The 57,052-nt window shown below is 65.7% G+C and carries 49 protein-coding genes and 1 pseudogene (1 of these 50 cut by a window edge); 21 read left to right on the top strand and 29 right to left on the bottom strand.

The genetic code is table 11. The features are described from left to right. From H3005_RS20385 to H3005_RS20375, 3 genes are all read right to left on the bottom strand, one after another. Positions 1 to 573: the 5' end (the start) of a monovalent cation:proton antiporter-2 (CPA2) family protein gene (locus H3005_RS20385; protein WP_191078913.1), read on the bottom strand. Its footprint begins 1,263 nt before the window's first position; only the first 573 of its 1,836 coding nucleotides appear in the window; its start codon is at positions 571 to 573; its stop codon lies off the left edge, out of view. 355 nt (positions 574 to 928) lie between these two features. Beyond that, positions 929 to 2,065: a molybdopterin-synthase adenylyltransferase MoeB gene (gene moeB, locus H3005_RS20380; protein WP_191078912.1), complete on the bottom strand. Its 1,137-nt coding sequence runs from the start codon at positions 2,063 to 2,065 to the stop codon at positions 929 to 931. A 145-nt stretch (positions 2,066 to 2,210) separates the two neighbouring features. After that, complete coding sequence (locus H3005_RS20375; RefSeq protein ID WP_191078911.1) at positions 2,211 to 3,140, bottom strand: LysR family transcriptional regulator; 930 nt, start codon at positions 3,138 to 3,140, stop codon at positions 2,211 to 2,213. A 106-nt stretch (positions 3,141 to 3,246) separates the two neighbouring features. On the opposite strand from H3005_RS20375, the gene H3005_RS20370 reads away from it, so the two are divergent. Beyond that, positions 3,247 to 4,281, top strand: a complete 1,035-nt coding sequence (locus H3005_RS20370; protein ID WP_191078910.1) for an alcohol dehydrogenase catalytic domain-containing protein — start codon at positions 3,247 to 3,249, stop codon at positions 4,279 to 4,281. Positions 4,282 to 4,341: 60 nt separating this feature from the next. Here the strand turns inward: H3005_RS20370 and der are convergent, their stop codons facing one another. The 7 genes from der to ndk all read right to left on the bottom strand — a co-directional run bounded on the left by der (position 4,342) and on the right by ndk (position 10,961). After that, complete coding sequence (der, locus tag H3005_RS20365) at positions 4,342 to 5,739, bottom strand: ribosome biogenesis GTPase Der (protein ID WP_025874993.1); 1,398 nt, start codon at positions 5,737 to 5,739, stop codon at positions 4,342 to 4,344. 15 nt (positions 5,740 to 5,754) lie between these two features. After that, positions 5,755 to 6,963, bottom strand: a complete 1,209-nt coding sequence (bamB, locus tag H3005_RS20360; protein WP_088100629.1) for an outer membrane protein assembly factor BamB — start codon at positions 6,961 to 6,963, stop codon at positions 5,755 to 5,757. Then, a complete protein-coding gene (locus H3005_RS20355; RefSeq protein WP_100552316.1) occupies positions 6,963 to 7,601 on the bottom strand; it encodes a tetratricopeptide repeat protein in 639 nt (212 codons plus the stop codon). The genes bamB and H3005_RS20355 overlap by 1 nt, the downstream gene beginning before the upstream one ends. 64 nt (positions 7,602 to 7,665) lie before the next feature. After that, positions 7,666 to 8,526, bottom strand: coding sequence for a RodZ domain-containing protein (locus H3005_RS20350; protein WP_191078909.1), 861 nt, complete (start codon positions 8,524 to 8,526; stop codon positions 7,666 to 7,668). 18 nt (positions 8,527 to 8,544) lie between these two features. After that, positions 8,545 to 9,333, bottom strand: a complete 789-nt coding sequence (pilW, locus tag H3005_RS20345; protein WP_191078908.1) for a type IV pilus biogenesis/stability protein PilW — start codon at positions 9,331 to 9,333, stop codon at positions 8,545 to 8,547. After that, positions 9,320 to 10,525 (bottom strand): 23S rRNA (adenine(2503)-C(2))-methyltransferase RlmN, encoded by a 1,206-nt coding sequence (gene rlmN, locus H3005_RS20340; RefSeq protein ID WP_089240538.1) that lies wholly within the window; start codon positions 10,523 to 10,525, stop codon positions 9,320 to 9,322. Before rlmN ends, pilW begins: the two co-directional genes overlap by 14 nt. A gap of 10 nt (positions 10,526 to 10,535) precedes the next feature. Continuing rightward, positions 10,536 to 10,961 carry a nucleoside-diphosphate kinase gene (ndk, locus tag H3005_RS20335; RefSeq protein WP_089240536.1) on the bottom strand — a complete coding sequence of 142 codons (426 nt, stop codon included), beginning with the start codon at positions 10,959 to 10,961 and terminating at the stop codon, positions 10,536 to 10,538. A gap of 319 nt (positions 10,962 to 11,280) precedes the next feature. Between ndk and H3005_RS20330 the strand changes: the two genes are divergently transcribed. The 3 genes from H3005_RS20330 (at position 11,281) to H3005_RS20320 (ending at position 15,631) form a co-directional block, all read left to right on the top strand. Continuing rightward, the gene (locus tag H3005_RS20330) at positions 11,281 to 11,949 is read left to right on the top strand and encodes a TetR family transcriptional regulator (RefSeq protein WP_191078907.1); all 669 of its coding nucleotides are present in this window, start codon (positions 11,281 to 11,283) and stop codon (positions 11,947 to 11,949) included. Positions 11,950 to 11,975: 26 nt separating this feature from the next. Continuing rightward, entirely contained in the window at positions 11,976 to 14,348 is a 2,373-nt protein-coding gene (locus tag H3005_RS20325; RefSeq protein ID WP_089240532.1) for a 3-hydroxyacyl-CoA dehydrogenase/enoyl-CoA hydratase family protein, read from the top strand. Between the two features lie 74 nt (positions 14,349 to 14,422). Further along, complete coding sequence (locus H3005_RS20320) at positions 14,423 to 15,631, top strand: acetyl-CoA C-acyltransferase (protein WP_191078906.1); 1,209 nt, start codon at positions 14,423 to 14,425, stop codon at positions 15,629 to 15,631. 468 nt (positions 15,632 to 16,099) lie between these two features. Here the strand turns inward: H3005_RS20320 and galU are convergent, their stop codons facing one another. From galU to cmk, 8 genes are all read right to left on the bottom strand, one after another. Beyond that, entirely contained in the window at positions 16,100 to 16,978 is an 879-nt protein-coding gene (gene galU, locus H3005_RS20315; RefSeq protein WP_100552310.1) for a UTP--glucose-1-phosphate uridylyltransferase GalU, read from the bottom strand. Continuing rightward, a complete protein-coding gene (locus H3005_RS20310; protein WP_165780973.1) occupies positions 16,975 to 18,888 on the bottom strand; it encodes a nucleoside-diphosphate sugar epimerase/dehydratase in 1,914 nt (637 codons plus the stop codon). Before H3005_RS20310 ends, galU begins: the two co-directional genes overlap by 4 nt. A 15-nt stretch (positions 18,889 to 18,903) precedes the next feature. Continuing rightward, complete coding sequence (locus tag H3005_RS20305; protein ID WP_191078905.1) at positions 18,904 to 19,881, bottom strand: glycosyltransferase family 4 protein; 978 nt, start codon at positions 19,879 to 19,881, stop codon at positions 18,904 to 18,906. Between the two features lie 3 nt (positions 19,882 to 19,884). After that, positions 19,885 to 21,063, bottom strand: a complete 1,179-nt coding sequence (gene lapB, locus H3005_RS20300; RefSeq protein ID WP_032977571.1) for a lipopolysaccharide assembly protein LapB — start codon at positions 21,061 to 21,063, stop codon at positions 19,885 to 19,887. 6 nt (positions 21,064 to 21,069) lie between these two features. Beyond that, the gene (locus tag H3005_RS20295; RefSeq protein WP_025875021.1) at positions 21,070 to 21,354 is read right to left on the bottom strand and encodes a lipopolysaccharide assembly protein LapA domain-containing protein; all 285 of its coding nucleotides are present in this window, start codon (positions 21,352 to 21,354) and stop codon (positions 21,070 to 21,072) included. 77 nt (positions 21,355 to 21,431) lie between these two features. Then, positions 21,432 to 21,737: an integration host factor subunit beta gene (locus H3005_RS20290; RefSeq protein ID WP_005409286.1), complete on the bottom strand. Its 306-nt coding sequence runs from the start codon at positions 21,735 to 21,737 to the stop codon at positions 21,432 to 21,434. An 89-nt stretch (positions 21,738 to 21,826) separates the two neighbouring features. Further along, positions 21,827 to 23,512, bottom strand: coding sequence for a 30S ribosomal protein S1 (gene rpsA / locus H3005_RS20285; protein WP_025875032.1), 1,686 nt, complete (start codon positions 23,510 to 23,512; stop codon positions 21,827 to 21,829). Positions 23,513 to 23,713: 201 nt separating this feature from the next. Further along, positions 23,714 to 24,391 (bottom strand): (d)CMP kinase, encoded by a 678-nt coding sequence (gene cmk / locus H3005_RS20280; protein WP_032977572.1) that lies wholly within the window; start codon positions 24,389 to 24,391, stop codon positions 23,714 to 23,716. A gap of 197 nt (positions 24,392 to 24,588) precedes the next feature. Here cmk and ykgO point away from each other — a divergent pair, with 197 nt between their 5' ends. From ykgO to H3005_RS20245, 7 genes are all read left to right on the top strand, one after another. Continuing rightward, positions 24,589 to 24,714 carry a type B 50S ribosomal protein L36 gene (ykgO, locus tag H3005_RS20275; protein WP_005409283.1) on the top strand — a complete coding sequence of 42 codons (126 nt, stop codon included), beginning with the start codon at positions 24,589 to 24,591 and terminating at the stop codon, positions 24,712 to 24,714. 146 nt (positions 24,715 to 24,860) lie between these two features. After that, a complete protein-coding gene (locus tag H3005_RS20270; RefSeq protein ID WP_089240526.1) occupies positions 24,861 to 25,190 on the top strand; it encodes a hypothetical protein in 330 nt (109 codons plus the stop codon). A 39-nt stretch (positions 25,191 to 25,229) separates the two neighbouring features. Next, positions 25,230 to 26,267 (top strand): agmatine deiminase family protein, encoded by a 1,038-nt coding sequence (locus tag H3005_RS20265; protein WP_100552308.1) that lies wholly within the window; start codon positions 25,230 to 25,232, stop codon positions 26,265 to 26,267. A gap of 164 nt (positions 26,268 to 26,431) precedes the next feature. Beyond that, positions 26,432 to 27,319, top strand: a complete 888-nt coding sequence (locus H3005_RS20260) for a carbon-nitrogen hydrolase (protein WP_025875046.1) — start codon at positions 26,432 to 26,434, stop codon at positions 27,317 to 27,319. Between the two features lie 14 nt (positions 27,320 to 27,333). Next, positions 27,334 to 27,864 (top strand): GNAT family N-acetyltransferase, encoded by a 531-nt coding sequence (locus H3005_RS20255; protein WP_100552307.1) that lies wholly within the window; start codon positions 27,334 to 27,336, stop codon positions 27,862 to 27,864. Then, positions 27,857 to 29,089 carry a TraB/GumN family protein gene (locus H3005_RS20250; protein ID WP_165780972.1) on the top strand — a complete coding sequence of 411 codons (1,233 nt, stop codon included), beginning with the start codon at positions 27,857 to 27,859 and terminating at the stop codon, positions 29,087 to 29,089. The genes H3005_RS20255 and H3005_RS20250 overlap by 8 nt, the downstream gene beginning before the upstream one ends. Before the next feature lie 49 nt (positions 29,090 to 29,138). Beyond that, entirely contained in the window at positions 29,139 to 29,984 is an 846-nt protein-coding gene (locus H3005_RS20245) for a phytanoyl-CoA dioxygenase family protein (RefSeq protein ID WP_100552305.1), read from the top strand. A gap of 81 nt (positions 29,985 to 30,065) precedes the next feature. Here H3005_RS20245 and H3005_RS20240 read toward each other — a convergent pair whose 3' ends face one another. The 3 genes and pseudogenes from H3005_RS20240 to H3005_RS20230 all read right to left on the bottom strand — a co-directional run bounded on the left by H3005_RS20240 (position 30,066) and on the right by H3005_RS20230 (position 37,821). Further along, complete coding sequence (locus H3005_RS20240) at positions 30,066 to 33,155, bottom strand: efflux RND transporter permease subunit (protein WP_100552304.1); 3,090 nt, start codon at positions 33,153 to 33,155, stop codon at positions 30,066 to 30,068. Further along, positions 33,152 to 36,607, bottom strand: a pseudogene (locus tag H3005_RS20235) (efflux RND transporter permease subunit); the annotation flags it as partial. The pseudogene H3005_RS20235 and the gene H3005_RS20240, both read right to left, overlap by 4 nt. A 62-nt stretch (positions 36,608 to 36,669) precedes the next feature. Next, complete coding sequence (locus tag H3005_RS20230; protein ID WP_100552302.1) at positions 36,670 to 37,821, bottom strand: efflux RND transporter periplasmic adaptor subunit; 1,152 nt, start codon at positions 37,819 to 37,821, stop codon at positions 36,670 to 36,672. Positions 37,822 to 38,026: 205 nt separating this feature from the next. On the opposite strand from H3005_RS20230, the gene H3005_RS20225 reads away from it, so the two are divergent. Next, the gene (locus tag H3005_RS20225) at positions 38,027 to 38,422 is read left to right on the top strand and encodes a c-type cytochrome (RefSeq protein ID WP_100552301.1); all 396 of its coding nucleotides are present in this window, start codon (positions 38,027 to 38,029) and stop codon (positions 38,420 to 38,422) included. A 9-nt stretch (positions 38,423 to 38,431) separates the two neighbouring features. After that, positions 38,432 to 38,893, top strand: coding sequence for a cytochrome c (locus H3005_RS20220; RefSeq protein WP_099821251.1), 462 nt, complete (start codon positions 38,432 to 38,434; stop codon positions 38,891 to 38,893). A 153-nt stretch (positions 38,894 to 39,046) separates the two neighbouring features. On the opposite strand, the gene H3005_RS20215 is transcribed toward H3005_RS20220, so the two are convergent. Continuing rightward, on the bottom strand, positions 39,047 to 40,927 hold the full coding sequence (locus H3005_RS20215; protein ID WP_100552300.1) for an ATP-binding cassette domain-containing protein: 1,881 nt from the start codon (positions 40,925 to 40,927) through the stop codon (positions 39,047 to 39,049). A gap of 340 nt (positions 40,928 to 41,267) precedes the next feature. Next, complete coding sequence (locus tag H3005_RS20210; RefSeq protein WP_100554090.1) at positions 41,268 to 42,143, bottom strand: LysR substrate-binding domain-containing protein; 876 nt, start codon at positions 42,141 to 42,143, stop codon at positions 41,268 to 41,270. Between the two features lie 101 nt (positions 42,144 to 42,244). On the opposite strand from H3005_RS20210, the gene H3005_RS20205 reads away from it, so the two are divergent. The 4 genes from H3005_RS20205 to dbpA all read left to right on the top strand — a co-directional run bounded on the left by H3005_RS20205 (position 42,245) and on the right by dbpA (position 45,737). Continuing rightward, entirely contained in the window at positions 42,245 to 43,324 is a 1,080-nt protein-coding gene (locus tag H3005_RS20205) for a YeiH family protein (protein ID WP_100552299.1), read from the top strand. Positions 43,325 to 43,398: 74 nt separating this feature from the next. Further along, positions 43,399 to 43,941, top strand: coding sequence for a CbrC family protein (locus H3005_RS20200; protein ID WP_191078903.1), 543 nt, complete (start codon positions 43,399 to 43,401; stop codon positions 43,939 to 43,941). 44 nt (positions 43,942 to 43,985) lie between these two features. Further along, positions 43,986 to 44,258 carry a hypothetical protein gene (locus H3005_RS20195; RefSeq protein WP_100552297.1) on the top strand — a complete coding sequence of 91 codons (273 nt, stop codon included), beginning with the start codon at positions 43,986 to 43,988 and terminating at the stop codon, positions 44,256 to 44,258. Between the two features lie 102 nt (positions 44,259 to 44,360). Then, on the top strand, positions 44,361 to 45,737 hold the full coding sequence (dbpA, locus tag H3005_RS20190) for an ATP-dependent RNA helicase DbpA (protein ID WP_089240500.1): 1,377 nt from the start codon (positions 44,361 to 44,363) through the stop codon (positions 45,735 to 45,737). A gap of 105 nt (positions 45,738 to 45,842) precedes the next feature. Here dbpA and H3005_RS20185 read toward each other — a convergent pair whose 3' ends face one another. The 4 genes from H3005_RS20185 to H3005_RS20170 form a co-directional block, all read right to left on the bottom strand. Continuing rightward, positions 45,843 to 46,379, bottom strand: coding sequence for an adenine phosphoribosyltransferase (locus tag H3005_RS20185; RefSeq protein WP_100554089.1), 537 nt, complete (start codon positions 46,377 to 46,379; stop codon positions 45,843 to 45,845). A 626-nt stretch (positions 46,380 to 47,005) separates the two neighbouring features. After that, positions 47,006 to 48,571 (bottom strand): YdiU family protein, encoded by a 1,566-nt coding sequence (locus tag H3005_RS20180; RefSeq protein ID WP_100552296.1) that lies wholly within the window; start codon positions 48,569 to 48,571, stop codon positions 47,006 to 47,008. Positions 48,572 to 48,602: 31 nt separating this feature from the next. After that, positions 48,603 to 49,292: a glutathione S-transferase gene (locus H3005_RS20175; protein ID WP_100552295.1), complete on the bottom strand. Its 690-nt coding sequence runs from the start codon at positions 49,290 to 49,292 to the stop codon at positions 48,603 to 48,605. Between the two features lie 152 nt (positions 49,293 to 49,444). Then, positions 49,445 to 49,654, bottom strand: coding sequence for a cold-shock protein (locus H3005_RS20170; protein WP_025875108.1), 210 nt, complete (start codon positions 49,652 to 49,654; stop codon positions 49,445 to 49,447). 304 nt (positions 49,655 to 49,958) lie between these two features. Here H3005_RS20170 and H3005_RS20165 point away from each other — a divergent pair, with 304 nt between their 5' ends. Then, entirely contained in the window at positions 49,959 to 50,447 is a 489-nt protein-coding gene (locus H3005_RS20165; protein WP_049466875.1) for a YaiI/YqxD family protein, read from the top strand. 13 nt (positions 50,448 to 50,460) lie between these two features. Here H3005_RS20165 and H3005_RS20160 read toward each other — a convergent pair whose 3' ends face one another. Next, complete coding sequence (locus H3005_RS20160; protein WP_191078902.1) at positions 50,461 to 51,330, bottom strand: pseudouridine synthase; 870 nt, start codon at positions 51,328 to 51,330, stop codon at positions 50,461 to 50,463. A 180-nt stretch (positions 51,331 to 51,510) separates the two neighbouring features. Here H3005_RS20160 and H3005_RS20155 point away from each other — a divergent pair, with 180 nt between their 5' ends. From H3005_RS20155 to H3005_RS20145, 3 genes are all read left to right on the top strand, one after another. Then, positions 51,511 to 52,059 (top strand): YaeQ family protein, encoded by a 549-nt coding sequence (locus tag H3005_RS20155; RefSeq protein WP_025875114.1) that lies wholly within the window; start codon positions 51,511 to 51,513, stop codon positions 52,057 to 52,059. Then, positions 52,056 to 53,240, top strand: coding sequence for an NAD(P)/FAD-dependent oxidoreductase (locus H3005_RS20150; RefSeq protein WP_180167508.1), 1,185 nt, complete (start codon positions 52,056 to 52,058; stop codon positions 53,238 to 53,240). Before H3005_RS20155 ends, H3005_RS20150 begins: the two co-directional genes overlap by 4 nt. Before the next feature lie 91 nt (positions 53,241 to 53,331). Continuing rightward, positions 53,332 to 55,401, top strand: coding sequence for an EAL domain-containing protein (locus H3005_RS20145; RefSeq protein WP_191078901.1), 2,070 nt, complete (start codon positions 53,332 to 53,334; stop codon positions 55,399 to 55,401). Positions 55,402 to 55,513: 112 nt separating this feature from the next. On the opposite strand, the gene fabV is transcribed toward H3005_RS20145, so the two are convergent. After that, positions 55,514 to 56,773 carry an enoyl-ACP reductase FabV gene (fabV, locus tag H3005_RS20140; RefSeq protein ID WP_191078900.1) on the bottom strand — a complete coding sequence of 420 codons (1,260 nt, stop codon included), beginning with the start codon at positions 56,771 to 56,773 and terminating at the stop codon, positions 55,514 to 55,516. Positions 56,774 to 57,052 lie beyond the last annotated feature (279 nt).

The raw sequence follows: 57,052 nt of genomic DNA, 5'->3' as shown, positions 1-57,052 counted from the left end.
CGCCACCGACATCCAGCGCGAGCCCTCGCCATCGGCACTGCCGGCAGCCGGCGCCATCCACGCGACAAGCGCCAGCAGCGGCACGATCAGCAGGTCTTCGAACAACAGGATCGAGACGATCTTCTGCCCCGACGGCAACGCGATGTCGCCGCGCTCGGCCAGCAGCTGCATCACCACTGCGGTGGAGGTCAGCACGAAACCGGTGGCGCCGATGAAGGCGATCTGCCACGGCAGCCCGAACAGCTTGGCGATGCTGGTCAGCACCAGCGCGCAGGTGACGATCTGCAGCGTGCCCAGGCCGAAGATTTCCTTGCGCAGGCTCCACAAGTGAGACGGCCGCATTTCCAGGCCGATGACGAACAGGAACATGACCACGCCGAGTTCGGCGGTATGCAGGATCGCTTGCGGGTCGGAGAACCAGCCCAGCCCGAACGGACCGATCGCCAGACCGGCGGCGAAGTAGCCCAGCACCGAGCCCAGGCCGAGCCGACGGAACAGCGGCACCATCACCACCGCTGCGCCCAACAGGGCGACGACCTTGACCAGCTCGCTGGTCGCTGCTTCTACCGCCATGCGGTGGGTTCCCCGGAAATCGAAATCGGCCTCAACGATAGAGCAACACCGATGACGGCAATAGCACGTGTGTTGCGTTTTATTGTCTTGGAGATGGAACGATCACGGGATTGGCCCCGCACATCATCCTGAAACCGTGCGCGCGCTTCGGTAGGTGCCAACCTTGGTTGGCACAATCCCGAAGCCATGACCTGTAGAGCCGAGCCCACGCTCGGCTGATTCTGGCCTCAGCGCGAAGAGCAGCCGAGCGCAGGCTCGGCTCTACAGTAGTTCCACGCCATGCGTGGATGCGCCCCAACCGGGTTCGCCCACCCCAGCAGATCCACGCCATGCGTGGATGGCGCCCCGACGCGGTTCACCCACCCCTACAAAACGCGGCGTAATCGATGTACCCGGGGAACGGCACGCCCGGCGCACACACCGGGCACTGCGGGTCCGGCCCGATGCCGGTCTCGCGGAAGCGCATGCCCAGCGCATCAAAGCGCAGCAGGCGCCCCACCAGCGGCTCGCCGATGCCCAGCAGCAGCTTCAGCACCTCGGTGGCCTGCAGCACCCCGGCCAGGCCCGGCAGCACGCCCAGCACACCCGCCTCGGAGCAGTTCGGCGCGAACTCCGGCGGCGGCGGCTCCGGGAACAGGCAGCGATAGCACGGTGCCACGCCACGCTGGCGGCCGGCATCGAACACGCTCACCTGGCCATCGAAGCGCTCGATGGCGGCGTAAACCATCGGCTTGGCGTGCTTGATGCAGGCGTCGTTGAGCAGGTAGCGCAGCGGGAAGTTGTCCGAACCGTCCAGCACCACGTCGACGTCCTGCAACAGGCGATCCACGTTCTCCGAAGTCACCCGCTCCGGGACGGCCTCGACCTCAATGGACGGGTTCAACGCCAGCAGCCGCTCACGCGCCGAATCCACCTTCAGTTGGCCGACGCTGGCCTCGGTATGCACGATCTGCCGATGCAGGTTGCTGCGCTCGACACGGTCGTGGTCGGCGAAACGCAGGTGCCCTACCCCGGCCGCCGCCAGATAGAAGCCGGCCGGCGCGCCCAGGCCGCCCGCGCCCAGCACCAGCACCCGCGACTGCTGCAGCCGGCGCTGGCCGGCCTCGCCCACCTGCGGCAGCAGCAGATGGCGCGAATAGCGGTCGTAGAAATCGCGGTCTGCGGCGCTGGTCAGCGGCTGCACCAGCGGCAGCGACAACTCACGCCAGGCGACGGTGCCGCCCGCGACGGAGCTCACGTTCGGGTAGCCCGCATCCAGCAGCGCCTGCGCCGCATCGGCCGAGCGCTTCCCGCTCTGGCAGATCAGCAGGATTTCCTGTTCCGGCAGCGGCAGGTGCGCGGTCGCGTCAGCCAGCAGCTCGCCCTTGGCGACGCCGCGCGCGCCTTCGGCCATGCCGCCGGCCCGCTCATGCGCCTCGCGCACGTCGATCAGCACCGCACCATGGGCCACGCGCGCACGCGCCTGCTCGGGGGAAAGCTCTGGAATGCTCATGGCCGCATTATCGCGCAGGTGGCATCGACCCGCCTTGACCAAGATCTGTAGAGCCGAGCCTATGCTCGGCTGGCGCGCGGCAATGCGCGAAAAGCAGCCGAGCATGGGCTCGGCTCTACATGTGCACCACAAGCGTAGCCAGGCGCTATGCCGGCTGCCTGCTTCCAACCTGCTGCTGAAGAACACCGATGAGCGCTTTCAGCCCGGGAGGAACATGCCGATGGCCCGGGTAGTACAGCGAAAGACCGGGGAACTCGGGACACCAGTCCTCAAGCAACCGAAGCAGGCGACCATCGGCCAACGGCTCCAGCGCCAGATGCTCGGGAACGAAAGCAATACCGATGCCGTCAACGGCGGCGTCGACCATCAACGGCTGGTCCGTCAGCGTGATCGGCCCGGAGACGTTCACCCGCTCGGTGACGCCCTGGCGCTCGAACTCCCAGCGATAGATCGCCCCGCTCTCGAACCGGAAGCGGATGCAGTCGTGCTGATGCAGATCCAGCGGCCGCAGTGGCCGTTCACGCGCGTGCAGGTACGCCGGTGAGGCAACCGCCGCGAACCGCATGGGGGGCGTCACCGCTACGGCCACCATGTCCCGCGGCACGGCTTCGGCAAGGCGGATACCCGCATCAAAACCGTCCGAAACGATATCGCCCAACCTGCCGTCACTGACGATGTCCAGATGCACCTGCGGGTACTGGCGCAGGAACCGTGCAAGCACCGGTTTCAGCACGAGCCGTATGGCCCCTTCGCTGGCATTGATGCGGACGGTGCCACGCGGCGTGCCCGCTTCGGTATCCACCGACTGCAGCGCCTCCTCAATGGACGCCATTGCCGGCCGCAGCTTTTCCGCCAGGCGCTCGCCGGCGTCGGTCAGCGAGACGCTGCGCGTGGTGCGATTGAACAGGCGTGCGCCCAGCCGCTGCTCCAGCGTCTTGATGGCATGGCTGATCGCCGACGGGGTGATGTTCAACTCCGCCGCCGCACTGCGGAAGCTGCGGTGCGCTGCCACTGCGAGGAACGCGGTGAAGGCCGCCAGATCACCCCCACCCGATTGCTGAATGAGATTCACCATATCGTCAGATATTGAAGCGATTGTCTTGATAGTCAGCGGATTCTACGCTCAGCGCTGTCGCGGGCGCAGGCCCTCGGCGCTCATCCACCGAGACAGGATCAAGACGATGAAGATGATGAAGGCGGTTGTGATGACCGGGCCGAACAAGCCGTGGCAGGTACAGGACGTCCCGGTACCCGTGATCGAAGCGGGCCAGGTACTGGTCAAGGTTCACGCGTCCGGCATGTGCTACACCGATGTATGGGCAACCCAGGGTTACGGTGGCGACATCTATCCCCAGACGCCCGGGCACGAAGTAGTCGGAGAAGTGGTGGAGGTGGGCGCCGGCGTGCACTCGCGCCGAGTGGGCGATCGCGTGGGCACCACGTGGGTCCAGTCCTCCTGCGGGCGTTGTCCCTACTGCCGCGAGAACCGTCCCTTGTCCGGACAGACGGCGATGAACTGCGATGCACCTCGCACCACCGGCTTCGCCGCGCAGGGCGGCCATGCCCAGTACATCGCGATCTCCGCCGAAGGCACGGTACTGCTGCCTGACGGACTCTCCTACGTGGATGCGGCGCCGATGATGTGTGCCGGCTACACGACCTGGAGCGGGCTGCGCGATGCGGCACCCCAGCCACGGGAAAAGATCGCGGTACTTGGCATCGGCGGGCTTGGCCACGTCGCCCTGCAGCTGTCCAGAGCCTGTGGCTTCGAGACCATCGCCATCACGCATTCCGCGGACAAGCATGCACTTGCCCTGCAGTTGGGCGCCGACCAGGTCGTTGCCAGTGGCAAGGAACTGAAGGCGATCGGCGGCGCCGACGTGCTGCTGGTGACCACCAACGAATTCAGCTCGGCCGAAGAAGCCATGACCGGCCTGCGTGTCGATGGACGCGTGGTGCTGTGTGGGCTGGACTTCAGCCAGCCCTTCTCGATCTCGTCCGACGGCGTACCGTTCCACATGATGCGCCAGCGCGTGATCGGCGCCACCCATGGTGGCCAGCACTACCTTGGCGAAGTGCTGGCGCTTGCCGCCACCGGCAAGGTCAAGCCGATGGTCGAGACGTTTGACCTGGACCACGCGACCGAGGCCTATGACCGCCTGGCATCGGGCAGGATGAGGTTCCGCGGGGTGCTGCTGCCGTGGGGCAGCGCCTGAGAAAGTGCGCCGTAACGCGCCACAACGAAAAAGGCGGCCCTGCGGCCGCCTTCCTGTGAATCACTTGCCCTTGACGTGCTTCATCAAGCGCCGCTTGGCCTTGACCTGCCGTTCGGTCAGCACGTTCTTCTTGCCCTCGTACGGGTTGGCACCCTCGCGGAAGATGAACTGCACCGGCGTACCGATCAGCTTGAAGCGCTTGCGGAAGAAGTTCTCCAGGTAGCGCTTGTACGACTCCTGCAGTTCCTTCAGGCGGGTGCCGTGCACGATGAAGGTCGGCGGGTTGGCGCCGGCCGGGTGCACGTAACGCAGCTTGGAGACATGGCCGCGGATGGTCGGCGGCGGGTTGGTCTCGTAGGCCACTTCCAGCGCCTTGTTCACTTCGCTGGTGGTGAAGGTCTTGTTCGCCGATTCGTGCGCGCGGTGCACCGCACGGAACAGCTCGCGCAGGCCCGAGCCATGCTTGGCCGAGATGCGCACGGACTCGGCCCACGGCACGAAGCCCAGACGCAGCGACAGCATCGTTTCCGCCTGCTCGCGCTGGTAGTCGGTCAGGCCGTCCCACTTGTTGATCGCGATCACCAGCGCGCGGCCGGCATCCAGTACGGCGCCGAGCACGGTGGCGTCCTGGTCGGTCACGCCTTCGGTGGCGTCGAGCATCAGCACGGCTACCTGGCACTGCTCGATCGACTGCATGGTCTTGACCACCGAGAACTTCTCGACGACCTCGTCCACGCGCGAGCGGCGACGCAGGCCGGCGGTGTCGATCAGGCGGTACTCGCGACCGTCACGCTCCAGGTCCACCGAAATCGAATCGCGGGTGGTGCCCGGCACGTCCGAGGCGATCATCCGCTCTTCGCCGAGGATGCGGTTGACCAGGGTCGACTTGCCCACGTTCGGGCGGCCGACGAAAGCGATGCGCACGCGGTTCGGATCGTTGTCCAGCTCTTCGCCGCTGCCCTCTTCCGGCAGGCGCTGAATGACCTCGTCCAGCAGGTCGTCCAGGCCCTGGCGGTGGGCAGCCGACACGGTCAGCATCTCGCTGAAGCCGTAGCGGGCAAACTCCGAACGCACGGTGTCCTCGTCGGTGCCGTCGATCTTGTTGATCAGCAGCAGCGTCGGGCGCGACAGCTTGCGCAGCCAGGCCAGGATCTCATCGTCCATCGCCGAGGTGCCCTCGCGGGCATCAACGACAAACAGGATCAGGTCAGCTTCGCCAGCGGCAGCGCGGGCCTGGCGCGTGGTAGCACCAGCCAGGCCTTCTTCTTCCTCTGCGATGCCGCCGGTATCGACGACGAGGAAATGGTTGTCCTCGTCAAGCCGGCAGACGCCATAGTTGCGGTCCCGGGTGACGCCGGGCTGGTCATGGACCAGGGCGTCACGGGTTCGGGTCAGTGCATTGAATATGGTCGACTTGCCGACATTCGGCCGTCCAACCAGGGCGACCAAAGGCAGCATCGCGATTACTCCGTATTAATTTGCCAACCGGAATGCGGTCAGCTTGCCATCAACGTTCTGCACCAGCAGCACCCCATCGACGACGATTGGCTGGGCCAGAAGCGCATCACCGCCGCTTTTCGCCCGCGCTGCCATCGCGCCATCGGAGGCCTGCAGCCAATGCAGGTATCCCTTGTAGTCACCGACCACCACGTAGTCGCCGTGCAGCGCCGGACCGGTCAGCGAGCGCCGGGCCAGTGCGGTCTGCGACCACATCGCCGCGCCGCTGGCCTTGTCCAGGCCAAACACGCCGCCCTTGTTGTCGGTAACGAAAACATTGCCCGAAGACACCGCCACACCGCCGGCACCGCCGTGGTCACGCGCCCACATCGGGCGACCGGTCGGGCCTTCGATGGCCATGGTCTGGTTCTTGAAGCTGCTCACGAACAGCGTATTGCCGTCGAGCACCGGGGCGCCATCGACGTCGGCCATGCGGTCCAGCTCGGTACGGCCTTCGCCGGTGCCGACATTCTGGTCCCACAGCGTGCGGCCGTCCTGCATGGCCAGCGCAGCAACGCTGCCCTCGTCCTTGCCGATGAACAACACGCCCGGACCGGCCACCACCGCCGCGTTGCCACGCACGGTCAGCGCCGGCAGCTCGCTCGGGTTGAACCACTTCTGGGTGCCGTTGCCGGCATCGAACGCGGTGACGCGGCCATCATTGCTGCGCACGAAGACCATGCCCTGGGCAATGGCCGGCGCGGCGATGACTTCATTCGGCACGCGTGCGCGCCACTTCTCGCTGCCATCGTTGATGTCCAGCGCGATCACCTGGCCATCGAGGGTACCGATGACCACCAGGTTCTCGCCGACGCCCGGACCACCGGACAGCCGCAGCTTGGCCTTCTTCTTTTCCTTCTTCGGCTCCCAGGTCCAGACCTTCTTGCCGGTCTGCAGGTCGATGGCGTGCACGCCACCGGTGATCGCCGCGGCGAACACGTGACCGTTGGCCACTGCCGGGCCCTGGCGCACGCCGATGCGGCGCTCGCCCTTGCCGAGGTTGACCGACCAGGCCTTGTTGACCTTCAGGGTCGGCTCGAACTTCACCAGTTCAGCCGGCTCCTGTGCCTTCTTCGCTGCTGCGTCCTTGCCGGCGAACCAGCCCTTCATGGTGCTGCAACCGGACAGCGCCATACCGAGCAGGAGTACGGTGGCGACGCGCGTGATCATGACCTTCTGACTCATCAAACCGACTCCGCAGGGGCGGCGACGGTGCCGCCGGCGTCCATAACCTTGGTTTCCAGCAGACGCCGCTGCGGCGCTGCCACGTCCAGCGTCTTCAGCGCCTTCTCATACTGTTCGCGGGCCGCGTCACGCTTGCCCTGCGCCATCAGCGCATCGCCATGGATTTCCAGGCTGCTGCTGTCGGTGGCGCTGCCCAGCAGCTTGATCGCTTCATCGCCCTTGCCGGTAGCCACCAGCAGGCGTGCCACGCGCTGGTCGACCACGCGCTGCAGGTCGCCTTCGACCTTCACCGCGCGCAGGGTAGCCAGCGCTTCTTCATTCTTGCCCGCATCGACCTGGGCCTTGGCCAGCTGCAGCGCCGCCAGATCGCCGTAGATGCTGGACGGGCCAGCCTCCAGCGCCTTGACCGCCTTGGCCGCGTCATCGAGCTTGTTTGCCTGCAGACCCGCCAGGGCCTTCTGGTACTCGACATTGGCCGAGGCCAGCTTGCCGCCCTGGTCCTTCTGGTACCACTGCCAGCCGGCAATGGCACCGATGGCGATGACTACGCCACCGAGGATGCTGGCACCATTCTTCCGCAGCCAGCTGCGGACGCGTTCACTTTGTTCGTGCTCGTCGAGCAGGTCGTCGATCGCCATGCGTACTCTCGCCCCGCCCATCGGGAGGGACCATTGGGATTATCGAAGGTGGTGAAACCGCGCCTCAGTGTGAAACCGGGACAACGGAGCCTTCAGAGGATACCTGAAAGCGTGCCACGTTGGCTCGCTGATAGGGCGTCAGATCGACGATAGCGCCATTCTGCTGAACCTGGACCGCCGAAGCATTGCCCAAGGTGACGCGGGCAACCTGGCCCGGCGTGAAGCTGCGGCTTTCACCGGACTTGATCAACGCCTTCTCCACGGTGGCGCCATCGGGGCCACCGATATCGACCCAGCTGTCGCCGCTGAACTGCATGTCCAGGTTGGCGGCTGGCGCCGGCGCGGCGCGTGGTACCGGGGCCAGCGAAGCGACGTAGGGGGTGGCAGTCGGCTTGATGACGGGCGCGGCCGTCACTTCGGCCGGCGCGGCAGCGGCGGACCCGGGACCGGCCGGGGTAACCGGTACGGCGGCCGGGATCACGTCCAGCGAGGCGGTGTTCGGCGAAGGCGCGGTGCCATCGAAGTGGCCACGGGTGGCGAACCAGACCGGGACCGCCAGCACGGCGGTAATACCGACATACAGCGCACGGCGGCCGAGATTCTCGGCGATCCGGCGCGCACGCGGGGTATGGGTGTGGCTGACCAGGGTCGGCGGAACCACCGGGCCAACCTGGGCCTGTTCCAGCAGTTCGCTGACGTCGACACCGAGCAGGCGGGCATAGCTGCGCAGCTGGCCGCGCACGAACACCGGCGCCCCCAGCTTCTGCCACTGCTCCTGCTCGAGCGACTTCACCACTTGAACCGGCATGCGCAGGCGCTGGCCGACGTCTTCGAGGGTCAGTCCGGCGGCCTCGCGAGCCTGGCGCAGGCGGGTGCCGCAGCCGGCCACAGTCTCGAGATCGCTCACAGTCTGGTCATCAATCACAATGCATCAACCCTGGAGTTAGGAGCCCGCGTCCTGCGGAAATTCCTGTCGAATCCGCTGAAGATAGCGATCAGATGCTGCCTGATCACCCAGCCGCGCCTCGATTTGAGACGCAAGTTGTAACACGGAACGCGTGGCCGGTGCAGCCGCAATCCTACGTTCGGCGAAGGCGCGGGCCTCCATGAACTGGCCGCGACGGAAGCTCAGCTGGGCCATCGCCTCCAACGCGACCGGGTTGTCCGGCACCTGCGCCAGGGCGGCACGCAGGTCGCGCTCGGCGCGTTCAAGCTGGCCAGCGTCCAACGCGCAACCACCGGCATTGGCCAGGGCAGCAGCGGGCGTGGCGTAGTCCGGGGCAGCCAGAGCACGATCGAACCAGACCAGCGATTCGGCCGAGTGGCCGTGCTGGCACAACCAAGCCGCGTAATTGTTGAGCACGTCACCGCGTTTCGGCGCCAGCTCCGCAGCGCGGCGGAAACCATCCCCCGCCTGCTGCTCGCGCCCCCTGCGGTCTTCGACTCCGGCCAGCAGCATCACCGCATCCACCCCGTTGGGCTGGAGCTTCAGCGCACGGCGCACCTTGCGCTCGGCCTCGTCCAGATTGCCCACCTGCATGTCGCGGGCGGCCAGCGCCAGCAGATCCTCGTAGTGGAACTTCTGGCGCACGCCCGGTGCATCACGGACGCTGTGGATCGGCGCGACCCCGCCCGGGCCGATCGGAATCTCACTCGTGGTCGTGCAACCGCCCGCTGCCAGTGCCAGCGCGCCTGCGAACAGGGCCACCGGCAGGCGATCAGGCCGCCGCATCGCTCCCCTTCCCTGCCTGCAACGTCTTGTTGAACTCTGCCTGGCGGCGGGTGCGATCCATCACCTGGCCCTTGAGCTGGCCACAGGCAGCGTCGATGTCGTCGCCACGGGTCCGTCGGACCATGGTCAGCACCTTCGCGTCGAGCAGGATCTTCTGGAAGGCACGGATATGCGCTTCTTCGGAACGCTCGTAGCGCGTCCCCGGGAACGGATTGAACGGAATCAGGTTGACCTTGCCCGAGTGCGACGCCTGCACGGCGTTGTCGAACTGGCGCATCAGCCGCGCCAGTTGCCGGGCATGCTCGGGCTGGTCGTTGATGCCCTTCATCAGGGTGTATTCAAAGGTCACCGACTCGCGGCGCTTGTTGGCGCGCAGGTAGCGTGCGCACGATGCCATCAGCTCGGCGATCGGGTACTTCTTGTTGAGCGGGACCAGCGTCTCGCGCAGCGCATCGTCGGCCGCGTGCAGCGACACCGCCAGCGACACGTCACTTTCGGCGGACAGACGGTCGATCTGCGGCACCAGGCCGGAGGTCGACAGGGTCACGCGCTTGTTGGCCAGGCCGTAGCCCAGGTCGTCGCGCATCACGCTCATGGCGCGCACGACGTTGTCGAAATTCATCAACGGCTCGCCCATGCCCATCATCACCACGTTGGTGAGACGACGCTGCTTGTGCGGGATATTGCCCAGATGACGCGCAGCGACCCACACCTGGCCGATGATCTCGGCAGTGGAGAGGTTGCGGTTGAAGCCCTGGGTGGCGGTTGAACAGAACGTGCAGTTCAGCGCGCAGCCCACCTGCGAGGACACGCACAGGGTGCCGCGGTTCTTGTCCGGAATGTAGACGGCCTCGATGGCGTTCTTGCCATCGGTGCCCATCGCCAGCAGCCACTTGTGGGTGCCGTCGGCGGAGGGCTTGTCGAACACGATGTTGGGGACGCGGACCTCGGCGTGCTGGTGCAGCTTGGCGCGCAGCGCCTTGCCCAGGTCGGTCATCTCATCGAAATCGGTGACGTAGTGATGGTGGATCCACTTCATCACCTGATGGGCGCGGTAGCGCGCTTCGCCGAGAGTCTCGGCGAAGAAGCGCTCCAGACCCTCGCGATCGAGGTCGAGCAGATTCTGCTTTGCCACAACCGGACCCGCAACGAGTACGGAAGGGATGGCGGTTGGCTGTACGACCTCGTTCACGGCATCACTCTCAGCGCGAAACGACTTCGGTGGCGGCGAAGAAGTAGGCGATTTCGATCGCGGCGTTCTCGACCGAGTCCGAGCCGTGGGCGGCGTTGGCATCGATGGATTCGGCGAAGTCGGCGCGGATGGTGCCCGCAGCGGCTTCCTTCGGGTTGGTGGCGCCCAGCAGGTCGCGGTGGGCCAGGACGGCGTTCTCGCCTTCCAGGGCCTGGATCATCACCGGGCCGGAGATCATGAACTCGACCAGCGCGTTGAAGAACGGACGCTCGCGGTGCACGGCGTAGAAGCCTTCGGCTTCACGGCGCGACAGCTGCTTGTACTTGGCGGCCACGACCTTCAGGCCAGCCTTTTCAAAGCGGGCATAGATTTCGCCGATGACGTTCTTGGCAACGGCGTCCGGCTTGACGATCGAAAGGGTGCGCTCCAGCGCCATGGGATGTCTCCAATGGAATCGGGCCGCTGATGGCCCGAAGGGTAACAAAAAAAAAGCCGCGTCGAAACGCGGGCTTAGCCTGATAAACGTGCGCGGATTGTAAAAGATCCCACTCAGTAGTGCCAGCCCATGGCTGGCAGGCCTCATGCCGGTCGTTTCGGGCCTGGGGCTCCCATTCAGGATTGCGAGCTGCCAGCCATGGGCTGGCACTACTGAATCCCCTGTAACCGCCCAGGCATTTTTGCTGCACTGCAAAATGCCATACGCTACCGTCTGGTTCTAGTATCAAACAATCGTTTGATTAAGGTCCGCCCGCCCGATGGCCAAGCCCGCCCACTTCTCGACCAAGGACCGGATCCTCGGCGCCGCCGAGGAGCTGTTCGCCCAGCACGGCTTTGCCGGCACCTCGCTGCGCCAGGTCACCAGCCAGGCCGACGTCAACATCGCTGCGGTGAACTACCACTTCGGCTCCAAGGAAAACCTGGTCAACGAGGTGTTCCGCCGCCGCATGGACGAGATGACCGGCGCCCGCCTGGCCCAGCTCGAGCGCGCCCGCAACGAACACCCCGGGCAACTGCGGCCGGTGCTGGCCGCCTTCGTCGAGCCGGCCCTGGCGCTGGCCCAGGACCGCCAGAACGGCGGCGCCTTCGTCCGCGTGATCGCCCGTGCCTACGCTGAAAAGAACGACAACCTGCGCAAGTTCCTGTCCGACCACTACGGCCACGTGCTGCGTGCGTTCGGCAAGGCCATCGCCGAATGCGTGCCGGACCTGAGCAAGGAAGAGCTCTATTGGCGCCTGGATTTCCTGGCCGGCTCGCTGACCTATGCCATGGCCGATTTCGGGCTGATCAAGCGACCCGCCGGTGTCACCGAAACGGCGCATCGTGCCCATGCCGCGCATGAACTGATCCATTTCGCCGAGGCCGGATTCCGCGCCGCCGCCCGCAGCGGCAGCACCCTGCCCGCCTCCATTGATTCCACCCAGTAACTGCTGACCAACAAAGGCCCTACACCATGTCCAATTCCCTGCTAGTCCGCCGCGCCGCCGTGCTGGGTGCCGGCGTCATGGGTGCCCAGATCGCCGCCCACCTCACCAATGCCGGCGTCGACACCGTGCTGTTCGACCTGCCCGCAAAGGAAGGTCCGGCCGATGGCATCGTGCTGAAGTCGATCGCCAACCTCGGCAAGCTGAGCCCGGCACCGCTGGCCAGCAAGTCGCTGGCAGAAGCCATCACCCCGGCCAACTACGAAACCGGGCTGGAACAGTTGAAGGACTGCGACCTGATCATCGAGGCCATCGCCGAGCGCATGGACTGGAAGCAGGACCTGTACAAGAAGATCGCCCCGTTCGTGGCCGACCACGCCGTGCTGGCCTCCAACACCTCGGGCCTGGGCATCAACAAGCTGGCCGACGTGCTGCCGGAACAGCTGCGCCACCGCTTCTGCGGCGTGCATTTCTTCAACCCGCCGCGCTACATGCACCTGGCCGAGCTGATTCCGGCCACCACCACCGACGCCAGCGTGCTGGAAGGCCTGGAAGCATTCCTGGTCACCACCCTCGGCAAGGGCGTGGTGTACGCCAAGGACACCCCGAACTTCATCGGCAACCGCATCGGCGTGTTCTCGATCCTGTCCACCATCCACCACACCCAGCAGTTCGGCCTGGGCTTTGACGAAGTGGACGGCCTGACCGGCCCGCTGGTCGGCCGCCCGAAGTCGGCCACCTACCGCACCTCCGACGTGGTCGGCCTGGACACCATGGCCCACGTCATCAAGACCATGGGCGACACCCTGCCCAACGACCCGTGGCATGAATTCTTCAAGTCGCCGAAGTGGCTGGATGCGTTGATTGCCAAGGGTGCACTGGGCCAGAAGACCGGCGCCGGCATCTTCCGCAAGGTCGGCAAGGACATCGTGGTGCTGGACCTGGAAAAGCAGGACTACCGTCCGGCTGACCGCGCCGCCGCACCGGAAGTGGTCGAGATCCTGAAGATCAAGAACCCGGCCGAGAAGTTCGCCAAGCTGCGCGAGAGCCAGCATCCGCAGGCGCAGTTCCTGTGGGCGACCTTCCGCGATCTGTTCCACTACAGCGCCTACCACCTGGCCGACATCGCCGAGACCGCGCGCGACGTCGACCTGGCCATCCGCTGGGGCTACGGCTGGTCGCTGGGCCCGTTCGAAACCTGGCAGGCCGCCGGCTGGAAGCAGGTCGCACAGTGGATCGCCGATGACATCGTCGCCGGCAAGAGCATGAGCAACGCCCCGCTGCCGGATTGGGTGTTCGATGGCCGCGACGGTGTGCACGCCGCCGAGGGCAGCTACAGCCCGTCGCGCAACGCCAAGCTGCCGCGTTCGTCGCTGCCGGTGTACCAGCGCCAGCGCTTCCCCGATCCGCTGCTGGGCGAGAAGTTCGCCCCGGGCGAGACCGTGTTCGAGAACGACGGCCTGCGCATGTGGCACGACGGTGATGGCATCGCCGTGGTCAGCTTCAAGACCAAGATGAACACCGTGTCCGACCACGTGCTGGACGGCCTGCAGGAGTGCGTCACGCGCGCCGAGAAGGACTTCCAGGGCCTGGTGATCTGGCAGCAGAAGGAGCCCTTCTCCGCCGGTGCCGACCTGGCCGGCGCGCTCGGCCTGCTGCAGGCCGGCAAGGTCGACCAGTTCGAGGAAATGGTGCACAACTTCCAGCGCACCAGCCAGCGCATCAAGTACTCGCTGGTGCCGGTGGTGGCTGCGGTGCGTGGCCTGGCCCTGGGTGGCGGTTGCGAATTCCAGATGCACAGCGCCAAGACCGTGGCCTTCCTGGAAAGCTACATCGGCCTGGTCGAGGCCGGCGTCGGCCTGCTGCCGGCCGGTGGTGGCCTGAAGGAACTGGCCGTGCGTGCCTCGCAGGCCGCTGGCCCGGGCGGTGACGTGTTCGCCGAACTGAAGAAGACCTTCGAGACCGTGGCGATGGCCAAGGTGTCCAACTCGGCGGTCAACGCCCAAGAACTGGGCCTGCTGCGCAGCACCGACAAGGTGGTGTTCAACAGCTACGAAGCGCTGTACATCGCCAAGGCCGAAGCACGTGCGCTGGCCGAAGCGGGCTACCGTCCGCCGCTGCCGGCACGCCGCATCCAGGTGGCCGGTGACGTCGGCATCGCGACCTTCAAGATGATGCTGGTCAACATGCTGGAAGGCCGCTTCATCAGCCCGTACGACTACGAGATCGCCGAGCGCATCGCCACCGTGCTGTGCGGCGGCAAGGTCGACCGCGGCACCCTGGTCGACGAAGAGTGGCTGCTGACCCTGGAGCGCAAGCACTTCGTCGAACTGGCCCAGCAGGAAAAGACCCAGGCCCGCATCGCGCACATGCTCAAGACCGGCAAGCCGCTGCGGAACTGATTGCCCCTCCCTGCTTTTGGTGGGTGCCGACCGTTGGTCGGCACTCCGGCTAAAAAATTCAAGAGATCACTGCAATGACCAAGCAAATCCAGGACGCCTACATCGTCGCCGCCACCCGCACCCCGGTTGGCAAGGCGCCCAAGGGCATGTTCCGCAACACCCGCCCCGATGACATGCTCGCCCACGTGCTGCGCAGCGTCGTCGCGCAGGCACCGGGCGTGGACGTCAACCGCATCGATGACGCGATCATCGGCTGCGCGATGCCGGAAGCCGAGCAGGGCATGAACGTGGCCCGCATCGGCGTGCTGCTGGCCGGCCTGCCGAACACCATCGCCGCGCAGACCGTGAACCGCTTCTGCTCCTCCGGCCTGCAGGCCGTGGCGCAGGCGGCCGACGCCATCCGCCTTGGCAATGCCGACCTGATGCTGGCCGGCGGCACCGAATCGATGTCGATGGTGCCGATGATGGGCAACAAGATCGCGATGGCCCCGAGCGTGTTCGACAACGACCACGTCGCCATCGCCTACGGCATGGGCATCACCGCCGAGAAGGTCGCTGAAGAGTGGAAGGTCTCGCGCGAAGACCAGGATGCGTTCGCCCTCGCCTCGCACCAGAAGGCCATGGCCGCCATCCAGAACGGCGACTTCAAGGACGAGATCACCCCGTACGAGATCGTCTCGCACCAGCCCGACCTGGCCGACGGCAAGCGCATCATCACGCGCAACAAGGTGGCCGACACCGACGAAGGCCCGCGTCCGGATTCCTCCGCTGAAGGCCTGGCCAAGCTGCGCCCGGTGTTCCGCAACGGCCAGTTCGGCGGCACCGTCACTGCCGGCAACTCCTCGCAGATGAGCGATGGCGCCGGTGCGGTGCTGCTGGCCTCGGAGCAGGCGATCAAGGATTACGGCCTGACCCCGCTGGCCCGTTTCGTCAGCTTCTCGGTGGCCGGCGTGCGCCCGGAAGTGATGGGCATCGGCCCGATCGCCGCGATTCCGAAGGCGCTGAAGCAGGCCGGCCTGACCCAGGACCAGCTGGACTGGATCGAGCTCAACGAAGCCTTCGCGGCGCAGTCGCTGGCGGTGATCCGCGATTGCGGCCTGGACCCGAGCAAGGTCAACCCGCTGGGCGGCGCGATCGCCCTGGGCCACCCGCTGGGTGCGACCGGTGCGATCCGTACCGCGACCCTGCTGCACGGCCTGCGTCGTCGCCAGCAGAAGTACGGCATGGTGACGATGTGCATCGGTACCGGCATGGGCGCGGCGGGCATTTTCGAGGCGCTGTAAGGTTCAAAGCGCTGCCGGCTGATTGCTGGCTGTGGGCCCGGGTGGGTGAGGCTGCCCGGGACACGCCGTAAACCCATCCATGGGGGCTTGGCAGCGGCATCCATGCCGCTGACAGTCCCGGTCAGCCTCACCCACCCGGACCACCCAACATTCCGCGCGGCGGAGGGGTGAGCAAAGGCAGTAGATCCACGCCATGCGTGGATGCTTTCCACGATGGGGTCAGAGCCACAAAAAAGGCAGCCAATGGCTGCCTTTCTGCTTTTGCTTCTGCCGTTGATTCCGCCCTTCCCGTCCGCGCCCGCAGGAAACCAGGCTGGCGGGATGGGTGGGGCTTTGCAGGACCGTTGGCGCCATGGATGGCGCCATCGAGCCCCCATGGACGGGTTTACGGCGTGTCCTGCAAAGCCCCGCCCATCCCGCCCATCACGTATCAATCAAGGCGCCGCGAACGGAGCGCTTGAAAACACCTTATTCCGCCAGCATCGCCGTCAACTTCTCCCGCGCCGGACCAGCCAGCTTCGGGTTGTCCAGCGCAAAGCGGATCGTCGCCTCGACCAGCCCCAGATGGGTGCCGCAGTCGAAACGGGTGCCTTCGAAACGATAGGCATCGACCTCGTCGGTCTTCAGCAGTTCAGCGATCGCATCGGTCAGCTGGATTTCGCCGCCGGCACCGGTCCGGGTCTGCTCAAGCAGCTCGAAGATCTTCGGGCTCAGCACGTAGCGGCCGACGACCGCCAGATCGCTCGGCGCGTCTTCCGGCTTCGGCTTCTCCACGATCTGCGAGATACGCCCCTTGCGGCCATCGAACGCCTCGGTGGCGACGATGCCGTAACTGGCCGTCTTGTCGTGTGGCACGTCTTCCACAGCGATGACGCTGGCGCCGCTGGCCTCGTTGAGGTCGGCCATCTGCTTCAGTGCACCCGCGCCGCGGTTCCAGATCAGATCATCCGGCAACAGCACAGCAAACGGCTCGTCACCGATGACCGCCTTGGCGCACAGCACCGCGTGGCCCAGGCCCAGAGCCTCGGCCTGGGTGACGAAGATCGCGCGCACGCCTTCCGGCAGCACATGGCGGATCAATTCGAGCTGCTCGTGCTTGCCCGCGCGCTCGAGCTTCTGCTCGAGCTCGTAGGCCTTGTCGAAATAGTCGGCGACAGCGTGCTTGTAGCGATTGGTGATGAACACCAGGGTGTCACAGCCCGCTTCGATCGCCTCATCCACGGCGTACTGGATCAGCGGCCGATCGATGATCGGCAGCATCTCCTTTGGCACCGTCTTGGTCGCCGGAAGAAAACGCGTGCCCAGACCTGCTACTGGAAATACTGCCTTGCGAATGCGCTTGCTCATTGGTGCCTGCTGGCCTCACGTGCCGGAAAGGGCACAACCTTAGCGGAAGAAATGTAAGCATCCTGTTCGATTGGCGAGAATTCCGGCATGGTCGCGAACAGGATTTCCTGGATCGTATCGATGTCGTACCTGGCAATCGCCTCGCGCAGCTTGGGCACGTTGCCCAGCACGACGTCACGCGAGAACGCACGTACGCCGGCTTCCAGGATCTTCGGGTGCGCGGTCGGCCGGTAGTCCTCGTCGGAATAGAACAGCGTCTCGTGCAGCTTCTCGCCCGGGCGCATGCCGGTGTAGATGATCGGGATGTCCTTGTAGGGCTGCTTGCCCGCCAGGCGGATCATCTGTTCGGCCAGCACCCGGATCGGCACGGGCTCGCCCATGTCCAAGGTATAGATCGCCCCGTGCGACGCCGACGCGGCCGCCTGCAGGATCAGCTGGCAGGCCTCGGGAATGGTCATGAAATAGCGGCTGACCTCCGGGTCGGTCACCGTAACCGGGCCGCCCTTGAGGATCTGCTCGCGGAACAACGGCACCACGCTGCCGGCCGACGCCAGCACGTTGCCGAAGCGCACGGTCACGAAACGGGTGTGCGTGGACTTCTGGTCCAGGCTCTGGCAGATCATCTCCGCATAGCGCTTGCTGGCGCCCAGCGCATTGACCGGGTCCACCGCCTTGTCGGTCGAAATGAACACAAAGTGCTCGACGCGGGCTTCCAGGCAGGCGCGGGCCACGTTCTCGGTGGCCAGGATGTTGTTGCGCACGGCTTCGCGCAGCTGACGCTCCAGCACCGGCACATGCTTGTAGGCGGCCGCATGGAAGGCGGTGTCGACCGGGTGCAGCGACAGCGCATGACGGATCACCGCAGGGTCGCCACAGTCACCGAGCACGGCTTCGATCTCGACATCGGGGAAGCTGCGGCGCAGCTCGCCCTCGATGGTCAACAGCAGCAGCTCACTGATCTCCAGCAGCACGATACGACCGGCACCATGGCGCGCGCACTGGCGACACAACTCGGACCCGATCGAGCCACCGGCACCGGTGACCATCACCGTGCGCCCACCCAACCAGCCGCGGATGAGGTTCCAGTCCGGCATGATCGGCTTGCGCCCAAGCAGGTCTTCGATGGCCACTTCCTTCAACTGGCCCGGCAGCGACTGACCCTGCAGGATGTCGCTGAGCTTGGGCACCGTGCGGAACGGAATGCCGGTGCTCTCGCAGATGGCCACCACGCGCTGCATGCCAACGGCATCCAGCGAGGGCATGGCGATCACCAGCAGCTTGGCCGCGGTCTCCCGGGCCACCGCCGGTGCGTCGTCCAGCGTGCCCAGGATCGGCAGGCTCTGCAGCTTGGCGCCACGCAGGTGCGGTGCATCATCGAGCAGGCCAACCGGCTCGAAATTGCCGGATCGGCGCAGGTCGCGCACCAGGGTCTCAGCGGCTTGGCCGGCGCCGAGAATCAGCACGCGGCGCGCGGACGAATCGGACTGCAGCGACTGGTAGTCCTTCCACGCCCGGTACAACAGGCGCGGCGCGCCCAGCAGTGCCGACAGTGCGAACGGATAGATCACCAGCACCGACATCGGCACGCCGTTGAAGCGCTTCCAGGCCAGCACCAGAACAATGGCGATCAGGCCGATGAAGCTGGCCTTGAAGATGTTCAGCAGGTCGCTGACGCTGGCGAAGCGCCACAGCCCGCGATAGAGGCCGATACGCCAGAACACCAGGCCCTGCAGCGCCAGCACCAGCGTGGTGTCCACGTTCCACAGCGGCAATGCGGGAGCGTCGGCAAGGATCGAGTAACGACCTGCATGCAGCAGCTGCCAACAGGCCCATACCATGAACAAGTCGTGGCAGACGATGGCCGTACGCGGCATCAGACCGAGGATTCTGTCCCGCCAGGGTGAAGACATAGATCGAGTAATTCCTTATCGGTGGCGCAATCCATTGCGCAGGAGGAGCCACAGCAGGGTCAACGCGGCAAACCACGCGACCGCTACGGCAGCCTCCCACCTCGGCTGCAAATTGGTGCAGATATTGAACACTGTAATACTGAACAGGCCCAAAACAAAGTACATCCCTGTCACCTGGGCATGGCTGGCTCCTGCCTGGACCGCGCGCTGGTAGACGTGCTGGGTGTGGGGTTCCATCCAGCGTTGCCCGGAAAGCATGCGCGCCAACAGCGTGAAGCCCGCGTCCACAAGGAAGGCGGACAACGGCAGCAGCAGCAGGATCCAGTTGATGTCGGTGTGCACTGCAGCGACGGCCAGCACCACTGCCACGGCATAGCCCAGCGCGCCACTACCGACATCACCCATGAAGATCCGCGCCTGCGGAAAGTTGAATGGCAGAAAACCCAGGCACGCCAGGCCAAGCACGATGGCCACCAGCGAATAGGGCCAGGGCAGCACCATCGCGAAGCCCAGCGCAACGATGACTACCTGGCTGCTGGCAATCCCGTTGATCCCATCCATGAAGTTCCAGATGTTGATCAGCGAGGCGGTGAAGAACAGCACCAGCAGGCTCAGCAGCCAGCTGCCCCCGTGCATCTTGACCAGTCCCGCCAGCAAGGCGGCGGCGAGGAAATGCACCAGCAACCGGCGCATGGCCGGCAGCGGCCGATGGTCATCCCACCAGCCAATGCCGGCAACCAGCGCCAGGCCAAGGCTGGCGACAGCCAGGCTGGCTGCAGCGTCCGGCCAGACGCAAGCGGCCACGGCTGCCGCAACCAGCAGACTGATCACGATGGCGATACCGCCACCGCGCGGGGTGGCGACGCTGTGGCTGCGGCGCTCGCCGGGCTGGTCCAGCAACTGCCTGCGCAGGGCGTACACGCGTGCCGCCCAGGTCAATGCCGCGCTGAGCAGGGCCAGGCCCAGCAGCGCGGCCATCACAAGCCACGGCATGGTTCAGAGCACCGCGTAATTCAACAGCGGCTTGACCGTGCCCCACTCCTTGCAGCTGGGGCATTGCCAGTGGTGGGTACGCGCGCCGAATCCGCAGCGGGTGCAGCGGTAGGCCGGATTGCGCACCAGCAACTGGTCGGTGATGTGCTTGAGGTCGTGCAGGGTCGCGGTGGAATCTGCGCCCTCGGCCAAGGTGAGGTCGATCAGTGCCGATTCGCCACGCACCGACGGGCGATCCTTGAGCTGGCGGCCAAGATAGGCGCGGGCAGGTGCGACACCCTCCTGCTCTTCCATCAGGCGGGTCAGCGCCAGCACCGGGGCGATGCCGCGGTAGTGCTCGGTCATCTCGGACAGGAAGGCGCGCGCGCCGCCCAGGTCACCGACCTTGCGGTAGTTTTCCATCAGCGCCGGCAGCACTTCCGGCAGGTACTCCGGATCGTTGCGGGCAGCACGCTCGAAGGCACGCACGGCGGCCTCGGCGTTGCCTGCATCGGTTTCCAGGCGGCCCTCGATGATGCCGGCACGGACCGACATGGCATCGGCCTGGTAGGCGCGGGCGATGGCCGCCCTCGCCTCTTCCAGCTTGCCAGCGCCACGGAAGCGCTCGGCAAGCTCGCATTCGAACTGCCCGATCAGCTTGCCCATCGGCTCGCCGGTGACATCTTCGAAGCGGGTAGCGTTGTCGATCGCCTTTTCCCAGTCACGCTCGGCCTGGTAGATGCCGATCAGGTGCTTGAGCGCCTGCGGTGCGCGCTGGTCCAACTGCGCCAGTTCGGTGAACACCGTTTCGGCACGGTCCAGCAGGCCGGACTTCATGTAGTCCTCGCCCAGTGCCAGCAGGGCCTGCACGCGCTGCGCATCACTAAGGTCCTGGCGGTTGACCAGGCCCTGGTGCAGACGGATCGCGCGGTCCACTTCACCACGGCGGCGGAACAGATGGCCCAACGCGACCTGGGTCTCGAAGGTTTCCTTGTCCAGCTCGGCGATGTGCAGGAACAGTTCGATGGCCTTGTCCGGCTGCTCGTTGAGCAGGTAGTTCAGGCCACGGAAATAGGTGCTGGACAGGTGGCTGACCTGGTTGTCACCGTGGCGTTGACCGCCGCGGCGTCCGATCACCCAGCCGGCCAGCGCCGCCAACGGAAGACACAGGAAGAACCAGAACCACTCGGAAACGAATTCCATCTTCGATCAACGTCCATCAAAAGATTGGGAGGGGGCGACCGGCGCCGACGGTGCAGCCGCCGACTTGTTGGCACGGCGCAGCTGGCTGTAGAGCGGAATGACCACGCTTACCAGCACCAGGCCAGCACCGACCACGACACCGATCAGCAGGGCGGCAATCAGCGCCACGCCGACGGACGTGTTCAATTGGGTAAACAGCAGGTTGATCGACATGGCCGTCATGTTGACCGCACCGATGATCAGACCAAGGATGAGAACCGCCAGCAGGACCAGCAGACGAAAAACTTTCATGCGACAGCTCCATTGGCAGGAGGCCGTAGCTTATCCGACTCGTGGCGGGATTCGCACGAAGTCGCGCGACGGATGGCTCAGGCCGGATCTGCGTCCAGCGGCAGCACACTGCTGACCCGCTCGCGCAATTCCTTGCCTGGCTTGAAATGAGGGACATGCTTGCCCGGCAGGGCAACCGATTCGCCGGTCTTCGGGTTGCGACCCAGGCGCGGCGGACGGTAGTGCAGCGAAAAGCTGCCAAAGCCGCGGATCTCGATGCGATCGCCGGCCGACAGTGAGCCCCCCATCATTTCCAGCAATGACTTGACCGCCAGATCGACATCATCGGCCTTCAGGTGCGCCTGCCGGCGCGCGAGGATTTCGATCAGTTCGGATTTGGTCATTACCGGCTCACATCAGGGGCATCTCAGCCTGAAACGGCCCGGGCAGTGCCCGGGCCGTCCAGGAAACAACGAACAGCGTAAGGCCGATATTACTCGGACTTGTTGCCGTTCAGCTGTGCACGCAGCAGCGCGCCCAGCTGGGTGGTGCCGCTGGAAGCCGAAGAGGACTGGTATTCCTCCAGCACTTCGCGCATTTCAGCGTCGTCCTTGGCCTTGATCGACAGCTGCAGGGTACGACCCTTGCGATCCATGCCCACGAACTTGGCTTCAACCTTGTCGCCGACCTTCAGATGCTGGGTCGCGTCGTCGACGCGCTCGTTGGCGATGTCGCGAGCTGCAACATAGCCTTCGATGCCGTCGGACAGCTCGATGATCGCACCCTTGGCGTCGACTTCCTTCACCACGCCTTCGACCTTGGAGCCCTTCGGATTGGTCGCCATGTACTGGCCGAACGGATCCTGCTCCAGCTGCTTGACGCCCAGCGAAATGCGCTCGCGCTCCGGATCGACGGCCAGGACCACTGCGTCCAGGTTGTCGCCCTTCTTGAAGTTGCGAACGATGTCTTCGCCAGTGGTCGCCCAGCTGATGTCGGACAGGTGAACCAGGCCGTCGATGCCGCCGTCCAGACCGATGAAGATGCCGAAGTCGGTGATCGACTTGATCTGGCCCGACACCTTGTCTCCCTTCTTGTGGGTGGCAGCGAAGGTTTCCCACGGATTGGCGGCAACCTGCTTCATGCCCAGCGAGATGCGGCGACGCTCCTCGTCGACGTCCAGGACCATGACTTCAACTTCGTCACCGACCTGCACAACCTTGGACGGGTTGACGTTCTTGTTGGTCCAATCCATCTCGGAAACGTGCACCAGACCTTCGACGCCCGGCTCGATTTCGACGAATGCGCCGTAATCGGTGACGTTGGAGACCTTGCCGAACACGCGGCTGTTGGCCGGGTAACGACGGGCGATGTTATCCCACGGATCTTCGCCCAGCTGCTTCAGGCCCAGCGAAACGCGGTTGCGCTCGCGGTCGAACTTCAGCACGCGCACGTCCAGCTCGTCGCCGACGTTCACGACTTCGGACGGATGGCGCACGCGCTTCCATGCCATGTCGGTGATGTGCAGCAGGCCGTCGATACCGCCCAGGTCCACGAATGCGCCGTAATCGGTCAGGTTCTTGACGACACCCTTCAGGATCGCGCCTTCCTGCAGCTTGTCCATCAGCTGCTCGCGCTCTTCCGAGTGCTCGCTTTCGACGACAGCGCGGCGCGAGACCACGACGTTGTTGCGCTTGCGGTCAAGCTTGATGAGCTTGAATTCCAGCTCCTTGCCTTCCAGGTAGGCCGGATCGCGCACGGGGCGCACATCGACCAGGGAACCCGGCAGGAAGGCGCGGACATCCTTGATGTCCACGGTGAAACCACCCTTGACCTTGCCGCTGATGCGGCCGGTGATGGTTTCGTTCTTTTCCAACGCTTCTTCCAGCTCGTCCCACACCATCGCGCGCTTGGCCTTCTCGCGCGACAGGACGGTTTCACCGAAGCCGTTCTCGATCGAGTCGAGGGCGACCTTGACGATGTCGCCTTCGGCAACATCGATTTCGCCAGCGTCGTTACGGAACTGTTCGATCGGCACGATGCCTTCCGACTTCAGCCCGGCGTTGATCACCACGACGTCGCCGCGGACTTCAACAACGGTACCGCTGACGATGGCGCCCGGCTTCAGCTTGGCCAGGTTGGCCTGGCTGGCTTCAAACAGTTCGGCAAATGATTCGGTCATTAGATTTACTCTGTTGGACACATGGGTCGGCTGGCTTCCCTTCAGGGAATGGCTGCCGCCCGCCTGTTGGTCGACCCCGGAAATGCAGGTCGTGTGTGGAAGTAGGAAAACCGCCACGCATCATTGCGCGACGGAGCTTTTACAGCACTGCAGATGCGCGACCTCCACCGATGCTGCTGGCAGAGCTCCCGCGCGAACGGATCAGGCAGCCGGAACCGGAAGCAGATCCATCACTCTGGCAACGACATCTTCGATGCCGATGCCTGTGGTGTCGATGAGGACAGCATCGTCTGCCGGCTTCAGGGGCGCCACGGTACGCTGAGCATCACGGGCGTCGCGGGCCATGATCTCGCGCAGGAGGTCTTCAAAGTTAACAGAAACCCCCTTGTCTTTCAACTGCTTATGCCGGCGCTCGGCGCGCTCCTCGGCACTGGCGGTCAGGAAGACCTTGTAGGGGGCGTCGGGGAAGATGACGGTGCCCATGTCGCGGCCGTCGGCGACCAGCCCCGGCTCCATCCTGAATGCGCGCTGGCGCTCCTTCAGGGCGGCCCGGACCTCGGGAATGGCGGCAATGGCCGACGCCAGCGCTCCGGTGGTCTCCAGCCGCAGCTCGTCGGTGGCATCGGTGCCATTGACCAGGACCCGCATGGCATCGCCCTGCTCGACGAACTGGACATGGGTATCAAAGGTGCAGCGCACCAGCGCGGAGGCATCGGAGGTGTCGATGTCGGCCCAGCTGGCCGCCACGCCGACGGCGCGGTACAGAGCGCCCGAATCCAGGTAGTGCCAGCCCAACCGGCGCGCCACGATGCGGCTGATGGTACCCTTGCCAGCCCCTGATGGGCCGTCGATGGTCAGGACGGGAACGAGTGGATTCATGGGGGTCCTTGCGCGTGTGAAGGGGGCATTCTAGCCCCTGCCAGACACCCCGCAACGGGCCATTTGTGCAACCACTTGAAACCATGGGGAAAAGCCCGGTAGAATGGCGGGCTTGAACGAGCGTCAACTGCCGATTGTCTTTCGCATATCGCGGCCACGCTCCACCCGAACAACTACTGTTTACGCCGAGGTATGCCATGAAAGTTCTGTCCTCCCTGAAGTCGGCGAAGGCCCGTCACCGTGACTGCAAGGTCGTGCGTCGTCGTGGCAAGATCTTCGTCATCTGCAAGTCGAACCCGCGTTTCAAGGCGCGTCAGCGCTAAGCCCAACGGTCCTTGTGACCGCGGCTGGCCCCACGCGGGGCCGACCCGATGCAAAAAGCCGCCTTCGGGCGGTTTTTTGTTTATGCGGTTTTTTCCTGCCGTTTTTGCTGTAATCGCTGTTCTTGACCACTGGGGAGTAGATCGAGATGACGCGTTACCTGTGCACCCTGGCCGTACTGGCCACCCTGGCTGCCGCCACCCCGGCGCTGGCCGATACCCTGCTTGTCGACCGCGCCCGCGAAAAGCCGGCCGGCGCCCTGCCCGTCCGCGGCCAGAGCATGCAGCAGGTGCAGTCCCAGTTCGGCGCGCCGGCAGAGCAGCTGCAGCCGCGCGGCGGACAGAAACGGCAATGGCCGACCATCCACCGCTGGGTGTACCCGCAGTTCACCGTCTACTTCGAGAAGCAGAAGGTGATCGACGTGGTGGCAAACCAGGCGGATCCGAACGAAATCGGCCCCAAGCCGCCGATCCGTTGACCCCCATGCCCGCCACCGGCGGGCGCGTGTAGCGAGACCATGAACCAGACCCTTCGTTTTCCTGCCGAATGGGAAGCCCAGAGCGGCGTCCTGATTGCCTGGCCCACCGCCGACACCGACTGGGCCGAGCGCCTGGGCCAGGTGGAAGAGACCTACATCGCCCTGGTTGCGGCGATCACCCGCTTCCAGCCGGTGCTGATCTGCGTGGCCGACGATGACGTGGAGACCTATGCCGAGATGCGGCTGCGCTCCAACCGCATCGACATGGACAAGGTCCACTTCACCACCGCCGCGTACGACGATACCTGGCTGCGTGATTCGGGCCCGATCACCCTGCGCCGCGCCGACGGCAGCTTCCAGCTGCTGGACTTCCGCTTCACCGGCTGGGGCGGCAAGTTCGATGCCACCCTCGATGACCAGCTGGTCGGCGTGCTCGACCAGGCCGGCGTGTTCAACGACGCGACGGTGCGCAGCATTCCGTTCGCACTGGAAGGCGGCGGCATCGAGACCGATGGTGAAGGCACCCTGCTGACCACCTGGAAGTGCCTGCACGAACGCCATCCCGACCGTGACCGCGACAGCCTGAGCGCCGACCTGTCGAACTGGTTGCAGCAGGAACGCGTGCTGTGGCTGGATCATGGCTATCTGGAAGGCGACGACACCGACGCCCATATCGACACCCTCGCCCGCTTCGCCTCGGCCGACAGCATCGTTTACCAGGCCTGCGACGACGCCAGCGATTCGCACTACGCCGAACTGCAGGCGATGGGTGCCGAGCTGGCCGCACTGCGCACGCGCGACGGCCAGCCGTACCGCCTGTTCCCGTTGCCGTGGGCAAAGCCGGTAATCGATGAAGGCCGCCGCCTGGCTGCTTCGTATGCCAATTACCTCATCGTCAACGGTGCGGTGCTGATGCCAGCCTATGGCGACCCGGCCGACGACCTGGCCCGCGATGTGCTGGCACAGGCCCACCCCGGCCGCGAGATCGTGCAGGTGCCCTGCCGCTCGCTGATCTGGCAGAACGGCAGCCTGCACTGCATCACCATGCAGCTGCCCGCGGGGCTGTTGAAGGCATAAAGCCACGCGGTAGCGCCGGGCCATGCCCGGCGAGCGCAGCGGCATCTGGAGAATCCGCCGGGCATGGCCCGGCGCTACCGGTTGCGTGCACCATTCAGCAGCCAACACGCTGTCATGCCGCATCCGCGTTAACATGCGGGTTTTCCCCCGCAGGATCGCCCCGCATGAACTCGCGCAGCCCTCTTACCGTCGCCCTGATCCAGGAGCGCAACCACGGTGATGCCGCCGCCAACCTGGCGGTGATCGAAGCGCGTGTTGCCGACGCTGCGGCGCAGGGCGCGAAGCTGGTGCTGCTGCAGGAACTGCACAACGGTCCCTACTTCTGCCAGCACGAATCGGTCGATGAATTCGACCTGGCCGAGCCGATCCCGGGCCCAAGCACCGAGCGCCTGGGCGCGCTGGCGAAGAAGCACGGCGTGGTGCTGGTCGGCTCGCTGTTCGAGCGCCGCGCTGCCGGCCTGTACCACAACACCGCCGTGGTCTTCGAGAAGGACGGCACGTTGCTGGGCAAGTACCGCAAGATGCACATTCCGGACGACCCGGGTTTCTACGAGAAGTTCTACTTCACCCCGGGCGACATCGGCTTCAAACCGATCGACACCTCGGTCGGCCGCCTTGGCGTGCTGGTGTGCTGGGACCAGTGGTACCCGGAAGCGGCGCGCCTGATGGCGCTGGCCGGTGCTGAACTGCTGCTCTACCCCACCGCGATCGGCTGGGATCCGGATGACGTGCAGGACGAGAAGACCCGCCAGCGCGACGCCTGGGTGCTGAGCCACCGTGGCCATGCCGTGGCCAACGGCGTGCCGGTGCTCAGCTGCAACCGCGTGGGTCATGAAGCGTCGCCGCTGGGCGCCTCGGGCATCCAGTTCTGGGGCAACAGCCACGTGCTGGGCCCGCAGGGCGAGTTCCTGGCCGAAGCCGGCACCGACGCGACGATCCTGATGTGTGAGGTTGACCTGCAACGCAGCGAGCACGTGCGCCGCATCTGGCCGTTCCTGCGCGATCGTCGCATCGACGCCTACGGCGATCTGCTCAAGCGCTACATCGACTGACCCGGAGCCCGCGCATGGCCGTACTCATCCGTGATGCCGGCCCTGCCGACATCGCTGCGATCACCGCGATCTACGCGGTGGAAGTGACCGACTTCGTCAACACCTACGAGTACGAGATTCCTGACCAGGCCGAGATGCTGCGCCGCATGCGCGACATCATCGACCGCGGCTTCCCCTACCTGGTGGCCGAGGTCGACGGCCAGGTTGCCGGCTACGCGTATGCCAACACCTACCGCACGCGCATCGCCTACCAGTGGACCGTTGAAAACTCGGTCTATGTCGATGCACGCTTCCAGGGCCGGGGCGTCGGCACCAGCCTGCTGCAGGCACTGATCGATGCCTGCACCGCGCGCGGCCATCGACAGATGGTGGCGGTGATCGGCGAGCCGACCAACATTGCCTCCATCAAGCTGCACGAACGCTTCGGTTTCCAGCTGGTGGGCGTGTTCCGCGGCCTCGGCCGCAAGCACGGCCGCTGGCTGGACACCGTACAGATGCAGCGCGCGCTCGGCGATGGCGCCGATTCCGCTCCTTCCAATGAATGATTCCATGACCGAAACCCTTCCCGAAACCGGCGACGATCTGTTTGCCGGCCAGCCCGTGCGCGTGGTCGAACGCGATGGCGTGCGCTACACCCTGCTGGGCACTGCCCACGTCTCCCATGCCAGCGTCGAGGCAGTAGAAAAAGCCATCGACAGCGGACGTTTCGATGCCGTCGCCGTCGAGCTGGACCCGCAGCGCCTGCAGGCACTGAGCGACCCGGACACGCTGGCCAAACTGGACCTGGTGGAAGTGATCCGCAAGGGCCGCGTCGCGTTGTTCGCCGCCAACCTAGCGCTGTCGGCCTACCAGCGCCGCTTGGCCGAACAGCTCGGCATCGAGCCGGGCGCCGAACTGAAGCGTGCAGTGGACCTGGCACGCGAGCGCAACCTGCCGGTGCACCTGATCGACCGCGAAGTCGGCCTGACATTCCGCCGCGCTTCGCAGCGACTGGGCTTCTTCGGCAAGCTGAAGCTGGTGGCCGGGCTCGGCGCCGGCCTGTTCTCGTCCGAGGATGTCGGCGAAGACGAGATCGAGAAGCTGAAGCAGGGTGACATGCTGGAATCGAGCTTCGGCGAGTTCGCCAGCGAGAGCCCGGCCCTGTACGAAACGATCATCGGCGAGCGCGACCGCTACATGGCGACACGTCTGCGTGAAGCGCATGATCCGCAACAGCGCGAAGTGCTGGCGGTGGTCGGTGCCGGTCACCTGGCCGGCCTGGCGCGTTACCTGGAAACCGATACCGAGGCGCCCGCGCCGTTGCGCGAGCAGCTGGAAGCGGTGCCGAAGAAGCGCAACATCCCGTGGTTCACCCTGGCGATCCTCGCCATCGTGGCCACCGGCATCGGTGTCGGCTTCTATCGTGGTGGATTGGGCGTGGGCACCGAACTGCTGGCGACCTGGGCGATGTATACCGGCGGTCTGGCCGGCCTGGGCTGTCTGGTGGCCGGCAGCCACCCGCTGAGCATCCTCACCGCGATCGTGGTGGCGCCGTTCAAGCCGTTCCGCCTGAGCATCCCCACCGGTGCGTTCTCGGCACTGGTGGAGGCGCGCCTGCGCAAGCCGACCTACGAGGATTTCCTCAAGCTGCGTGATGACGCGCAGTCGTTGAAGGGCTGGTACCGCAACCGCGTCACCCGCGTGGTGCTGACCTTCATGCTGACCAACCTGGGCAGCATGCTGGGCCTGTGGCTGACTGCAGGCAAGGTGTGGAGCAAGGTGGCGGGGTAACGTCTCGCCACGCATGGCTATAGTCGACATTTAAGGAAGGAATACAGCGATGGATGCATACGATGCGCTGATGCGCGATGGTTTCGTGGTGGTGCGCCAGGCCATCGCGCCCGCACTGGTGGAAGACATCAACGAGCGCATCGCGCGCTTCAAGCAGCGCAATCCCAAGTCGGTGTCGCGCAACCTTGACGATCACAAGCGCTTGTATCGGGTTGTCAATCTGCACCTGGTAGTGGATGCGATGACGCGCCTGCTTACCGACAACCCGGCCATCGATGTCTGTGACCGCTTCTTCGGCGAGCCCACCACGCTCTACACCAGCCTCTACTACGAGCGCGGATCGGAACAGTCGTTGCACCGCGATACGCCGGTGTTCTGCACTTCCCCGGGTGAACGCTACATGGGCGTGTGGACGGCACTGGACGCGGTTGATGACAGCAATGGCCCACTGCGCGTGGTTCCGCGCAGCCACCTGCTACCGCCCATCGACGTGCAGGCACTGCGCCGCAAAGTCCTCGGCGACGGGCCGGTCAGCGCGATGTCTCCGGAAGGCTGGACGGCGTATCAGGACGCGGTAGCACGCCAGTGCGAAGATGCTGGCCTGCAACCGGAGGCAGTGCACGTGCAGCCGGGTGACGTGATCGTCTGGCACCCGCAGCTGTTCCATGGCGGCGCCCCGCACCCATCGGCCGGCACGCGTCGCAGCGTGGTCATGCACGTGACACCGAAGTCGATGCCCGTGGGCCACATGGATGTCTTCTATGGCCAGACCCCTCCGGCAGAGAAGGCGCCCTGGCGCTACTACCGGCGTGGTCCACGTGAGATCGCGCGGTTCAGGCATGTCGACTTCGGCCACGAATACACGCGTCGCACCTGGTTCCTGCGCAAGGCCTGACCCGGCCCGCGAACAAAAAAACGGGGGAGACCGCCCCACTACGACCGGTCTCCCCCCACCACAAACACGTTGTGTTGTGCATTACAGCCGGGCAGCGCCCGGCTCTACCCTCTCCAGCCCACGGGCGCGCTGGATCAGGCGCACCACCGCATTGCGCAGGTCATCCAGCACCGCGTAGATGGTCGGCAGGAACAGCAGGCTGACCACGGTCGAGAACGCCAGGCCACCGGCAATCGCACGCGCCATCGGCGAGTACTCCGGCCCGTTGCCGAACATCTGCGTATCGGTCAGCGAGATCGGCACCATCGCCAGGATCGCTGTGCCCATGGTCATCATGATCGGGCGCAGACGCTCGCGCGAGCCTTCGACCAGCGCCTCGGTACGCCCCATCCCGCCCCGGCGCAGATTGTTGATGTGCTCGATCATCACGATGCCGTTGTTCACCACCACGCCCATCAGCACCAGGATGCCGATGAAGGACATGATCCCGAACGAGGTACCGGTGATCCAGAACAGCCAGAACACGCCGAAGATCGAGAACAGCACGCCGCTCATGATCGCCGCCGGGAACAGCAGCGATTCGAACACCGCGGCCATCACCACGTAGATCATCACCAGCGCGATCAGCAGGTTGAACACCATCTGCTGCATCGCCTCGTTGTCATCGCCGTAGTCGCCACCGTCGAAGGTGAAGCCGTAGCCGGCCGGGAAGTTCATCGGCTTGAGCACTGCTTCCATGGCCTTGCGGCCGTCCGGCGCGGTGATCTTCTCGGCCAGGTTGGCCTTGATGGTCAGCGTGGTCTGGCGGTTGGTGCGGCCAATCTGGGTCGCCGATGAACCCACGTCGACACTGACCAGGCTCAACAGCGGCACGCTGCGGCCATCGCCGGTGCGTACGCTGAAGCCCGCCAGGTCTTCGGGGCTGCTCTGTTCGGCACCGGCAAAGCGCACCCACACCGGCACTTCGTTGTCGCCACGACGGAACTCGCGCATCGGCGCACCGCGCAGCGCCAGGCCGACGAAGCTGGCCACCTGCTCGGCATTGAAGCCGAACGCCGCCGCGCGCTCGCGGTCGACGTGCACTTTCAGCTCGCCGCCCTTCTCGCCATTGTCGATACGCACATCGCGCAGCTCGGTGCGCTGTGCCAGCAGCGGCAGCACTTCCTGGCCGATCTCCTGCAGCATCGCGCTGGAGTCGCCGACCAGCTGTACCTGCACGCCCTGGTTGCCGCCACCGCCGCCGCCATCACCGCCCTGGTTGCCAACGAAGTAGTCGGTGCGCGCGGACTTCGGCAGGCCCTTGCGCAGCTCCTCCTGCAGCGCCTTGATGTCCTTGGCGTACTTCTCGTCCAGGGTGACCACGGTCGAACTGCCTTCCTGTTCGCTGTACCAGGAATAGACCTGCTGCACGTGCAGGCGCTCGCGGTTCTCCTCGACCCAGGCTTCGACGCGGGCCACTTCCTCGGACATCTGCCGGTAGGTGTAGGCGCCCTTCCACATGTAGCCGATGAAGATGTCCTTGCCACCATCACCACCGAACATGTCGATCTTGGTCAGCTTCATCGGTACCAGGCTGACCAGCACCACCAGCAGGATGCCCAGCAGGCTCCAGCCACGATGGTGCAGTGACCAGTCCAGCAGCTGCGCGTATCGACGCTGCAGGCGCGCGATCACGCCGGTCTGCGAATGCACCAGCTTCGGTGTGGCCATGCGTGCGGACAGCATCGGGATCAGGCTGACCGCCACCAGCCACGAGGCCAGCAGCGAGACCGAGATGGTGATCGCGATCTGCGCCATGAAGATGCTGATGTTGTTGGTTTCGCCGAACAGGTTGGGCACGAACACGATGCAGTGGCACAAGGTGCCGGCGCTGAGCGCGATGGCAACGTTGCGGGTGCCGATGATCGAGGCCAGGCGTGGCTGGTCCGGCAGCCGCTCACGTTCCTGGTAGATGCTCTCGACCACCACCACGGCGTTGTCGACCAGCATGCCCACGGCCAGCAGCAGGCCCATCATGGTCAGGATGTTGAGCGTGACGCCGGCGAAGTACATGAAGCCGAGGGTGATGGTGAAACAGATCGGAATGGCCAGGGTCACCATCAGCGTGGACGGCCAGTGGCGCAGGAAGAAGAACAGCACCGTCACCGACAGGATCAGGCCGACGCCGCCGGCCTCGGCCAGCTCCAGCAGGGACGACGTCACCGCCTTGCCCTGGTTGTCGATCACCTTGATCTGCACATCGCGCATCGAGTCCTGCGCGCGGATCGCTTCAACCTCGGCAAGCGCGCCGCGTGAGACGTCCACCAGGTTGGCGCTGCGCTCCTTGTAGATGTCCAGGCCGACGGCAGGATTGCCATCCAGGCGGCGGCCGTAGCTCATGCGCGCCGGCTTCAGCCGCACGTCGGCAATGTCACCCAGGCGCAGGCCCTTGGCATTGATGACCAGATCACGCATTTCCTGCAGGTCGGTGATCTCACCCACCGGCTGCACGCGCACGCGCTGGCCGTTGTCATCGATCTGCCCGGCCGAGATCGAGAAATTCAGCGTGCGCAGGCGATCACTCAGCTCGTTGATGCTCAGGCCGTGGGCGTTCAGGCGGTTCGGATCAATCGCGATCTCCACCTCGTTCGGCGGCGCACCGGTGATCTCGACCCGGGCCACGCCCGGAATCCGTTCGATACGCCGTTTGAACTCGCGGTCGAGCATGTCGTAGGCGGTGGTCAGGTCGGTGGTACTGGCCAGGCGCACCTTCAGCACCGGTTGGTCGCTGCTGGACCACTTGAACACGTTGTAGCGCTGCACGTCGTCGGGAAGATCGCTGCGGATTGCATCGATGCGCTCACGCGCGTCGGATGCGGCGATGGCGATGTCACGGTCCCAGTCGCTGAACTCGATGAAGATCGACGCCGCTTCTGAAGTTGCCGATGAACGCATGCGCTTGATCCCGGTCATCGTCGCCAGCGACTCCTCCACCGGGCGGATGATGGTCCGCTCGACTTCTTCCGGGGTGGAGCCGGTATACGGAATCTGCACGAACAGGAACGGTGCGGAGATGTCCGGCAGCGCTTCCAGTGGCAGCCGGAACGAGGCAATCAGTCCGACCACCACCAGCGACACGAAACACATGATGGTGGTGACCGGCCGACGGATGGAGAACTCGGCAATGCTCATGCCGGTTCCTCCCCACCCGCGCTGCTGCCCTGCGCGGCATGCAGACCCTCACCGGCATGCTTGCGGCCACGTTCGCGGTAGTAGGCATCACCGCGGCGATCCATCAGGTCGTACACCACCGGGATCACCAGCAGGGTCAACAGCGTCGACACCAGCAGGCCACCGATCACGGTGATCGCCATCGGTGCGCGCACCTCGGCGCCCTCGCCCATCGCCACCGCCAGCGGCAGGAAGCCGAACAGCGTGCACAGCGTGGTCATGATGATCGGCCGCAGGCGCGAGCGCGCACCCTCCACCAGCGCCTCCTGCTTGGCCACGCCGGCCTCGCGCAACTGGTTGACCTTGTCGATCAGGATGATCGCGTTCTTGGTGACCAGGCCGACCAGCAGGATCAGGCCGATGAACACCACCACCGAGATCGGCTTGCCGGTCAGCATCAGTGCAAGGATCGCGCCCACCAGCGCCAGCGGGATGGTGAACAGGATCACGAACGGGTGCAGCAGCGACTCGAACTGCGAGGCCATCACCAGGTAGACCAGGAAGATCGCCAGGCCAAAGGCGAAGATCAGCGACTTCGCTGCCTGTGCCAGTTCCTCACCCTGGCCACCGATGTGCAGGCCCACGCCGGCGCCCAGCGGCTGTTCGGACACCATCTGCTGCACTTCGCGCATGGCCGCGCCAAGGTCGATGTCGCGCAGGTTGGCCGAGACCACGGCAACCCGGGTCTGGTCGGCGCGATGGATCTCGCTCGGGCCGGTGGTGGCGACCACATCAGCCACTGCGTCCAGGGTGACCGGACGGGTGCTGCCCGGATTGACGATCAAGCGGCGGATGCTCTCCACGCTGGCACGGTCGGTTTCCTGTGCGCGCACCAGCACGTCGATCTTGCGGTCACGGAAGCTGTAGCGGGTGGCCACATCGCCGCGCACCTTCTTCACCACCACGTCGGCGATCTGCCGCGTGGTCAGGCCCAGTGCACCGGCACGCTCCTGGTCGAAGCGGATCTGGATTTCCGGGAAACCCTCTTCCACGGTCGACTTGACGTCGGCGTAGTGCGCGTTGCCACGCAGCAGCGCCGCCAGGCGCTGGCCCGCCACTTCCAGTGTGGCCATGTCCTGTCCGCGCAGTTCGATCTCCAGCGGCGTGGAGAAGCTGAACAATGCCGGCCGCGCGAAGTCCACCTGCGCACCCGGGTGTTGGCCCATGGTGTCGCGCAGGCGCTCGGTGATCTCCGCTTCGGTCTGCGGGTTGCCGCCGCCTTCCATCACGATGGTCAGCTTGCCGATGTTCTCGCCGCTCTCGGTCGGGCTGGCATCCAGGCGGGTACCGCTGCCGCTGACGCCATACAGCGATGCCACGCCTTCACCCTTGCCGTGTGCCAACTGCAGTTCACGCACCAGCGCATCGGTCTGCTTCAGCGGCGTGCCGGCCGGCAGCTTGACCGTCATTTCGAAACGGTCCTGCGCCAACTGCGGGATCAGGTCGGCACCGAGCATCGGCACCAATGCCATCGTGCCGACGAACGCCAGTGCAGCCAGGCCCAGCACCTTGCCGGGGTGGGCCAACGCACCTGGCAGCAGCCGCAGGTAGCCACGCTCAGCACCGGCGTACGGCTTCATGGCGATGTCGCTGGCCTTGCGCATCACCGGGCCGACCACTGCAGCCACGCCGCGGCAGAGGCGCACCACCAACCATGCCAGCGCATAGAAACTCCAGCGCATCGTTGCCATCACACCACGACGGCCGAGCGCGACCGGCTTCTGCCAGCGGCTCTGCGGCTGCCACGGCTCGGCCGCGGCTTCCTCCGGGAACGCCAGCGGCGGCCGGCCCTTCAGCGAGCTCAGCATTGGAATCAGGGTCATCGACACCAGCAGCGAGATCGCGATGGCGATCGCCACGGTCAGCGCCTGGTCGCGGAACAGCTGGCCGGCGATGCCGTCGACGAACACCAACGGCAGGAACACCGCGATGGTGGTCAGGGTGGAAGCAACCACCGCCATGCTCACTTCGCGGGTGCCAGCGATCGCAGCCTGCAGGATGCCCAGACCGCGTTCGCGCGCCTTGGCGATGCTCTCCAGCACCACGATGGAATCATCCACCACCAGGCCCGTGGCCAGTGCCAGACCGCCCAGCGACATCACGTTCAAGCTCAGCCCGAGCTGGCCCATGAAGAAGAACGTGGCGATGATCGAGACCGGCAACGACAGGCTGATCACGAACGTGCTCCAGCCATCGCGCAGGAACAGGAAGATGATCAGGATCGCCAGCAGGCCACCGATCACCGCGTCCTTCTTGACGTCGGCGATGGCGTGCTCGATGAAGCGCGACTGGTCTTCGATGGTGGTCAGTTCGGCATCGGCCGGGAACGTTGCCTTGATCTGCTCAAGGCGCTTGCGCAGCGCCTCGGCAGTGGCAACGGTATTGGCGTCGCCTTCCTTGTAGATCGCCAGTTCGACCGATTCCTTGCCGCCGAGGCGGATGACCGCTTCGCGTTCCTTGTAGCCCTGGCGCACGGTGGCCACGTCCTTCAGGCGCACCGGCACACCGTTGGCGACCACGCTGGAGGCGCCGCCGGACGAAGCGCTCTGCGCAGCCGACGCAGCAGCAACCGCCGCAGCCGAGCCGGTCGAGGCCGCGATGTTGAACATCTGCTGCAGCGCCGAGTCGGCCGCGCTGCCATTGGATGCCTGGGTGGTGACCAGCAGGTTGCGGATCTCTTCCAGGTCGGCGAACTGGTTGACGGTACGCACCAGGAAGCGCTGCGAGCCCTCCTCCAGACGGCCGCCGGAAATATTGATGTTCTCTTCCTTCAACCGCTTGATGACGGTGTCGATCGGCAGGTTGAGCTGGGCCAGTTTCTGCTGGTCGATGTCGACCTGGATCTCGTCTTCCAGGCCACCGCCGACCTTGACCGCCGCCACGCCGGTGACCGGCTCCAGCTTTTTTTTCAGGTCTTCATCGGCATAGCGACGCAGACCGGTCAGTTCACGGATCGCTTCTTCGTCGGTCGCAGGCGCGGCCTTGGTCGACAGCACCAGGCGCATGATCGGCTCGGTGGAGGGATTGAAGCGCAGCAGCACCGGAGCCTTGGCTTCCAGTGGCAGGTTCAGCGCTTCCATCTTGTCGCGTACTTCCAGACTGGCCTGGTCCATGTTGGTGCCCCAGGCGAACTCGAGCACCACATCACTCTGGCCGGTGCGCGACACCGACTTCAGCTTGCGCAGGTTCTTGACCACGCCCACGGCCTCTTCGACCGGCTGAGTGATCAGGGTTTCCATTTCAGTCGGCGCCGCACCGGTGTACTCGGTGCGCACGGTCAGCGTCGGATAGCTCAGGTCCGGCAGCAGGTTGACCTTGAGGTTGCCCAGCGCAATCAGGCCGAACAGCAGCAGGGTGACCGTGCACATGGCGATGGTGACGCGACGGCGGGTGGCGAACTCCACCAGGCCGCCACGCATGCCTGCGGCGGCGCCGTCGCTCCCTGGCGAGGCACCGTGGTCGTGGCCGGGCGCGGTCATTGCGTGCTCCCGGCCTTCTCTGCCGGCTTGGCCGAGGTGGCTACCGTCTTCGCCTTGGCCTTCGGATCGGCGATCACCTGCACTGCCGTGCCATCGCGCAGGGCGACCTTGCCGGCGGTGACGATCTGGTCGCCAGCGGCCAGGCCCTCACGGATCTCCACCCAGGGCCCTTCGGCGTAGCCAAGCTTGACCGGCACCCGCGCGACCTTGCCCTCGCGCACCCGGAACACCGCCGGCTCGCCATCGTCCAGCAGTGCCAGGCGCGGCACCACCAGCGCATCGGCACGCTGGTCGTAGTCGATGCGGATGCGGCCGAACATGCCCGGCTGCAGCGACTGCGCGGCGCCATCGAAGGCGCTGACCACACGGAAGGTGCCACTGCCCGAATCGACCACTGGCGCGATGCGGTCGACGACACCGGTGAAGGTCTGGCCCGGCAGCGCATCGGCCGACAACGTGACCGGCTGGCCTGCGCGCAACGTCGCCAGCTCACGCTCGGGCACGTTGAGGGTGGCTTCCAGCCGCGAGTTGTCGACGATGCGGAAGATCGGCGTGTTGATCTGCACGAAGTTGCCGGTCTTGATCGACCGCGAGGCGATCACGCCGGAAATCGGTGCGACCACGGTGGTGTACGACAGTTCCAGCGTGGCCAGGCGGTACTGGGCGCGGATGTTTTCCAGGTCGTAGCGCAGCTGGTCGACGCTGGCCGCACTGACCAGCTGCTGGCTGACCAGCTTCTGTGCACGCTGATAGTCGTTTTCCAGCTTGCGCATCTGCGCTTCGCTCTGCGCTACGGACAAGCGCGCGCGGTCCGGATCCAGCCGCACCAGAGGCTGCCCGGCGCTGACCCGCTGCCCTTCCTCGACCAGCACCGCCAACGCGACGCCAGAGGTCTTGGCCACCACCTGCGATTCGGCGCGCGGCTCCAGTGCCGCGGTTCCGGTGTAGCTGGCGGCCACTGCGCGATGGCTGGCCACGGCCACTTCCACCGGCACCGCGTCGACCTTCTTCTCGTCCTTGGTCTCGGCCGCCTTGGCCTCGTTGTTGGGCCCAGCGGCGCAACCGCTCAGCAGCAGGGAGGTGGAGAGCAGCAGCGCGGCAGCGCAGAGTCCGCTGCGGGGGCCGGGCAGGAAGGTTTGGTGCGACATCGTCAGATCCCTGGAGGATGCGTGGGCAGGTGTGGTAGCAAAGTAATGCACCACTTCACGGCAACACCATATCCCAAAGGTCATGGTGCATTCACGCCGCCGGTCGGGCCAACCCCATTTCAGCTAGATGAAACCTGAGGCTATACTCGGGTCGTTCCGTACCCCACGCCGGAACGACCAGACCCGAATCCCCGGAAAAGACACCATGCGCCCGCAGCCGCTCGCCGCTTGTCTCGCTCTGGCCGTCCTCCTGCCCCTCGGGGCCGCCGCACAGCCCGCTCCTGCTTCTGCTCCTGCAGCACCCACCCCGGCACCGGCTACGGCCCCTGTGCCGGCGGCCGCCACGCCCACCGGCAGTTTCGACAATGGCCGTGTGCTGGCCTATACCTGCCAGGGTTGCCACGGTATCACCGGTTACAAGAACGCCTACCCCAGTTACCGGGTACCGAAGATCGGTGGCCAGACCCAGCAGTACCTGACCCAGGCCCTGACCGAGTACCGCCAGGGCAAGCGCCGGCATCCCACGATGCAGGCACAGTCGATGAGTTTCAGCGAACAGGAGATCGCCGATCTCGCTGTTTACCTGTCCACCGTCAAGTAAGGCCCGCCCATGTCGAAAGCCGCGCATCCACTGCGTCACGCCATCGCCCTGTCCGTCGCCCTGCTGCTGGCGGCCTGCTCGCAGTCACAGGTGGAGAACAGCGAGAAATCCGCCGGCGATCCCGGCCATGCCAGCGGCGAGCACGGATCGTCTTCATCCGCTGGCCTGCCTGCCGGGCGTGAAGCCGCCGGTGAGGCCCGCGCCAAGGTCAAGAGCAAGGCCACCAGCCAGAGCTGCATCGATTGCCACGGTGCCGACGGCAATGCGCCGATCGATCCGACCTACCCGAAGCTGGGTGGGCAATATGGCGATTACCTGGCGCACGCGCTGCAGGCCTACCGTGCCGGTGACCGCCAGCATGCGCTGATGACACCGCAGGCGAAGGACCTGAGCGATCAGGACATCGCCGATCTGGCGGCGTACTTTGGCAGCCGCACGAGCCAGCTGCGGGATCTGCACGGGGTTAAATGATTGATGGGCGCCACGGCGCCCTCGCATCCGTAGCCGCGCCCTGCTCCGCTGTTCTTCTGTAGAGCCGAGCCTGCGCTCGGCTGCTTTGGCTTCCAGGAGCCGAGCATGGGCTCGGCTCTACAGCAATCGGCGCACCCGGGCGCCGATCAGCCCTCAGCCTTCCAGCTCTTCCCAGCGCGCGTACGCGGCATCCAGTTCGGCCTGCACCTTGGCCAGCTGCTGGGTGTGCGCGGTCACTTCGGCGCTGCTGCGCGTGTAGAACGACGGATCGTTCATCGCTGCAGTAAGGCCTTCGACATCGCCTTCGAGCTTTTCGATCGTCTTGGGCAACTGCTCCAGCTCGCGCGCTTCCTTGTAGGCAAGCTTGCGCTTGGGCGCAGCCGGTTCCGCAGCCGCCACCGGCGCAGCGGTAGCGGACTTGGCCGCGGACACCACCGCAGGCGCGGCAGCGACGCTGGCCGCGTAACGCTGCCAGTCGCTGTAGCCGCCCACGTACTCACCGATCACGCCATCGCCTTCCATCACCAGGGTGGATGTCACCACGTTGTCGATGAAGTCACGATCATGGCTGACCAGCAGCAACGTGCCGTTGTATTCGCCCAGCAGCTCTTCCAGCAGCTCCAGGGTTTCCACGTCCAGGTCGTTGGTCGGTTCGTCCATCACCAGCAGGTTGGACGGCTGCGCGAACAGTTTGGCCAGCAGCAAGCGGTTGCGCTCGCCACCGGACAGGCGGGTGATCGGCGCGCGCGCGCGCTCGGGGGTGAACATGAAGTCCTGCAGGTAGGCGTGCACATGCTTGCGCTTGCCGTTGAACTCGAGGAAATCGCGGCCTTCGGCCACGTTCTCGATCGCGCTCCAGTCTTCGCGCAGCACTGCACGGTACTGGTCGAAGTACGCAACCTGCAGGTTGGTACCGGCGTTGACTTCACCCTTCTGCGGCTGCAGCTCGCCCAACAGCAGCTTCAGCAGCGTGGTCTTGCCACTGCCGTTGGGGCCGATCAGGCCGATGCGGTCACCACGCAGGATGGTGGTGGAGAAATCACGGACCATCGTGCGATCGCCGAAGGCGAACGAGATGTCCTTGATGTCGATGACCTTCTTGCCCGAGCTCACGCCCTGGGCCGCTTCCATCTTGACGTTGCCACTGAGGTCGCGGCGCTCCGAACGCTCGTTGCGCATCGCCTTCAGGCGGCGCACGCGGCCTTCGTCACGGGTGCGGCGTGCCTTGATGCCCTGGCGGATCCACACTTCTTCCTGCGCCAGCAGCTTGTCGAATCGCGCGTTTTCCTGCGCCTGTGCGTTGAGGCGTTCTTCGCGACGGCGCTCGTAGTTGGCCCAGTCGCCCGGCCAGCTGGTGACCTGGCCGCGATCGATCTCGACGATGCGGGTGGCCAGCGCGCGCAGGAAGCGGCGGTCATGGGTGACGAAGACCACGCTGCCGTTCCAGTTCTTGAGGAACATTTCGAGCCAGTCGATGGCTTCGATGTCCAGGTGGTTGGTCGGTTCGTCCAGCAGCAGCAGGTCGGGGCTGGAGACCAGCGCACGGCCGAGCAGCACGCGGCGCTTCATGCCGCCGGACAGGCGCGCGAACTCCGCTTCGCCATCGAGGTCGAGCTTGGTCAGGGTCTCGCTGACGCGCTGATCCAGGCCCCAGCCGTTGGCGGCATCGATCTTCGCCTGCACGTTGCCCAGCGCTTCGCCATCGAACACGTCGGCGTGGCTGAGGTGGTGGAATTCGGCGAGCCATTGGCCCAGTTCGCCCAGGCCGTCGGCGACGACGTCGAACACGCTGCCGGCGGCGCCATGCGGCACTTCCTGCTCCAGGCGGGTTACGCGCACGCCCTGCTGCACGCGCACTTCGCCGTCATCGGGCTTGTGGTCGCCAGACAGCAACTTGAGCAGGGTCGATTTGCCGGCGCCGTTGCGGCCGATCAGGGCAATACGCTCGCCCGGTTCGATCGACAGTTCGGCTTTTTCCAGCAACAGGGGGCCGCCGACGCTGAAGTCGACGTTTTGCAGAGTAATCAGAGGCATCCGACCATTGTAGCGGGTTGCGGGGCTTGGCCGGGCGGCGCCCGGCACCCGCGGGGCAACGGCCGCAGCAACAGCAACAGCCTGAAGCGGGCTTGCAGTGGGATGGCGGGGCTGCAGGACACGCCGTAAACCCCTCCATGGGGGCTCGATGGCGCCATCCATGGCGCCAACGGTCCTGCAGCCCCACATCACCCCGCCTCAGACAGTTTCCCGCGATCTGTCGGAATGGCATGGCCTGCTCTTGGTGGGTGTCGACCTTGGTCGACACGTAGATCCACGCCATGCGTGGATGATCGCTGCAGGATCCATCAATGGATGCAATCGACTGGATTGCGGCGGACTACTCCACTTCCCCCAACAACGCCTGCAGGCCCGGCAACCATCGCTTGCCGGGGTGGCGTACCAGCCACAGCGTGCGCTGCAGGGCGGGTAGCGGGGTTTCCAGAATGCGCAGGCGGCCCAGGGCCAGCGGTTCTTCCAGCGCGTGGCGGGACAGGCAGGCCAGGCCGAGACCGGCGATGGCGGCTTGCTTGATGGCTTCGGTATTGCCCAGCTGCAGGGTCTGTGCGAAGCCGTGCAGGTACGGCAGCAATGCCTGTTCTACGGCCTCGCGGGTGCCTGAACCGGGTTCGCGCAGCAGCCAACGCGCTGCGCGCAGTTCATCCAGCGACCAGCGCGGAGGCGCATCCGCCGCTGCCACGATCACCAGCGGATCCTGCTGCCAGGCGGTCACCTGCAGTCCGCGTTCGTGGCATGGGCCTTCAATCAATCCTGCATCCACGTCCAACCGTTGAACGGCCGCCACCACGCCTGCACTGTTGTCGATGCGCAGATCGACCTCGGCCTGCGGCGCCTGCCGCAGCAGTTCGGCGATACGCGGCGGCAGCAGGTAGTTGCCGATGGTGGTGCTGGCCGCCAGTACCAGCCGCAGTGGTGCGCCTTGGGCCGGGTCACCGCCCGCCGCCAACTGCCGCTCCAGATCGGCGGCATTGACCAGCAGCGCGCGCGCCGGTTCCAGCAACGCCCGGCCGTGGCCGTTCAACGCCAGACGACGGCCGATGCGGTCGAACAGCGGCGTGCCGAAATGCGCCTCCAGTTCCTGCAGCGCGGCGCTGCTGGCCGATTGCGAGAGGGCGATGGCCTGGCCGGCGGCCGTGGTGCTGCCGTGATCGGCGATGGCGACGAAGACCTGCAGCTGGCGAAGGGTCAGGCGCACATTCAACCTGCCACATAGGTAATTTTCACCAATATTATTCGTTTTACAGGTCAATGTGGCGAGCGCACGCTGGCATGGCCTCTCCAGACCCTTCCACTGCCATGAACGCCCCTGCTCTCTCCTCCTGGTCCCTGCCCGCCCTGCGCCAGCGCTGGCAGCCGCGGCTGCCCGGCCTGCTGCTGGTCGGCCTGGTCGCGGCCGCTTCGCTGTATCTGGCCGAGCTGCCTTGGCTGCAGGCGCACGGCCTGAGCGCGCTGACCGTGGCGATCGTCGCTGGCATCGTGGTCGGCAACACGTTCTATCCACGGCTGGCCCCTGCCAGCGCGGCGGGCGTCGGCTTCTCCAAGCATTGGCTGCTGCGCGCGGGCATCGTGCTGTACGGCCTGCGGCTGACCTTCCAGGACATCGGCCACGTCGGCATCGCCGGCGTGCTGATGGACGTACTGGTGGTGGCGAGCACCTTCGGCCTGGCCTGCTGGCTGGGCGTGCGGGTGTTCAAGATGGAGCGCGAGGCCGCCATGCTGATCGGTGCCGGCAGCGCGATCTGCGGTGCGGCCGCCGTCATGGCCGCCGAACCGGTGGTGCGCGGCCGTGCTGCGCAGGTGACGGTGGCGGTGTCGACGGTGGTGGTGTTCGGCACGTTGGCGATGTTCCTGTATCCCGCGCTGTACGCGCTGGTGCAGTCACATGGCTGGCTGGCGATGGACGCACAGCAGTACGGCCTGTTCACCGGCGCGACGGTGCACGAGGTCGCGCAGGTGGTCGCCGCCGGACGCGCGGTAAGCGAGCCGGCCGCCGATACCGCTGTCATCACCAAGATGGTGCGGGTGATGCTGCTGGCACCGTTCCTCATCGCGCTGTCGCTGTGGCTGGCGCGCGGCGGCAAGGCGGCGGCGGACGGCGGCAAGGCCCGGATCGTGGTGCCGTGGTTCGCGTTCGGTTTCGTGGCGGTTGCCGGCCTCAATTCGCTGCACCTGCTGCCGGCCGGGCTGCAGGCAGCGCTGGTGCAGCTGGATACGGTGCTGCTGGCGATGGCGATGGCCGCACTGGGCCTGACCACCCACGTCTCGGCCCTGCGTCAGGCCGGTCTGAAGCCGCTGCTGCTGGCGCTGATCCTGTTCGGCTGGCTGCTGTTCGGCGGCCTGGCGATCCATCAGGGTGTGCTGGCGGTGCTGGGCTGAGCGACCCTCCCAGCTTGCCTGGACCATCCGCAGGTCGTACAAGAACGTCCCCTGCGCTGCACTGGATGGACGCCATGAGCATCAATGACTTTCCAAACTTCCACTACCACCCGGACCCGGTTGCGACGGGCAACGTGGGGCCGTCCTCGGCTGCCTGCAGGGTCTGCCAGCAAGCGCGTGGATACGTGTACCTGCGCGATGCCATCCACGCAGGGCGCGAAGATTATTCAGAGCAGATCTGCCCTTGGTGCATTGCCGATGGCCGTGCAGCGTCGGCACTGGATGTGGCATTTGCCTGCAGTCTGGATGTCGACCAAGAAGTGCCCGAAACCGCCTTGGAAGAGCTGTCCCTGCGCACGCCAGGCTATGTCAGTTTTCAAGGCGAAAAATGGCTGGCACATTGCAGCGATGTCTGCCGCTTCCTGGGCGACGCCACCATGGAACAGGTGAGTCAGGCCTCGGCAACGACCATCGCGGCATGGTGCGCGGCCAATAGCGCCGACGAAATACTCTGGTCGGAGCTGGTCAGCGACTACGCGCCCGGTGGAGATATCGGTTTCTACACGTTCGAGTGCCTGCACTGCGGCCTGATCCAGTTCCATGTTGACGCGGCCTGAGTCTCCTCCTGCTCCTGTCCAACGTGGATCGTTAGACTTGAGGCATGCCCGCATCTCCCACCCTGCTGCCGATCCCGTTGCGCCTGCTGGATGATCGCTATGGGCCGGGCAATGTCGATGAAGCCGAAGACACGCTGATCGGGATCGTGCAGGCGGTGATGGGCGAGCAGGCAAGCTGTGCGTTCAATTTCGACACGCAGCACGCCAACCCGTGGTTCCACCAGCTGCTGCTGGAACCCAGGGCCGCTGGAAAGCCAGCCACCCCGGAGCAGTTGCAGGCGATGGCTGATCGGCTGGTGGCCCTGGGGCTGGGTTGAGGGGACGTTCGGCCGAGGTGCCGACCAAGGTCGGCCGCTACCGGGCGCCCCCTCAATCGTGAACGACGGCGGGACCGGCCGCGCGCACAGGTACAATGCGCCATGACTGATTTCTCGACCCTGCCGCTGAGCCCGGCCCTGCAGCCCGGCCTGGATGCCCTCGGCTACACCACCCTCACGCCGATCCAGGCGCAGAGCCTGCCCGCCATTCTTGATGGCCGCGATGTCATTGCCCAAGCCCCTACCGGCAGCGGCAAGACCGCTGCCTTCGGCCTGGGCCTGCTGCAGTCCATCGACCCCAGCCTGATCCGCGTGCAGGGGCTGGTGCTGTGCCCCACCCGCGAGCTGGCGGACCAGGTGGCAAAGCAGATCCGCAAGCTGGCCACCGGCATCCCCAACCTGAAGCTGCTGCTGCTGACCGGCGGCACGCCGCTGGGCCCGCAGCTGGCGTCGCTTGAAAGCCACGATCCGCACGTGGTGGTCGGCACGCCCGGCCGCGTGCAGGAACTGGCGCGCAAGCGCGCACTGAATCTGGGCGCCGTGCGTACGCTGGTGCTGGATGAAGCCGACCGCATGCTCGACATGGGTTTCGAAGAGCCGATCCGTGAGATCGCCGGCCGTACCCACCGCGATCGCCAGAGCCTGCTGTTCTCGGCCACTTTCCCCGACACCATTCGCGCCATGGCCCGCGACCTGCTGCGCGATGCGGTGGAAGTGACCGTGGAAGGCGCCGATCAGGCGCCGGCCATCCGTCATCTGTTCTGCGAGGTCGAACCGGCGCACCGGCAGAAGGCACTGGCCGGCCTGCTGCTGAAGTACACGCCTGAATCGGCCGTGGTGTTCTGCAACACCCGCAAGGACGTGGACGAAGTGGCCAACTCGCTGCAGCAGTTCGGCTTCTCCGCGCTCGCCCTGCATGGCGACATGGAGCAGCGCGACCGTGAGGAAGTGCTGCTGCGCCTGGCCAACCGCAGCTGCAACGTGCTGGTTGCCAGCGACGTCGCCGCACGCGGGCTGGATGTGGAAGAGCTGGCAGCAGTGATCAACTACGAGCTGCCGACCGACGTCGAGAGTTACCAGCACCGTGTCGGCCGTACTGGTCGTGCCGGCGCCAGTGGCCTGGCGATCAGCCTTGTGGCAGGCCGCGAAAAGAACCGCGCCGACGCCATCGAAGCGCAGCGCGGCGAGCCGCTGGATTGGCAGAAAACGCCGCTGGCGACGTCGCGCCCGGCCGAGCTGCCGCAGGCGGCGATGCGCACCCTGCGTATCGATGGCGGCAAGACCGACAAGCTGCGCGCGGGCGACATCCTCGGCGCACTCACCGGCGACGCCGGCCTGTCGGCCAAGTTCATCGGCAAGATCGCGATCTTCCCGACCCGCTCCTATGTGGCTATCGCCCGCGAGCAGGTCAACAAGGCGGTGGCGAAGCTGGAAGCCGGCAAGATCAAGGGCCGACGGTTCCGCGTGCGGATGATGTGATTGAAGGAGCGCTGCCAATCACGGTTGGCAGCGACTTGACCTGGTAGTGGCCAACCTTGGTTCGCCCATCCACGCGGTGCCAACCAAGGTTGGCAGCTACCGGAATCAGAACACCAGTTCGGTGTGCAGCGGCAGATCCGCTTCCCAGCGGCCACGGCCACCCAGGCCGTCCAGCTCGACCAGCACGCCGGCGCCGACTACTTCCACGCCCAGGCGGCGCACCAGCGACAACGCAGCAACCAGCGTGCCGCCGGTTGCCAGCACGTCATCGATGATCGCTACGCGCGCACCTGCGGGCAGCGCGTCGGCATGCACTTCGATGCAGTCGCTGCGGTATTCCAGGGTGTATTCCTCGCGCAGCACCTTGCCCGGCAGCTTGCCCGGCTTGCGCACCGGCACGAAGCCGACGCCCAGTTCCAGCGACATGGCCGCGCCCAGAATGAAGCCACGCGATTCGATGCCGACCACCGCGTCCAGCTTCTGCCCGCGCCAGCGATCGGCCATCGCTGCGATCGCGCCACGGAAGTCCTCGCTGTGGGCGAGCAGCGGCATGATGTCCTTGAACAGGATGCCCGGCTTGGGGAAGTCGGCGATGTCGCGCAGGCGCGAGGCCCACTGCGGAGCGACGATGGCGTCGGTCATGGCGATTCGGTTGTCTGATGGCGGCATAGGGTACCTGTTCCGGGCGCCGGCTGCCTGTTGAGCGGTTCGGCCGGGCTGCACCCGGCACCTGCAGAGGCAGCAGCAACAGCCGAAGCAACAGCAACGGCGTGCATTCCGTGGGATGGCGGGGCACTGTGGGTCTGCGGGGGCGCCGTGAATCCGTCCATGGAGGCTTGGTCGCCGCATCCATGCGGCTCACACCCCGCAAACCCACAGTGCCCCGCCTTCGACAGTTTGCCGGTAGCCAGTAGATCCACGCCATGCGTGGATGAATCTCTATCGAAATCGAATATTTCGAGAATTGAACGAAGAGCATCCACGCATGGCGTGGATCTACCGTGTCGACCAAGGTCGACACCTACCCACAGCAGCGGGAATCTGTCGGAGGTGGGGCGGTGTCGGAGTGCGGGGCGTCCTGCCCAACCCCGGTCTTGCCGTGTGCGCAGGAGCGCGCACACGAGCAAGCGGCTGCCAAGCCTACAAGGACGTACTTGCGGCGCCCCCGCACTCCGACACCGCCCCGCCAAACCACGGAATCCAGCTTTTGCTCTGGCTGTTGACCTGGCCTCTGCAGGTGCAGGGCGCAGCCCTGCCAAAACCCACCCTCAGGAACTGCAGGACAGCATCGAACAGCCTGCGCGATTGTCTGCCCACGCTGGGCGCTTGCCGGCGTAATGCTCCAGCCGCGGGCGTTCGGTGTACGGATCACGCAGTACGTCCTGCAGGGCGTGCACACCGCCCAGGTCGCCCTGCTCGGCGCGGTCGATTGCTTCCTGTGCCAACCAGTTGCGCAGCACATACAGCGGATTGGCTGCGCCCATCTTCGCGAACCGCTCTGGTGCCGACAGTGGATCGGCACGCAGTCGGGCCGCGTAATCCTGCAGCCACTGCTGCAGAGGTTCCTGCACCGCGTGCTGCCGCTCGGGGTCGTAGAAGACTTCGGCCAGTACCCCCGCATCGGGTGCATTGGCATCGATGCGCAGCAGCGCACGCCATGCCAGGGTCATGTCCATGCCACCGTCCTGCATCAGCTGCTGCCAGCGCTGGTAGAGCTGCAGATCGGCATCGTCGGCCGCTGCCAGACCCAGCTTGGCCGCCACATCGCGACGGGTGCAGGCGACAAAGGTCGCCTGGTAGGCGGCCAGCCCTGCCTGCAGCGGCTGCACATCGGCGAACAACGGCGACAGCGCCTGTGCCAGACGGCTGAGGTTCCAGTACGCCACCTGCGGCTGGGTGCCGAAACGATAGCGACGCCCCTGCGCATCGGTGGTGTTCGGCGTCCAGTCCGGATCGAAGTCCTCGACCCAGCCATACGGGCCATAGTCCAGGGTCACGCCGAGCACCGAGAGGTTGTCGGTGTTCATCACCCCATGCACGAAACCGACGCGCATCCAGTGCGCGATCATCTCTGCGGTACGCACGGCGATCTGTGCGAACCAGTCGCCATAAAGCGCTTCGCCCTGCCCCTTCAGTTCCGGGAAATCGCGGGCGATGCAGGCGTCGACCATCTGCTTCAGCAGTGCGGTCTCGCCACGTGAAGCGGGCAGTTCAAATGAGCCAAAACGCAGGAACGAGGGCGATACCCGGCAGACGATCGCGCCAGGCTCCGCGCGCGGATGACCGTCATAGAACATGTCGCGCACTACGTCCTCGCCGGTTCCCACCAGCGACAGGGCGCGGGTAGTCGGCACGCCGAGATGATGCATCGCCTCGCTGCACAGGAACTCGCGGATCGACGAGCGCAGCACCGCACGGCCGTCGGCGCCGCGCGAGTACGGCGTGGGCCCGGCGCCCTTCAACTGCAGTTCCCAGTGCCTGCCATCGGCGCCGATCAACTCGCCCAGCGAGATGGCGCGACCATCACCCAACTGCCCGGCCCAATGCCCGAACTGATGGCCTCCATAGTTGGCCGCCCACGGCTGCATGCCCGCATACAGCGCGTTGCCAGCGAACACCTGGGCGAAGCCTTCATCATCGACCTGCGCAGGATCGAACCCGAGCAGCGCGGCAACCTCCGGCGACCACGCCAGCAGCACCGGCGCTGCAACAGGCGTCGGCATCACCGGCGACCACGCCGCACCCAGCACTTCGCGCCGGCGCGGGCCGGACTCGGGATCGCCCGGCAACAGATTCAGCAGGCGGTTGTCGAACTGGGGAGCTGTGGTATCCATGAGCACAGCATGGGGGCGAGGATGGCCGTCCTCAATCGCCGCGCAGGGCCTGCAATGCCCCACCGTGCGCCTCGGCACGCTGGTAGGCCGGACGCTCACCGATGCGCTTGAGGAAGCCACGCAATGCCGGCTTGTCGTCCAGCCCGCCGCCGCGTGCGGCCGCTGCCTGGATCGGGAAGCTCATCTGGATGTCCGCGGCGGTGAAGCGCTCCCCGGCAAACCACGGGCTTTCGGCCAGGCGCCGTTCCATCCAGTCCAGATGCAGGCGTCGTTGCGGGCCGACGAAACCGCGCTCGGCCTTGTCGGCGATGCTGCGGGCAATCGGCCGCGCGAAGAACGGCATCGGCGCGCTGCGGATGCGGCTGATCACCAGCGTCAGCAGCATCGGCGGCATCGCCGAGCCTTCGGCATAGTGCAGCCAGTAGCGGTAGTCGATGCGCTCTTTGCCGTCGGCCGGCACCGGCGACGGCGACAGCTGCCGCTGCACGTCGTAGCGGTCAACCAGGTAGTCGAGGATGGCGCCGGATTCGGCGAGGATGAGATCGCCATCCTGCAGCACCGGCGCCTTGCCCAGCGGATGCACCTGGCGCAGTTCCGGCGGCGCCAGCATCGTCTTCGGGTCGCGCGGGTAGCGGCGCAGCTCGTAGTCCAGCCCCAGCTCCTCCAGCATCCACAGCACGCGCAGCGAACGGGAGTTTTCCAGATGATGGACGATGCGCATGGGGACGATCCTTGGGGAGGCCTGCATCGTACCGTGCCGGGTGCATGCCCTTTGTAGAGCCGGGCCTGGCTCGACGCTACAGGAAGCCCATAACGAAAAACGCCGGGAGCTTTCGCTCCCGGCGTTCTGGCTACCAAACGGTAGCAGACGGATTAGACCGCCTGCACCTGGTCAGCCTGCATACCCTTCTGACCCTGGACGGCGACGAAGGTAACCTTCTGGCCTTCCTGCAGGGTCTTGAAGCCGGTGCCCTGGATCGCGCGGAAATGCACGAACAGGTCCGGGCCGCTTTCCGGGGTGATGAAGCCGAAGCCCTTGGCGTCGTTGAACCACTTGACAGTGCCGGTCTGACGATCAGACATATTTACTAACTCCTGAAACACATGTTGAAAAAAATCGCAGCCACCGGGTATCGGGGCCGAGACTGAGTTGCAGGCGTTGGTAAAGCGGATCGATGAGCGGATCGTGAGATCAACTGCACCAGGCCACGATTCACGGTGACCCTAGCAAACACAGTGGGCCAGACGATACGCGTGTTTTGAGCAAAAAGCGATAGCCTTGATATTCAGCGACAAATGGCCGGTCCCTAGGCAGGGCAAGGGGTTGCACCAGATCGAGGCTAAACCCGGGCCCCCATTCAGGTTTTTCCTACCCTACACTGGGTAAATGACTGAAGCTGAAACCCGAGCTGAACCCCTGCTCCCCCGCATCTGGGTGGACGCAGACGCCTGCCCCGTCGTCATTCGCGACATCCTGTTCCGCGCCGCTGAACGGGTCGGTGTGGAACTGACCCTGGTCGCCAACCAGTGGATCCGCACCCCACCCTCGCGCTGGCTGCGTTCGATCCAGGTGCCGCAGGGACTGGATGTGGCTGACAGCGCCATTGTCGAGCGGGTGGCCGCCGGCGACCTGGTGGTCACCCAGGACATCCCGCTGGCCGCCCTGGTGCTGGAGAAGAAGGGGGTGGCCCTGAACCCACGCGGCCAGCTGTACACCCCCAACAACATGGCCGAGCGGCTGTCGATGCGCAATTTCATGGAAGAGCTGCGTGGCTCGGGCGTGCAGACCGGCGGACCGCCTCCTCTGGGCGCGCGCGACCGCCAGCTGTTCGCTGCCGAGCTGGACCGCTGGCTGGCGCGCCGCCCGAACAGGTGAGTCCAGCTGTACCTCAGCCGGAAACGCTCAAGGTGCGCGCACTGCGGAAGCTGCGCCGCTGGCCCGTCAGCGGATCATCAAAGGCCAGTGCCTGCGCCAGCAGCTGCAACGGCGGCTCGCCCTCACCCTGCGGCCGGTCCTGCAGCTGCGGGTAGAACCCGTCGCCCAGGATCGGCGCGCCGAGCGCAGCCATATGGACGCGCAGCTGATGCTTGCGTCCGGATTCCGGCACAAGCCGGTAGCGCCAGACCGGGCCGTGCGCATCGATGACCTCGATACGGGTCCGCGCATTCGGTTCGCCGGGACCTTCGACCATACGGAAGAACGGCTCCCCTGGCTGCAGCCGGCTGTGCCGCTCCAGCGGAAACCGCAGATCGGGCAAGGCCTGTGCCAGCGCCTCGTAAGTCTTCTCGATGCGGCGCTCACGGAACAGGCGCTGGTAGGCGTCGCGCGTCTCCGGCCGGGTGGAGAACAACACCAGGCCGGCCGTCAGCCGGTCCAGCCGATGCAACGGCACCAGCTCGGTGTTGCCGGTGCGCTCGATCAGGCGCGCCAACAGGGTTTCGCGCACGAAGGCACCGGCAGGCGCGGTCGGCAGGAAGTGCGGTTTGTCAGCCACAAGCAGGTGCGCGTCGTGATGCAGGATGGTCTCCACGACGGGAATCACCGGCTCGTCAGCCACTTCACGGAAGTAGCGGATCTCCAGCCCCACCCGCCACGGCATGTCGGCCGCCAGCGCCCTGCCCTGCGCGTCCTGCACCCGCCCCCGCGCGAAGCGGCTCTCCCACTGCAACCGGTCGATGCGCGGGAAGCGCGCACACAGCCCCTCCAGCAGGGAAACCCAGTTACCGGGCGGCAGCTGCAGTCGGCTGGGCGTGGTCATGGCGCGGTCGTGGCGCTGTCGATCTGCAGCCGGCGCGGAGGTGAACGGGACATACGACAGGGCAAGCCGGAAGCATCAGGGCGGCCAGCGTGCCACCGATCACGCCCTGCCGACACCCCCATACCGGACACCCCCGGGGCAAACCTCTATCATTGACGGTCTTTACCCCTCTGGATCTTCATGGCCCTCACCGCCACCATCCGCAAGGCCGAACTGCAGATCAGCGACATGGATCGCGGCTACTACGCGACCCACAACCTGACCCTGGCCCAGCATCCGTCTGAAACCGACGAACGCCTGATGGTGCGCCTGCTCGCCTTCGCGCTGAACGCTGGCGACCGCCTGGAGTTCGGCCGCGGCCTGAGTACCGACGATGAGCCGGACCTGTGGGAACACGACTACACCGGCGACATCCTGCAGTGGATCGACCTCGGCCATCCGGACGAGTCGCGCATCCGCAAGGCCAGCAACCGCAGCCGACAGGTGCAGGTGGTCAACTACGGCGGCAATGCGTCGGACATCTGGTGGCAGAAACAGGGCAAGGGCCTTGCCCGCTTCGACAACCTGTCGGTGGTTGACCTGGACGGCGGATTCGTCGACCTGTGGGGCCAGCAGATCCAGCGTGCGATGCGCTGGAGCGTGCTGATCCAGGACGCCGAAGTGCAGCTGCTCAACGATCAGATGCAGCTGGACGTGATCCCCAACTGGCGCAAGCGCGCCAAGGCATGAGCACGATCCGCTGCGACGTGCTGGTGATCGGTGCCGGCGCAGCCGGGCTGATGACCGCGATCACGGCGGGCCAGCGCGGCCGGCATGTGCAGGTGATCGACCACGCCAACAAGATCGGCAAGAAGATCCTGATGTCCGGCGGTGGTCGCTGCAACTTCACCAACACCGGCACCACCCCGGCCAACTTCCTGTCGGCCAATCCGCATTTCTGCAAGTCGGCGCTGGCGCGTTACTCGCCCTACCACTTCATCGAGATGGTCGAGCGCCACGGCATCGCCTATCACGAAAAAGAGCTGGGCCAGCTGTTCTGCGATGTCTCGTCCAAGCAGATCGTGAAGATGCTGGTGGACGAGTGCCAGCAGGCCGGCGTGCAGATCCGCACGCAGTGCAGCGTGGAGCGCATCGAGCACGGCACTGACGGCTTCCGCGTGCACACCACGCACGGCCTGTTCCATTGCGCCTCGCTGGTGGTCGCCACCGGCGGCCTGTCCATTCCCAGCCTCGGTGCAACCGGGTTCGGCTATGAGATCGCGCGCCAGTTCGGCCACCAGCTGCTGCCGACGCGCGCCGGCCTGGTGCCGTTGACACTCAGCGGCACCCACCAGGAGCGCCTGGCCGAGCTCAGCGGCGTCGCCCTGCCGGTCGAGGCGAGCTGCAACGGCACCAGCTTCCGCAACTTCATGCTGCTGACCCATCGTGGCGTCAGTGGCCCGGCCATCCTGCAGATTTCCTCGTTCTGGCAACCCGGTGACGCGCTGTCGCTGGATCTGCTGCCCGGCCAGGATGCCGCCGGATGGCTGCGCCAGATGAAGCGCGAACGCCCCGCCGCGGAACTGCGTACAGTGCTGGGCGATGTGCTGCCCAAACGACTGGCGCAGCGCCTGTGCGAGCACTGGCTGCCTGACCGCCCGGTACGTCAGCTGGACGAGCCGGACCTACGCAAGGCAGCGCAGGTGCTTTCAGCATTCCCGCTGGTGGCCAGCGGCACCGAGGGCTACCGCACCGCCGAAGTCACCCTGGGCGGTGTCGATACCAACGAAGTCTCTTCGTCGACGCTGGAATCCAAGCGCGTGCCTGGCCTGCATTTCGTCGGCGAGGTGCTGGACGTGACCGGCTGGCTGGGCGGCTACAACTTCCAGTGGGCCTGGGCCAGCGGGCACGCAGCCGGCTGCGTGGTGTGAACCGCATCGCCGTTCCGGGCACGCAAGCGTTGCGCGCATGGACGCGCCGCCACGCATCGTGTATCTAGATTTGCAGATTGGGGAGCAGTGCATGCAGAACGCGAACGACATCACCATCCGCCTGCTGATCGTCGATGACAGCGGCGAGAACGCCGAAGCCATCGTCAGCACCCTGCGCAACAGCGGCATCGCCGTGCGCCCATGGCGCCCGCAGGACTCGGCCGAGCTGTCGCAGGTACTGGCCAGCCAGGCGATCGACCTGGTGCTGGCGGCGCCCTCGCAGAGCATCCCGCTGCCACTGGTGGCCCAGCACATCGCCGCCAGCGGCAAGGACATCCCGCTGGTGCTGCTGGCCGAGCGCATCGACGAGGACGAACTGGTACAGGCCAGCAGCAACGGGGTTCGCGCCCTCGCCCTGCGCCAGCGCGCCGAACACCTGCTGGCGGTGGTCCGCGACCAGTGGGTCGACCTGCAGGCACGCCGCGGCCTGCGCCGGATCGAAGCGCAGATGCGCGAGACCGAGCGTCGCTGCGACGCGCTGATCGCCTCGTCGCGTGAACCGATTGCCTATGTCCACGAAGGCATGCACATCCGCGCCAACGATGCCTACCTGGAGATGTTCGGTTACGAGGATTTCGAGGAGGTCGAAGGCATCTCGCTGCTGGACATGGTCGCCGCCCAGCACGTGGATGATTTCAAGCAGCTGCTGAAGTCACTCAGCCGCGGCGAAGCGCCACCACCGCAGTACCAGCTCGACGCCCGCCACCAGGACGGCAACGCTTTCCCGGCGACGATGGAGTTCACCGCAGCCACCTACGAGGGCGAATCCTGCCTGCAGGTGGTGTTCCGCCGGCGCATGGAATTCGACCCGGAGCTGGCACGCGAGGTCGAAGACCTGCGCCAGCGCGACCAGGTCACCGGCCTGCTCAACCGCCCGACCTTCATGCTGCAGGTCGAGGACGCGGTTGCACAGGCCGGGCGCAGCGAGGGTCAGTTCGGCCTGCTGATGGTCGAACCGGATCATTACGCACGTCTGATCCCGGATATCGGACTGGCCTCGGCCGACGCCCTGATCGGCGCCCTCGCCGCCTTGCTGGCCGAGGTCGTTGGCGAGGATGCGCAGCTGGCCCGCTTCGGCGAACACAGTTTCGCCGTGCTGCAGTCCGGTCCCTATGCACAGACCGTGGCACTGGCCGAGCGAATCCGCGAAGCCTACGCCGCGCACGTCTTCAGCATCGGTGCGCGCTCGGCCACCGTGACCGTCAGCATTGGCGGGGTGCAGGTGGGCGAGAAGATCGCCAGCATCGGCCAGGTGCTGGCGCGCGCCAGTGAATGTACGCAGGCCGCTGCCGCCCTCGGCAATACCTGCCGTATCTTCGACCCGGCCGCTGTCGATCGCGTGGAAGAAGAGCGCGTGCAGCGCTGGGTCGCGCGTATCCGCGAGGCCTTGGCAGGCGATGGCTTCCAGCTGCATTACCAGCCGGTGCTGAACCTGCAGGGCGAGTCGCTGGAGCTGTATGAAGCCTACCTGCGGCTGGAACACAACGGAGAGTTGCTGAGCCCGACCGCCTTCCTCGGCATTGCCGAAGAACACGGCCTGCTGGCGGACATCAACCGCTGGGTCGTCTCGCAGGCGATCGCGGTACTGGGCGCGCGTGCGCGCGAGGGTCATCCGACGCAGATGCTGGTGAAGGTCACGCCGGAATCGTTCGACGATCCGAAGATGATCGCCACGCTGCGCCAGCAGTTGCAGGCACACGGCGTACCGGGCGAACGCCTGTGGCTGCATGCCCCGGAGTCAAAGGTGTTCACGCACCTGCGCAGCGCCCAGCAGTTCCTGGCGGAAGTGGCACCGCTCGGCTGCCGGATCGGTCTGGAGCAGTTCGGCTCGGGCCTGGATTCGTTCCAGCTGCTGGCCCACTTCCAGCCGCAGTTCCTCAAGCTTGATCGCGGCTTCACCAGCGACCTGGCCGCCACCCGCGAGAACATCGACCGGGTCAGCCAGATCACCGCACGCGCACAGGAAGCCGGCATCCGCACCATGGCCGAGTTCGTCAGCGACGCCAACTCGATGACACTGCTGTTCAGTGCCGGCGTGGATTACGTGCAGGGCGATTTCGTCGGCCCCGCAGCCCCGGCGATGAACTTCGAGTTCGGTTGACGCCTCTCTGTAGAGCCGAGCCATGCTCGGCTGCAGGGTCCAAGCGAAGAGCAGCCGAGCATGGCTCGGCTCTACATAATCAAGAAGGCCGGCTTGCGCCGGCCTTTTTCAATCAGGTCAGATCGACCAGATTGGGGATCTTCACGTCCGGGTTGACGTCGGCTTCGTAGTCGACGCCTTCGACACCGAAACCGAACAGACGCAGGAAATCGGCCTTGTAGCCAGCCAGATCGCTGATCTCGTACAGGTTCTCGTTGGTCACCTGCGGCCACAGCGCCAGCACCTCACCCTGCACGTCGGCCGTCATTTCCTTGTAGTCGGCGCGCAGGCGACCTTCTTCATCGATCAGCGCGACGGTGTGGCCATCGCCGTCGACCAGATCGTGGCGCAGGCGATCGACCGCCACGCCATCGGCCTTGGCGCCGTACAGAATGTCGTACAGCACGTCGAGCTGCTCGATGCAGCCTTCGTGGGTGCCCTTCGCCTTCATCACCTTGAACAGCAGCGACAGGTACAGCGGCATGGTCGGAATGGCCGAGCTGGCCTGGGTCACCACTGCCTTCAGCACCGACACGCGCGCATCGCCGCCGATCCTGGCCAGCTTCTCGCGCAGGCCCAGCACCTTGTCGTCCAGATCCTTCTTGGCGGCACCGATGGAGCCATTCCAGTAGATCGCCTGGGTGATCTCTTCGCCCACGTAGGTGAAGGCCGTGGTGGTGCAACCATTGGCCAGCACGCCGGCATCGGCCAGCGCGTCGATCCACATCTGCCAGTCCTCACCGCCCATCACCGCGACGGTGCCGGCGATTTCTTCCGGAGTCGCCGGCTGCAGGTGGGTTTCGGTCAGCACTTCCTTGTCGGTATCCAGACCACGCAGGGTGATCGGCTCGCCGATCGGCTTCAGCGTGGAGCTGATGATCTCACCGGTCTTGGGGTGCTTGCGGCGCGGCGCAGCCAGGCTGTAGACCACCTGATCGACCTGGCCGAGATCGGCTTTGATCATCTCGATGGTCTTCGCCTTCACCTCGTCGGAGAACGCATCGCCGTTGATGCTCTTGGCATACAGGCCTGCTTCGTCGGCGTACTTGTGGAACGCCGCGGAGTTGTACCAGCCCGCCGTGCCCGGCTTGGTTTCACTGCCCGGGCGCTCGAAGAAGATACCCAGGGTTGCAGCGCCACTACCGAAGGCTGCAGTGATGCGCGCGGCCAGGCCGTAGCCGGTCGAGGCGCCGATCACCAGCACGCGCTTGGGGCCGTTCTGGATCGGCGGGCGCGCACGGATGTAGTCGATCTGCTGCTTGACGGCGGCGTCGCAGCCGGTCGGGTGGGTGGTGACGCAGATGAAGCCGCGGACGCGCGGTTTGATGACCATGAAGACCTCGGGTTGGCAGATGCGGCGCACAGGGCGCTCAGCAGGAATACGGGCACGCGTGTGCGCGCGAACCGCAGGATCGTAGTGCGCAGGGGCCGATTGCACAACCGACGCTGCCGTAGGGTGGTGGTGTTCTGCAGGGTTGCACCCTGCACCTGCAGAGGCAACGGCAACGGCCGAAGCAACGTCAAAAGCTGGGCTACTGAGGGATGGCGGGGTGGGTCCGGTTGCGGGGGACGCCGTAAATACGTCCCTGTAGGCTTGGCCGCGGCATCCATG

The sequence above is a fragment of the Stenotrophomonas sp. Br8 genome (assembly GCF_014763005.1).
In the GTDB taxonomy this organism is placed as follows: domain Bacteria; phylum Pseudomonadota; class Gammaproteobacteria; order Xanthomonadales; family Xanthomonadaceae; genus Stenotrophomonas; species Stenotrophomonas lactitubi.
This window is presented reverse-complemented; position numbering and strand designations above follow the sequence as displayed.

What these genes read in the sequence shown, in the direction of transcription:
- moeB (WP_191078912.1), bottom strand. Translation starts at nt 2,065, where the DNA reads ATGAGCATTCCAGAGCTTTCCCCCGAGCAGGCGCGTGCGCGCGTGGCC.
- H3005_RS20375 (WP_191078911.1), bottom strand. Translation starts at nt 3,140, where the DNA reads ATGGTGAATCTCATTCAGCAATCGGGTGGGGGTGATCTGGCGGCCTTC.
- H3005_RS20370 (WP_191078910.1), top strand. Translation starts at nt 3,247, where the DNA reads ATGAAGATGATGAAGGCGGTTGTGATGACCGGGCCGAACAAGCCGTGG.
- der (WP_025874993.1), bottom strand. Translation starts at nt 5,739, where the DNA reads ATGCTGCCTTTGGTCGCCCTGGTTGGACGGCCGAATGTCGGCAAGTCG.
- bamB (WP_088100629.1), bottom strand. Translation starts at nt 6,963, where the DNA reads ATGAGTCAGAAGGTCATGATCACGCGCGTCGCCACCGTACTCCTGCTC.
- H3005_RS20355 (WP_100552316.1), bottom strand. Translation starts at nt 7,601, where the DNA reads ATGGCGATCGACGACCTGCTCGACGAGCACGAACAAAGTGAACGCGTC.
- pilW (WP_191078908.1), bottom strand. Translation starts at nt 9,333, where the DNA reads ATGCGGCGGCCTGATCGCCTGCCGGTGGCCCTGTTCGCAGGCGCGCTG.
- ndk (WP_089240536.1), bottom strand. Translation starts at nt 10,961, where the DNA reads ATGGCGCTGGAGCGCACCCTTTCGATCGTCAAGCCGGACGCCGTTGCC.
- H3005_RS20330 (WP_191078907.1), top strand. Translation starts at nt 11,281, where the DNA reads ATGGCCAAGCCCGCCCACTTCTCGACCAAGGACCGGATCCTCGGCGCC.
- H3005_RS20325 (WP_089240532.1), top strand. Translation starts at nt 11,976, where the DNA reads ATGTCCAATTCCCTGCTAGTCCGCCGCGCCGCCGTGCTGGGTGCCGGC.
- H3005_RS20320 (WP_191078906.1), top strand. Translation starts at nt 14,423, where the DNA reads ATGACCAAGCAAATCCAGGACGCCTACATCGTCGCCGCCACCCGCACC.
- galU (WP_100552310.1), bottom strand. Translation starts at nt 16,978, where the DNA reads ATGAGCAAGCGCATTCGCAAGGCAGTATTTCCAGTAGCAGGTCTGGGC.
- H3005_RS20310 (WP_165780973.1), bottom strand. Translation starts at nt 18,888, where the DNA reads ATGTCTTCACCCTGGCGGGACAGAATCCTCGGTCTGATGCCGCGTACG.
- H3005_RS20305 (WP_191078905.1), bottom strand. Translation starts at nt 19,881, where the DNA reads ATGCCGTGGCTTGTGATGGCCGCGCTGCTGGGCCTGGCCCTGCTCAGC.
- lapB (WP_032977571.1), bottom strand. Translation starts at nt 21,063, where the DNA reads ATGGAATTCGTTTCCGAGTGGTTCTGGTTCTTCCTGTGTCTTCCGTTG.
- H3005_RS20295 (WP_025875021.1), bottom strand. Translation starts at nt 21,354, where the DNA reads ATGAAAGTTTTTCGTCTGCTGGTCCTGCTGGCGGTTCTCATCCTTGGT.
- H3005_RS20290 (WP_005409286.1), bottom strand. Translation starts at nt 21,737, where the DNA reads ATGACCAAATCCGAACTGATCGAAATCCTCGCGCGCCGGCAGGCGCAC.
- rpsA (WP_025875032.1), bottom strand. Translation starts at nt 23,512, where the DNA reads ATGACCGAATCATTTGCCGAACTGTTTGAAGCCAGCCAGGCCAACCTG.
- cmk (WP_032977572.1), bottom strand. Translation starts at nt 24,391, where the DNA reads ATGAATCCACTCGTTCCCGTCCTGACCATCGACGGCCCATCAGGGGCT.
- ykgO (WP_005409283.1), top strand. Translation starts at nt 24,589, where the DNA reads ATGAAAGTTCTGTCCTCCCTGAAGTCGGCGAAGGCCCGTCACCGTGAC.
- H3005_RS20270 (WP_089240526.1), top strand. Translation starts at nt 24,861, where the DNA reads ATGACGCGTTACCTGTGCACCCTGGCCGTACTGGCCACCCTGGCTGCC.
- H3005_RS20265 (WP_100552308.1), top strand. Translation starts at nt 25,230, where the DNA reads ATGAACCAGACCCTTCGTTTTCCTGCCGAATGGGAAGCCCAGAGCGGC.
- H3005_RS20260 (WP_025875046.1), top strand. Translation starts at nt 26,432, where the DNA reads ATGAACTCGCGCAGCCCTCTTACCGTCGCCCTGATCCAGGAGCGCAAC.
- H3005_RS20255 (WP_100552307.1), top strand. Translation starts at nt 27,334, where the DNA reads ATGGCCGTACTCATCCGTGATGCCGGCCCTGCCGACATCGCTGCGATC.
- H3005_RS20250 (WP_165780972.1), top strand. Translation starts at nt 27,857, where the DNA reads ATGAATGATTCCATGACCGAAACCCTTCCCGAAACCGGCGACGATCTG.
- H3005_RS20245 (WP_100552305.1), top strand. Translation starts at nt 29,139, where the DNA reads ATGGATGCATACGATGCGCTGATGCGCGATGGTTTCGTGGTGGTGCGC.
- H3005_RS20240 (WP_100552304.1), bottom strand. Translation starts at nt 33,155, where the DNA reads ATGAGCATTGCCGAGTTCTCCATCCGTCGGCCGGTCACCACCATCATG.
- H3005_RS20230 (WP_100552302.1), bottom strand. Translation starts at nt 37,821, where the DNA reads ATGTCGCACCAAACCTTCCTGCCCGGCCCCCGCAGCGGACTCTGCGCT.
- H3005_RS20225 (WP_100552301.1), top strand. Translation starts at nt 38,027, where the DNA reads ATGCGCCCGCAGCCGCTCGCCGCTTGTCTCGCTCTGGCCGTCCTCCTG.
- H3005_RS20220 (WP_099821251.1), top strand. Translation starts at nt 38,432, where the DNA reads ATGTCGAAAGCCGCGCATCCACTGCGTCACGCCATCGCCCTGTCCGTC.
- H3005_RS20215 (WP_100552300.1), bottom strand. Translation starts at nt 40,927, where the DNA reads ATGCCTCTGATTACTCTGCAAAACGTCGACTTCAGCGTCGGCGGCCCC.
- H3005_RS20205 (WP_100552299.1), top strand. Translation starts at nt 42,245, where the DNA reads ATGAACGCCCCTGCTCTCTCCTCCTGGTCCCTGCCCGCCCTGCGCCAG.
- H3005_RS20200 (WP_191078903.1), top strand. Translation starts at nt 43,399, where the DNA reads ATGAGCATCAATGACTTTCCAAACTTCCACTACCACCCGGACCCGGTT.
- H3005_RS20195 (WP_100552297.1), top strand. Translation starts at nt 43,986, where the DNA reads ATGCCCGCATCTCCCACCCTGCTGCCGATCCCGTTGCGCCTGCTGGAT.
- dbpA (WP_089240500.1), top strand. Translation starts at nt 44,361, where the DNA reads ATGACTGATTTCTCGACCCTGCCGCTGAGCCCGGCCCTGCAGCCCGGC.
- H3005_RS20185 (WP_100554089.1), bottom strand. Translation starts at nt 46,379, where the DNA reads ATGACCGACGCCATCGTCGCTCCGCAGTGGGCCTCGCGCCTGCGCGAC.
- H3005_RS20180 (WP_100552296.1), bottom strand. Translation starts at nt 48,571, where the DNA reads ATGGATACCACAGCTCCCCAGTTCGACAACCGCCTGCTGAATCTGTTG.
- H3005_RS20175 (WP_100552295.1), bottom strand. Translation starts at nt 49,292, where the DNA reads ATGCGCATCGTCCATCATCTGGAAAACTCCCGTTCGCTGCGCGTGCTG.
- H3005_RS20170 (WP_025875108.1), bottom strand. Translation starts at nt 49,654, where the DNA reads ATGTCTGATCGTCAGACCGGCACTGTCAAGTGGTTCAACGACGCCAAG.
- H3005_RS20165 (WP_049466875.1), top strand. Translation starts at nt 49,959, where the DNA reads ATGACTGAAGCTGAAACCCGAGCTGAACCCCTGCTCCCCCGCATCTGG.
- H3005_RS20160 (WP_191078902.1), bottom strand. Translation starts at nt 51,330, where the DNA reads ATGACCACGCCCAGCCGACTGCAGCTGCCGCCCGGTAACTGGGTTTCC.
- H3005_RS20155 (WP_025875114.1), top strand. Translation starts at nt 51,511, where the DNA reads ATGGCCCTCACCGCCACCATCCGCAAGGCCGAACTGCAGATCAGCGAC.
- H3005_RS20150 (WP_180167508.1), top strand. Translation starts at nt 52,056, where the DNA reads ATGAGCACGATCCGCTGCGACGTGCTGGTGATCGGTGCCGGCGCAGCC.
- H3005_RS20145 (WP_191078901.1), top strand. Translation starts at nt 53,332, where the DNA reads ATGCAGAACGCGAACGACATCACCATCCGCCTGCTGATCGTCGATGAC.
- fabV (WP_191078900.1), bottom strand. Translation starts at nt 56,773, where the DNA reads ATGGTCATCAAACCGCGCGTCCGCGGCTTCATCTGCGTCACCACCCAC.